The following is a 55,618-nucleotide window of genomic DNA, read 5'->3' as shown; positions in this document are numbered from 1 at the left end:
AAGGACGCGAAGGCCGACGGCACGTACAAGAAGCTGTACGAGCAGTGGATCGGCCCGTACAACCCGTCCGTCGCCTCGCCCGCCGCCTCATGACCGACACGACGGACACGGCCAGGGCCGACGCGCAGCCCCGTAGGAAGGGGCTGACCCGGACCCAGAAGCGCAGGGTGTCGCGCGGTGTCCAGTACGCCGTCTTCGTCGTCGCCGTGATCGCCTTCGCGGTCACGGCGGACTGGGGACGGCTGCAGAACCAGTTCGCGCAGGTGGACATCGCCCGGCAGATGTTCCCGGACGTCATCACGCTGGCGCTGAAGAACACCGTGCTGTACACGGTGTCCGGCTTCGTCGTCGGCCTGGTGCTCGGCATGCTCCTCGCACTGATGCGGCTGTCGTCCGTCGGCCCGTACCGCTGGGTCGCCGGCATCTACATCGAGATCTTCCGCGGCCTGCCGGCGCTGCTGATCTTCATCTTCGTCGGTGTCGCCGTACCGCTCGCCTTCCCCGGCACGGAGGTCGTCGGCGGCACGTACGGCAAGGTCGCCCTGGCACTCGGTCTGGTGTCGGCCGCGTACATGGCGGAGACGATCCGCGCGGGCATCCAGGCCGTGCCGAAGGGCCAGATGGAGGCGGCGCGTTCGCTGGGCTTCTCGCCCGCTCGCGCGATGATCTCCATCATCGTCCCGCAGGCCTTCCGGATCATCCTCCCGCCGCTCACCAACGAACTCGTCCTCCTCTTCAAGGACTCCTCGCTGGTGCTGTTCCTCGGCGTCACGCTGGAGGAGCGCGAACTGTCCAAGTTCGGCCGCGACCTCGCCAGCACGACCGCCAACTCCACGCCGATCCTGGTCGCCGGCCTGTGCTACCTCTTGGTCACGATCCCGCTCGGCTTCGTCGTCCGCCGTATGGAGGCCAAGGCCCAGGGAGCCGCCAAGTGAGCAGCACCCCCGAGATCGCGATCCGCGACCTGCACAAGTCCTTCGGTGACAACGAGGTGCTGCGCGGCATCGACCTGGAGATCGGCCAGGGCGAGGTGGTCTGCGTCATCGGCCCCTCCGGCTCCGGCAAGTCCACCCTGCTGCGCTGCGTCAACCTCCTGGAGGAGCCCAGCAAGGGCCAGGTCTTCGTCGGCGGCACCGAGGTCACCGACCCGGATGTGGACATCGACGCCGTACGCCGCCGTATCGGCATGGTGTTCCAGCAGTTCAACCTCTTCCCGCACCTCACGGTGACCGAGAACCTCACGCTGCCGCAGCGCCGGGTCCTCAAGCGGGACAAGGCCGAGGCCGCGAGGATCGCCGCCGAGAACCTGGAGCGGGTCGGCCTGGCCGAGAAGGCGGACGCCTACCCCTCATCCCTCTCCGGCGGCCAGCAGCAGCGTGTCGCCATCGCCCGCGCTCTCGCCATGGGCCCCGAGGTGATGTTGTTCGACGAGCCGACCTCGGCGCTGGACCCGGAGCTGGTCGGCGACGTCCTCGCCGTGATGCGCAGGCTGGCGCAGGAAGGCATGACGATGATGGTCGTCACCCACGAGATGACCTTCGCGCGCGAGGTCGCCGACCGGGTCGTCTTCATGGACGGCGGCGTGATCGTCGAGGACGGGACCCCCGAGCAGGTCATCGGCGACCCGAGCCACGAGCGCACCCGGCACTTCCTCTCCCGCCTCCTGGACCCCGCGAGGGCCGAGGTGGAGGAGGAGAGCTCCGATCAGGTCGGTGGGAAGCAGCAGCGGGCGAACGCCAACTAAGGTGCAGTACATGAGCGATCACGCGGTCCTGCACGTGAGGGGACGGGTGCTCGTCGGGCCCGAGGACGTCCGCGACGAGCTGTGGGTGGTCGACGGTCGGATCTCGTACGACCGCCCCGCCGCGGCCCGTGACGTCCGTACCGTCGAGGGCTGGGCGCTGCCCGGCCTGGTCGACGCACACTGCCACGTCGGCCTCGACGCGCACGGCCCGGTCCCCGAGGACGTCTCGGAGAAGCAGGCGCTGACGGACCGGGACGCGGGCACGCTGCTGATCCGGGACGCGGGTTCTCCGTCGGACACCCGCTGGATCGACGACCGGGACGATCTCCCGAAGATCATCCGGGCCGGTCGGCACATCGCGCGCACGCGCCGCTACATCCGCAACTACGCCTGGGAGATCGAGCCGGACGACCTGGTCGCCCACGTCGCCCAGGAGGCGCGGCGCGGCGACGGCTGGGTGAAGCTGGTCGGCGACTGGATCGACCGTGAGGTGGGCGACCTGTCGGCCTGCTGGCCGCGGGAGGCGGTGGAGGCGGCCATCGCGGAGGCCCACCGCCTGGGTGCCCGGGTCACGGCGCACTGCTTCGCCGAGGACTCGCTGCGGGACCTGGTCGAGGCGGGCATCGACTGCATCGAGCACGCGACGGGACTGACGGAGGAGACGATCCCGCTGTTCGCGGAGCGGGGGGTCGCGATCGTGCCGACGCTGGTGAACATCGCGACGTTCCCGGCGCTGGCGGACGGTGGCGAGTCGAAGTTCCCCCGCTGGTCGGCCCATATGCGCCGGCTGTACGAACGGCGCTACGACACGGTGCGGGCGGCGTACGACGCCGGAATCCCGGTGTACGTGGGCACGGACGCCGGGGGAACCCTGCCGCACGGCCTGGTCGCGGCGGAGGTGGCGGAACTGGTGACGGCGGGCATGCCTCCGGTGGAGGCCCTGTCGGCGGCGACCTGGGCCGCCCACGACTGGCTGCGCCGGCCGGGGCTGGAGGAGGGCGCGGCCGCGGACCTGGTGGTGTACGAGACGGATCCACGAGCGGACGTACGGGTCCTGGCGGCGCCGCGCCGAGTCATCCTCAACGGCAGGGCGGTCGCCTGACCCGGGGCGAGACACCCCCTCACCGCGCGGCCAGCGTCACCGCCCGGTCCAGCGCCTGCAGAAAGCGGTTGACCGTCACCCGGTCCCGTACCGCCAGCCGCAGCCACTCCTCGCCCAGCCCCGGGAACGTGTCCCCGCGGCGCACCGCGAAGCCCAGGTCCCGCAGATTCCGCCGCACGGCAGCCGCACGCGCCAGGCGGACCAGCACGAACGGCCCCTCCGCGGGCTCCGCCACATACAACCCGTCCGGCCCGAACTCCCGCAGCCCCGCCACCAGATGCGCGCGATCCGCCGTCACCCGGTGCGCCGCGTGCGCCGCCTCCGCCAGCGCCCGCGGCGACACACAGGCCTGGGCCGCCGCGAGCGCCGGTGTCGACACCGGCCACAGCGGCTGTGCCCGCTCCAGTCGCGCGATCGTCCCGGGGTCGGCCAGGACGTAGCCGATGCGCAGCCCCGCCAGACCCCAGGTCTTGGTCAGGCTGCGCAGGACCACCAGGCCCGGCACGTCCGTCCGGCCCGCCAGCGCCTCCCGTTCCCCGGGCACCGCGTCCATGAACGCCTCGTCGACCACCAACACCCGCCCCGGGCGGGCCAGTTCCTCGATCACCGACGCGGGGTGCAGGACGGACGTGGGGTTCGTGGGATTCCCGATCACCACCAGGTCCGCGTCCTGCGGCACCAGCGCCGGATCCAGCCGGAAACCGTCCGCCTGCCGCAGCAGCACCCGCCCCACCACGTGCCCGGCGGCCCGCAACGCCGCCTCCGGCTCAGTGAACTGCGGGTGCACCACGACCGGCCGCCGCACCTTCAGGGCGCGGGCGAGCAGCACGAACGCCTCCGCCGCCCCCGCCGTCAGCAGCACCCGCTCGGCCGGCACCCCGTGCCGCTCCGCCACCGCCGCCCGCGCCGCCCGCCCGTCCGGGTAGGCCGCGAGCCCGCCCAGCGACTCGGCGATCACCTCCCGCAGCCACGCCGGCGGCGTGTCCGCGCGCACGTTCACCGCGAGGTCGGTCAGTCCCGCCCCGCCGTCACGGACCTCGGCGTCCCCGTGGTGCCGCAGGTCGTGCTGTGCTCCGTCCCGTTCAGTGCGCATGGGAGTGCGCGTGCCCCCCGTGGTGGTGTCCATGACCATGATGGTGATGCCCGTCGTCGTGACCGTGCGCGTGCCCGTCGTCGTCCGGGTGGAAGTGCGGCTCCTGCGGCAGCCCCACCTTGTCCTCGAAGCCGGGCAGCGCGATCCGGTACACGCACGAGTCGCAGTTCATCCGCAGATCCCCCTTCAGCGCCTCCTGGTACCGCTCCATCACCAGGTCCAGCAGCTCCGGCTCCGGCCCGATGACGTCCGCCGACCGCACCTCGACCTGCGGATGCGCCGCCGCCCACTCCTCCGCCTGCTGCCGCACCCGGTCCGGCAGGATCCCCGTGAACAGGAAGTACGGCAGGACGACGATCCGCTTCGCACCCAGCTTCGCGCACCGGTCGAGGCCGCTCGGCACGTCCGGCGCCGCCAGCGACACGAACGCCGTCTCCACGCCCGCGTACCCGCGCCCCTCCCACAGCAGCCGCGCCGCCTTGTACACCTCGGCGTTCGCGTCGGGATCGGTGGAGCCACGGCCCACCAGCAGCACCGTCACCTCGGCGCGCTCCTCCGGCGTGCGAGCCGCCCCGCCCATCGCCTCGTCCAGACGCCGCTCCAGCACCGACAGCAGCGCAGGGTGCGGGCCGAGCGGGCGCCCGTAGGTGTACGAGATGCCCGGGTGCCGCTCCTTCTCCCGGGCCAGCGCCGCCGGGATGTCCCCCTTCGCGTGTCCGGCGGACACAAGCATCAGCGGCACGGCCGCGAACCGGCGCACCCCCCGCTCCACCAGCTCGGTCACCGCCTCGCCCAGCGGCGGCGGCGACAGCTCGATGAAGCCGCCCGCGACGGGCAGGTCGGGGTGGCGGCGCCCCAGCTCCCGAACGAAGTCGCGGAACGCCTCGGCTCCGGCCTCGTCCCGGGTGCCGTGGCCGGCGATGAGCAGGGCGGGCGGCGGGGTGGTCACGATGTCTCCTCGAACTTCGGAACGGGGTGGTACAGCAGGGCGTTGAGCGCGGCGGCGGCGACCGCCGAACCGCCCTTCTCGGACACGTTGCTCACGGCGGGCAGCCCGCTCTCGCGCAACGCGGCCTTGGACTCGGCCGCGCCGACGAAACCGACGGGCAGACCGATGACGAGTGCGGGGGAGGCGTCCAGCTTCAGCAGCTCCTCCAGGGCGGTCGGCGCGCAGCCGATCACCCACAGGGCGCCCGGGCCGACGTCCTCGTACGCCAGCCGGATCGCGTGCGCCGAACGTGTCATGCCGGGGCCCGACCTGGCGTCCTTCAGGCGGCAGACCGTCTCGCGGCGTGTGATCCCGGCCGCGACCATCTCCACGTCCACCACCACCGGCGCCCCGGTGTGCAGCGCCGTGTGCGCCTTCTCCAACTCGCTCTCGTCCATGACGAGGTCGGTGGCGTAGTCGAGGTCGGCGGCGGAGTGGATGACCCGCTCCACCACCGCCCGGGTCAGCGGCGGGAGGTGCGAGGTGTCGAGGCGGGCGCGCAGCCGCCGGAAGGACTCCTGCTCGATCGGGTGCACCACACGGTTCACTTCGCCTCCTCCTGCCAGCGGTATCCGCGCGGCGTGACCATGCGGCCCGCGATCTCACGGGTCGCCGTGTTGCCCACGGTCACGACCGTCATCATGTCGACCGTCGCCGGGTCCAGTTCGGCCAGGGTCGTGAGGCGACCGGACTCGTCCGGCCGCGACGCGTTGCGTACGACACCGACCGGTGTCGTCGGCTCCCGGTGCCCGGCGAGGATCGCGAGGGCCTTCGGCAGCTGCCAGTCGCGGCCCCGGGAGCGGGGGTTGTAGAAGGTGACCACGAGGTCGGCCTCGGCCGCGGCCCGTACCCGCCGCTCGATGACCTCCCACGGCGTGTGCAGGTCGGAGAGGCTGATCGACACATGGTCGTGGCCGAGCGGCGCGCCCAGGATCGCCCCGGCCGCGAGCGCCGCCGTGACGCCGGGCACCCCGACCACGTCGATGTCGTCGGACGCCTCGGCGAGCGCGGGCGACGCCATCGCGTACACCCCGGCGTCCCCGCTGCCGATCAGCGCGACGGCATGCCCCTTGCGCGCCTGTGCGACCGCCGTGCGCGCCCGCTCCTCCTCGGCGCCGAGCCCCGACTCCAGGACCCTGGTGCCGGGCCGCAGCAGGTCACGGATCTGGTCGACGTACTGGTCGAGGCCGACGAGCACGGACGCGCGCCGCAGTTCCTGCTGCGCGCGCGGTGTGAGCAGGTCCCGGGCGCCCGGCCCCAGCCCGACGACCGCGAGCCGTCCGCGCCCCGGCCGCCGCCCGACCGCGCAGGTGGCCATGGCCGACTTCCGCTTGGGCACGAGGAGTTCGCCGCCGCCCACCAGGGCCGCGGCCTCCGCGACGGACGGTGTGCCGACGGCGGCGAGCGGTGCCTCGGACGGGTTGGGCACGTCGACCTGCGCCAACTCCTCGGCGGCGTAGGTCACGAGCGGAACGCCGAGCCGCCGCGCCGCCTCGACGATGCCGGGCTCCTCCGCCTTGGCGTCGACGGTGGCGAGTTCGGCGAGCGACGCCCCGGAGAGCCCCGCGTCCCGGAGCGCGCCCTCGACGAGCCCCAGCACCTCATCGGCCGGGGCACCCCTGGACGCGCCGACGCCCGCGACCAGGGTGGGCGGCCGCAGTACGACCTCCCGTTCGGCGGGTTCGGCGGCACGGTCGGTGACCCGGATCGTGTACGCCCCCTCGGCGGCGACGGGCAGCGGCGGCAGCGGCCAGCTCACCTCCGCAACCAGCGCCACCGGCTCGCCGTCGAGCAACGCCCGCGACACCGCGGCGACATCGCCCTCCACCGGGAACCCGAGGGTGTCCAGCCCGGGCAGCCCCACGGCGTCCGTGGCGGTCGTCACGACCGGTTCCGCGCCCAGCACCCCGCCCACTGCGCGGGCGAGTTCGTTGGCGCCGCCGGCGTGCCCGCCCACGAGGGACACCGCGAACCGCCCGCCCTCGTCGACGCAGACCACACCCGGGTCGGAGGCCTTCTCACCCAGCAGCGGCGCGATCAGCCGTACGACCGCCCCCGTCGCCAGGAAGCACACGAGCTGCTCGCACTCCGCGAAGGCGGTCCGCACGGCGTCCTTCACGGGCCCGTCGTACACCCGCGTACGGTCCGGCCACGCCGCGGCCAGCCGGTCCCGCGCAGCCGCCCCCGCCGCGGTGGCGGAAATGAGGCCGATCACTTCGCTACTCCTTCGTGCAGTGCCGGGGTCCGCGTGCCCCACAGCAGGAAAACAGGGTTGGTCGCCGCGAGCCGGGTCACGTCGCCCGGCAGCGGCGCGAGGCGCGAGGACTGCAGCAGGACGCCGTCGCAGGAGAACCCGGCGGTGACGAGCGCCTCGCGCGCCGCGGGTACGCGGTCCAGTGCCGCCATGGCGACCACCACCGCCCGCCGGGCGCGTCGCGCGCACGCGCTGACGATGGCGGGCAGTTCGCGTCCGCCGCCGCCGACGAACACCGCGTCGGGGTCGTCGAGTTCGTCGAGCGCGTCCGGTGCGGTCCCGTGCACGACCCGCACGTCCACGCCGTGCGCGGTCGCGTTGGCGCGGATCCGCTCCACCCCGTCGGGTGCCTTCTCGACGGCGGTGACGGCGGCGCCCAGCCGTGCGCACTCGACCGCGATCGAGCCGGAGCCCGCGCCGACGTCCCAGACCAGATCGCCGAGCCGGGGCCCGAGCCGGGCCAGGGCCAGGGCGCGCACCTCGAACTTGGTGATCATCGAGTCCCTGTGTGCGAAGGCGCTCTCGTCCAGGGCCCATGCGGAGGGACCCGGGGGCGCCCCCGCGACCGTGCGCACCGGCCCCGGCGCCCGCGCCTCGTCCAGGCACAGCACCACGCTCACCGCCGCCCCCCAGTCGCGTTCTGCCGCCTCGGCGGGCGTCACCCGCTCCACCCGCTCATGCCCCGGGTCACCGAGCGCGGTCGCGACGACGAGGACCCGGTCGGTGCAACCGTCGCGGAGCGCCGCCCCCAGCTCGGCGGGACCGGCTCCGGGCCCGGTCAGCACGGCGACCTTGGGACGCGCCCGGCAGACGTTCACTGCGGTGCGCATCTCGCGCCCGTGCGCGCTGACCACCACCGCGTCGTCCCAGGTCAGCCCGAGCCGCGCGAAAGCACCGGCCACCGACGACACGCCGGGTCGCACATCCAGCCGGTCCGGCCCGAACCGCTCGCCCAGCGCCCGCACGATGCCGAAGAACCCGGGATCGCCGGAGGCGAGCACGACGACCCGCCGCTCCTTGTCCAGGTACCGCTCGATGGCGTCCAGCGCGGGCGCCAGCGGCCCGAGCACGATCCGCTCGGCGCCCTCGGGCGACCGGGCGGCGTCCAGATGCCGCCGCCCGCCCACGACGAGGTCCGCCCCCGCGAGGACCTCCTCGTCGAGCGGCGCCCCCGTGCCCGTGCCGACGACAGTGATCACGTGCTCGCACCCCGTGTGCGCAGGGCCTTGCGGGCCTCGGGGTCGGCCTTGCGGTAGCCGTGGAAGTGACCGGGGTGGTAGAGGTGCGAGCGCGTGCCCTGCGCCTCCAGCGCCGGGCCGACCAGGAAGAGGGTGTGCTTCCAGAGCTTGTGCTCCTTGACGGTCTCCTCCAGCGTGCCGATCGTGCACTTCACGACCAGTTCCTCGGGCCATGTCGCCTGGTAGGCGACCACGACCGGGGTGGTCGTCGGGTAGCCGCCCTCCAGCAGCTCCCGCACCAGCTGCCCGCTCCGCGCCGCCGACAGGAAGATCGCCATGGTGGTGCCGTGCCGGGCGAACTCGCGCACCTCCTCGCCGGGTGGCATCGGCGTCTTGCCGCCGCCGAGCCGGGTGAGCACCACGGACTGCGCGACCTCGGGGATCGTCAGCTCGCGCCGGGCGAGCGCGGCGACGGCGGAGAAGGAGGAGACGCCGGGGACGACCTCGGTCGCGATACCGATCTCCGCGCACCGGTCGAGCTGCTCCTGGGTGCCGCCCCACAGGGCCGGGTCGCCGGAGTGGATGCGGGCGACCTTCAGCCCCTCCGCGTACGCCCGCCGGTACACGGCGACGACGTCCTCCAGCGACATGGTCGCCGAGTCCAGGACCTCCGCGTCCGCACGCGCGTGCTCCAGGACCTCCGCCTGGACCAGGCTGGCCGCCCAGATCACGACATCGGCCTCGGCGATGGCGCGCGCGGCACGGAACGTCAACAGGTCGGCGGCGCCGGGGCCGGCACCGACGAAGGTCACCTTGCCGGTGGGGGCATCGGCCATGGGTTCAGGTCCTCTCGTACGGAATGTCACGATGTGTGCGGGCGGAATCGGGGCCGGATGTGCGCGACGGGGGCCTCATCGGATAGCAAGGGCACATGGCGGTCTTCGTCGCGCTCGGCGCGTTCCTGATGACGCTGGCCGGCGGCTGGACGGCACAGCGCGTGACCGACCGTCGCCATCTGGTCCTGGGCCTGGCCGGCGGACTGATGCTCGGTGTGGTCGGCCTCGACCTGCCGCCGGAGGCGCTGCGTGCCGCGGGCACCGAGGTCTTCGGCGTGCCGGCGGCCCTGCTGCTGTTCGTGGGCGGCTTCCTGCTGGCCCACCTGGTGGAGCGGCTGCTGGCCGCGCGCCGGGCGGGACACGGGGCGGACGAGCACGACGTGTACATGGTTCCGCCTCCGGGGCGCTTCAGCCGGCGTCGAGCGGACGACCGTGCTCTGCCCTCCGGGCCTCCGCGCGGCCGTCCGCTCGCCTCCGAGGCGCCCCCGCGGCTCCACGAGCACCGGGCGCCCGAGGTGGGCCTCACGGCGGCGGCCGCCATGGTGGGTCACAGCGCCATGGACGGCGTGGCGATCGGTGCGGCCTTCCAGGTGGGCGGCGGTATGGGCCTCGCGGTGGCGCTGGCCGTCATCGCCCACGACTTCGCGGACGGCTTCAACACCTTCACCCTCACCAGCCTGTACGGCAACGCGCGCCGCAAGGCGGTCGCGATGCTGTTCGCGGACGCGCTGGCGCCCGTGCTGGGCGCGGCCTCGACCGCGTTCCTCGCCATCCCGGAGTGGTTCCTCGGCGGCTACCTCGGCCTCTTCGGCGGCGTACTTCTCTACCTCGCCGCGGCCGAGATCCTGCCCGAGGCCCACCACGAGCACCCCGCGCACTCGACCCTGCTGTGCACGGTGGCGGGCACGGCCTTCATCTGGCTGGTGGTGGGCCTCGCGGGCTGATCCGCCTCCGGTCACAGCTTGCCGCCACGGGTGCCGTCGCGCCGGGCGGGCGCGATGAGGGTGGAGAGGTAGGGCAGCGAACCGCCGTCGAGGTCGGCGGCCGGGCGGATGGACTCCTCCGGGAGCCCGAGCGCGGACCCCCACACGGCGTCCTCGATGCGCCCGGTCTCCCGCAGCGCCTCGGCGACCTCCCGCGCCTGCCGCCCGAACTTGTACGCGACGACGGTCCCGGGACCGGCGAGCGCCTCCTTGAGAACGCCGGAACCGGCCGTGACGGGCACGAGCGTGAGCGGCTCGGTGCCCTCGGTCAGCACGGCACCCGACCGTGCGGCCAGGTCCTGCATGGCGGTGATGCCGGGCACCGTCTCGACGGCGGTTCCGGGCACGAGCTCCTGTACGGTCTGCGCGAGGTACGTGAACGTCGAGTACACGTTGGGGTCGCCGATGGTGGCGAACGCGACGGCCGCGTGCCGCCGGAGCAGCCGGGCGACCCGCTCCCCGGCGGCGTCCCAGGCGGCCTCGCGCCGCGCCCGGTCGGTCCGCTCGTTGAGCGCGAAGACGACGCGGACGACCTTCTCCTCGGGCACGTAGTGCAGCACGGTCGCCTCGGCGCGCCCCCGCTCGCCCACATCTGTTCCATCAGACGCAGCCATCACGGGTACGACGACGACATCGGCGGCGCGCAGAGCGTTGACGCCCTTGACGGTCACCAGCTCGGGGTCGCCGGGGCCCACCCCGACTCCGATCAGCCTGCTGCTCATGACGTCCGGCACCTCTCCACGAACCGACGGGCCGCACCGGGCGCACCGGCCCAGTGCGTGTGCAGATAACTCGCGTGCACCCCTTGCTGCACAAAACCTTCCACGCGCGGCCGAGGAGCGCGCACCCCCCAGGCGGGAGCCGCCCCAGCGCCGGGCTCGACGGCGGTCCGGTGGAACTCGTGCCCCCGCACACGGGTCCCCGCCGCGGCGAGCGCGCTCTCACCGACGGCCACGGCGTCGCGATAGCCGAGGGTCAGCCGCTCCGTCATCCGGGCGGTGGCGTCGAGCACCCCGCACATGGGCTGCCCGTCCAACTCCCGGCACAGGTACAGCAGCCCGGCGCACTCGGCGGCGACGGGCGCACCGCTGAACGCCAGCTCGGCGACGGCCTTGCGCAACGGCTCGTTGGCGGACAGCTCGCAGGCGTACACCTCCGGGAAGCCGCCCCCGATGACCAGGCCGCGGGCGCCGTCGGGCAGTTGCTCGTCACGGAGCGGATCGAAGGTGACGACCTCGGCGCCGGCGGCGGTGAGCAGTTCGGTGTTCTCGGCGTAGGAGAACGTGAAGGCCGCGCCTCCGGCAACGGCGACCACCGGTCCCCTCCCAGGGGCGGAGGGCGCTCCCCCCTGCTCGAGCGAAGCCGAGAGGTCGGAGGAGGTAAGGGGCGGCGGCGACCCCCATACGGCCTCAGCCGCATCCCAAGTCGCATCCGACAGGGCACCCGCACTCCGCGCCAGCCCCATCAGCGCATCCAAGTCGCACCCGTCGGAGACCTGCGCGGCCATGGCCGCAACCGCCTCCACCGCCTCGGCCCGCCGCTCGGCTACCGGCACCAGCCCCAGATGACGCGACGGCGTGTCGACCTGCGGAGCCCTCCGCAGCACCCCCAGCACGGGCACCCCGGCCGAATCGAGCGCCTCCCGGAGAAGCTCCTCGTGCCGATCGGACCCGACCTTGTTCAGGATCACGCCCCCGACCCGCACCTCCGGATCCCACGAGGCGAACCCGTGCACGAGAGCCGCCACCGACCGCGACTGCGCCGACGCGTCGACCACGAGCACCACCGGTGCCCGCAGCAGCTTCGCCACCTGGGCCGTGGACGCCAGTTCACCCTCGCCCGCCGCACCGTCGTACAGCCCCATCACACCCTCGACGACGGCGAGGTCGCACCCCCGCGACCCGTGCAGAAAAAGCGGAGCGACAAGATCCGGTCCGCACAGGTACGCGTCGAGGTTGCGCCCCACGCGCCCGGTGGCGAGCGCGTGGTACCCGGGGTCGATGTAGTCCGGCCCGACCTTGTGCGGGGACACGGCGAGCCCCCGCCCGGCGAACGCGGCCATCAACCCCGTGGCAACGGTGGTCTTGCCGCTGCCGGAGGAAGGCGCGGCAATGACCAGCCGGGGCACGGACGAGGAGGAGGACTTCAGCACGAGGTCACCACTCGATGCCCTTCTGGCCCTTCTGGCCCACGTCCATCGGGTGCTTGACCTTGGACATGTCGGTGACGAGGTCCGCGAAGCCGACGAGCTTCTCCGGCGCGTTCCGCCCGGTGATCACCACGTGCTGGGTGCCGGGCCGGTTGCGGAGCACGTCGACGACCTCGTCGGTGTCGACCCAGCCCCAGTGCATCGGGTACGCGAACTCGTCGAGCACGTACAGCCGGTACGTCTCGGCGGCCAGGTCCCGCTTGACCTGCTCCCAGCCCTCGCGGGCCTTCTCCTCGTTGGTCGAGTTGTCACCCTGGAGGTCCCGCTGGACCCAGGACCAGCCCTCGCCCATCTTGTGCCAGTCCACTGTCCCGCCCTGCCCGGACGCCCCCAGCACCTTGAGCGCGTTCTCCTCGCCGACCTTCCACTTCGCCGACTTGACGAACTGGAACACCCCGATCGGCCACCCCTGGTTCCAGGCGCGCAGCGCCAGCCCGAAGGCCGCGGTCGACTTGCCCTTGCCGACGCCCGTGTGCACGACGACGAGGGGACGGTTGCGGCGCTGACGGGTCGTCAGTCCGTCGTCCGGTACGACACTCGGCTGTCCCTGCGGCATTACGCGGCCCTCCTCTGCACGTCCTTCACCAGTCCGGCGATCGAGTCCGCCCGCAACTCGTCGAGCGTCACCGCCGTACCGCCCAGCTCACCCGCGAGGCGCCCGGCGAGCCCGAGCCGCACGGGTCCCGACTCGCAGTCGACGACCACCGAGGCGATCCCCTCGGCCGCGAACAGCCGGGCCGCCCGCCCGGCCAGAGCGACCGGTTCAGGACCACCCGTGGCCCGTCCGTCCGTCACCACGACCACGAGCGCCCGCCGCGCCGGATCCCGCAGCCGCTCCACCCGCAGCACGTCGTGCGCCTTCAGCAGCCCGGCGGCCAGCGGCGTACGGCCCCCGGTGGGCAGCGACTCCAGGCGGGCCGCCGCCGCGTCCACCGACGAGGTCGGCGGCAGCGCCACCTCGGCCGCCGAGCCGCGGAAGGTCACGAGCCCCACCTTGTCGCGCCGCTGGTAGGCGTCCAGCAGGAGTGACAGCACGGCGCCCTTCACCGCGCTCATCCGCTGCCGGGCCGCCATCGAGCCGGAGGCGTCCACCACGAACAGCACGAGGTTGCCCTCGCGCCCCTCCCGGGTCGCCTGCCGCAGATCGTCCCGGCGCACCACGAGCCCGGGCCCCGACCGCCCGCGCGCCCGCTGATGAGGCGCCGCCGCCTGCACGGTCGCCGCCAGGTGCAGCTTGGTGAGCGCGCCCTGGGGCCGTCGGGCCCCGGTGGTCCGCCCGTGCGGCGTCCGCGCCCGCGAACGCCGCCCGGCGGCGCCGTCCCCGAGCCCGGGCACGGTCAGCACCTTCGCACGGAAGGGCTCGGAGGCGCGTGCGGGTGCCTGCTCGCCGGCACCGGAGGTCTGCGACGGGCCGCCCTCGCCGGGCTCGGCCTGCGCCGGCGTGTCACCGTCGCCCGCGGGACCGTCCTGCGGCGGCCGGCCGCCACCCCCGCCCGGCCCGTCCGGATCCGGGTCGTCGTCCTCACCGGGATCCCCGAACTGCTCCAGCGTCTCGTCGAGCTTGTCCTCGTCGAGGCCCGGCGCGTCGAAGGGGTTCCGCCGCCTGCGGTGCGGCAGCGCGAGCAGCGCTGCCTGCCGTACGTCCTCCGCGAGCACGTCGGTCCGCCCGGCCCAGGCGGCCAGCGCGGTCGCCGTACGCGCCATCACGATGTCGGCGCGCATGCCGTCGACCTCGAACGCGGCGCAGGTCGCGGCGATCTGCCGCAGCGCACCGTCCCCGAGCCGCACGGACGGCAGCAGCTCGCGCGCGGCCACGATGCGGGCCCGTACGGCGGCCTCCTCCTCGGCCCAGCGCGCCGCGAAACCGGCGGGGTCGTCGTCGTGGGCGAGCCGCCGCCGGACGACCTCCACGCGCTGGTCGGGTTCGCGGGAGGCGGCGACCTCGACGGTCAGCCCGAACCGGTCGAGCAACTGCGGGCGCAGCTCGCCCTCTTCTGGATTCATGGTGCCCACGAGCAGGAAACGCGCCGCGTGCCGCACGGAGACGCCCTCGCGCTCGACGTACGAGGCGCCCATCGCGGCGGCGTCCAGGAGCAGGTCGACGAGGTGGTCATGGAGGAGGTTGACCTCGTCCACGTACAGGATGCCGCGGTGCGCGTCGGCGAGCAGGCCCGGCTCGAAAGCCTTCACGCCCTCCGCCAGCGCCCGCTCGATGTCGAGGGCGCCCACGAGCCGGTCCTCGGAGGCACCGACGGGCAGCTCCACCATGCGGGCCGGACGGGACACCCCCGCCCCGGCCTCATGCGGTCCGTCCGGGCACGACGGATCCGGTGCGGCCGGGTCGCACGAGAAACGGCACCCGGGGACGACCGCCACTTCAGGCAGCAGCGCGGACAGGGCGCGCACGGCCGTCGACTTGGCGGTGCCCTTCTCACCGCGCACCAGCACACCGCCGACCGCCGGCGAGACCGCGTTCAGCAGCAGCGCGAGCCGCAGGTCGTCCTGGCCGACGACGGCCGTGAACGGAAACGGGGTACTCACTTCTCGTCGCCCTCCAGGTCGCCTTCCAGCTCCAGATAGGTGGCGCGCAGCCGCTCCAGCGTGTCCGCGTCCGGCTCGGCCCACAGGCCACGGTCGGCGGCCTCCAGGAGCCGTTCCGTGATGCCGCGCAGCGCCCACGGGTTGGACTTCTTCATGAAGTCGCGGTTCTCGGCGTCGAAGACGTACTCCGCGCTGAGCTTCTCGTACATCCAGTCGTCGACGACCCCGGCCGTGGCGTCGTACCCGAACAGGTAGTCGACGGTCGCCGCCATCTCGAAGGCGCCCTTGTAGCCGTGCCGCCGCATGGCCGCCATCCAGCGCGGGTTGACCACGCGGGCGCGGAAGACGCGGTGGGTCTCCTCACCGAGGGTGCGGGTCTTGATCTGGTCGGGTACGGCGCTGTCGCCGACGTACGCCTCGGGGGATGCACCGGTGAGGTGCCGCACCATGGCGACCATGCCGCCGTGGTACTGGAAGTAGTCGTCCGCGTCGACGAGGTCGTGCTCGCGGGTGTCGACGTTCTTCGCGGCGACCGCGATGCGCCTGAACGCCGTCTCCATGTCCCCGCGCGCCGCCCGCCCGTCCAGCCCGCGCCCGTACGCGTAGCCGCCCCACACCGCGTACACCTCGGCCAGGTCGGCGTCGGAGCGCCAGTTGCGGGCGTCGATCAGCGGCAGCAGACCGGCGCCGTACGCACCCGGCTTGGAGCCGAAGACACGGGCCGTGGCGCGCCGCCGGTCGCCGTGCTCGGCGGTGTCCTCGTCGGCGTGCGCCTTCACGAAGTTCTCCCCGGCGGGCTCGTCCAGCTCGGCCACCGCGCGCACCGCGTCGTCGATCAGACCGACGACGTGCGGGAACGCGTCCCGGAAGAACCCGGAGATGCGGACCGTGACGTCGATACGGGGGCGGCCCAGCTCCTCCAGCGGGACCACCTCGAACCCGGTCACGCGGCGCGAGGCGTCGTCCCAGACGGGGCGGCAGCCGAGCAGGGCCAGGATCTCGGCGATGTCGTCGCCCTGGGTGCGCATCGCGGAGGTTCCCCAGACCGTCAGGCCGACGGACCTCGGGTACTCGCCGGTGTCCTGGAGGTAGCGGGCGACCAGCGAGTCGGCGAGCGACTGACCGACCTCCCAGCTCAGGCGGGAGGGAATCGCCTTGGGGTCGACCGAGTAGAAGTTGCGGCCGGTCGGCAGGACGTTGACGAGCCCTCGGGTCGGCGAGCCGGACGGGCCCGCCGGAACGTAACCGCCGTCCAGCGCCTTGAGGATGTGGCCGATCTCGTCGGTGGTGCGGGCGAGACGCGGCACGACCTCCGTGCACGCGAACTCCAGCACCGCGACGGCGTCGGCGAGTTCGGTGCCCAGCACCTCCCGCACGAGAGCACCGCTCTCGGAGGCCGGCCAGCCGCGCGCCTCCATCCCCTCCGCGATCCGCCGGCACAGCTGCTCCAGCAGGTCGATCGCGTCCGCCGCCGTACGGGACGGGCCTTCCACCAGGTCCGTCAGCTCCACCGGCACCTTCACCGGAGCGCCGGGCTCCGCCAGCAGCTCCTTCTCGACCAGGCCGAAGTGCTCAGCGAGCGCGGCCCGCAGACCGGGCAGCGCGTTCGCCTGCCCGCCCCACACCTGCGAGGCGCGCAGCACGGCCAGCACCAGGTTGACGCGCGGCTCGCCGACCGGGCCGCCACCCAGGATGTGCAGGCCGTCGCGGATCTGCACGTCCTTGATCTCGCACAGATAGCCGTCGATGTGCATGACGAACTCGTCGAACTCGTCGTCGTCCGGCTGCTCGTCCACGTGCAGGTCGTGGTGGAGCTCGGCCGCCTTGACCAGCGTCCAGATCTGGGCGCGCACGGCCGGTGCCTTCGCCGGGTCCAGGTCGGAGACCAGCGCGTACTCGTCGAGGAGCTGTTCCAGCTTGGCCAGGTCGCCGTAGGTGTCGGCACGCGCCATCGGCGGTACGAGGTGGTCGACCACGGTGGCGTGGCCGCGCCGCTTGGCCTGGGTGCCCTCGCCGGGGTCGTTGACGATGAAGGGGTAGACGAGGGGCAGGTCGCCGAGGACGGCGTCCGGCGCGCATCCCCCGCTGAGACCGAGGCCCTTGCCGGGCAGCCACTCCATCGTCCCGTGCTTGCCCATGTGGACGATCGCGTCTGCGCCGAAACTGTTCTCCAGCCAGCGGTAGGCCGCCATGTAGTGGTGCGACGGCGGCATGTCGGGATCGTGGTAGATCGCGATCGGGTTCTCGCCGAAGCCGCGCGGCGGCTGGATCATGACCACGACGTTCCCGAACTGCAGCGAGGCGAGCACAATGTCGTCGCCGTCGACGTACAGCGAGCCCGGCGGCTCGCCCCACGCCTCGGTCATGGCGTCCCTCAGCTCCGGGTCGAGCTTCTCGAACCACGACCGGTAGTCGGCCAGCGGCACGCGCGCGGGAGCGGCGGCCAACTGCTCCTCGGTCAGCCATTCCACGTCGTGACCGCCGGCCTCGATGAGGCGGTGGATCAGCTCGTCGCCGCCCGCCGGGTACTCGGTCAGGCCGTATCCCGCGTCCCGCAGCGCGTCCAGCACCCGTACCGCCGACGCGGGGGTGTCCAGACCGACCGCGTTGCCGACTCGCGAGTGCTTGGTCGGGTATGCGGTGAAGACGAGCGCGATCCTCTTCTCCGCGTTCGGCTTGTGCTTGAGCCGCGCGTGGCGCACGGCGATCCCGGCGACCCGCGCGGCCCGCTCCGGGTCGGCGACGTACACCGGGACGTCGTCCGGACCCTGCTCCTTGAACGAGAACGGGACCGTGATCAGACGGCCGTCGAACTCCGGGATGGCGACCTGCATCGCCGCGTCCATGGGGGACAGGGCGGCGTCGGACGCCTCCCACGCGGCGCGCGAGGAGGTCAGGCACAGCCCCTGCAGCACCGGGACGTCCATCTCGGCCAGCGCGCCGACGTCCCAGGACTCCTCGTCACCACCGGCCGACGCCTGAGAGGCGTGCGTGCCGCCGGCCGCCAGGACCGTGGCCACCAGCGCATCGGCCTCGGCGAGGATCTCGTACAGCCCGTCGTCGGCGCCGCGCAGCGAACCGCAGTACACGGGGAGGGCGTTGGCGCCGTGCGCCTCGATCGCGTCGCACAGGGTGTCCACGAAGGCGGTGTTGCCGCTGAGTTCGTGGGCCCGGTAGAAGAGCACGCCGACGGTCGGGCGGCCCTCGGTGAACGGGCGCTCGCCGTGGACGCCGTACTCCGGCATCTTCCGCGGCTCCTCGAAGCCCTCGCCGGTCAGCAGCACCGTGTCGGACAGGAACCGGGCGAGTTCGGTGAGGTTGGCCGGGCCGCCCTCGACCAGGTACTTCAGCGCCTCCGCCACGACACCGGCCGGTACGGAGGACTCCGCCATCAGCTCGGCGTCGGGGACGGCCTCCCCGCCGAGCAGCACGGTCGGGATGCCGGACGCCTTCAGCCGGGCCAGCCCGTCCTCCCAGGCGCGCTTGCCGCCGAGCAGGCGCACGACGGCGATGTCCGCGCCCTCGACCAGTCCCGGAAGCTCCTCGGCGACATCCACCCGGGTCGGGTTGCCGATCCGGTAGGGCGCGCCGGAGGCACGGGCCGCCAGCAGATCGGTGTCGGCGGTCGACAACAACAACACTGTGCTCATGCGGGCGCTCCCGGGGGGATGAAAGGCAGTCCTTGCGGCGCGCCCGACTCGATGAGCCGCCACAGCGCGTCCGTGTCCGCGTGTTGTTCGATCAGGTCGCCGAGCCGGTCGAGCTGCTCCTCGCGCAGCGCGGCGAACGAGGTGTCCGGAGCCGGCACGAAGCGGCGGCCCGCGGCGGCGGCCACCTCGCGCAGGAAGGCCCGCCGGAAGCCGTCCGACTCCAGGGACCCGTGCCAGTGGGTGCCCCAGGTCTGCCCGACCCGGCAGCCGTCCAGGCTGTGTCCTTCGTCATCGGAGATGAACGTGTCGCCGCCGGTGATGTCGGCGACCCCGTGATGGATCTCGTACCCCTCGACGGGCTCGCCGAGGGCTTCCCCCGCCGGCCGGGTGAGGGTCTTCTCGCGGGCGAACCGCACCCGCACGGGCAGCACTCCGAGCCCGTCGACGTGCCCCCTGCGGCTCTCCACCTCGTCCTCGATGTGCTCGCCGAGGATCTGGAAGCCGCCGCAGACGCCGAGGATCGGCCGCCCTTCCGCGGCCCTTCGGACGAGGGCGTCCGCGAGGCCGCGCTCGCGCAGCCACTCCAGGGCGCGGACGGTTCCCCGGGTCCCCGGGATCACCACGAGGTCCGCGTCCGCCAGCTCCTCCGGCCGGTCCACGAACCGGACGACCACACCCGGCTCGGCGGCCAGCGCGTCCACGTCCGTGAAGTTGGACATGAGAGGGATGGCGCAGACGGCGACACGCAGCACGTCCTCGCCGACGGGGGCGGTCACCTCGGACTCACGGACCGCGCCCCGCAGGGACACCCTGAGCCCGTCTTCTTCGTCGATCCCGAGCCCGTGCCGGAACGGCAGGACGCCGTAGGCGCGCCGCCCGGTGAGGCCCCGCAGCATGTCGAGGCCCGGCTCCAGCAGGCTGACGTCCCCGCGGAACTTGTTGACCAGGAACCCGGCGACGAGTTCCTGGTCCTCGGGCGAGAGCAGCGCCACCGTCCCGAAGAAGGACGCGAAGACGCCGCCGCGGTCGATGTCGCCGACGACGAGGACGGGCAGCCGCGCGTTGCGGGCGATCCCCATGTTCACGATGTCGGTGCGCCGCAGGTTGATCTCCGCCGGACTGCCGGCCCCCTCACAGATCACCGCGTCATACGTGCCCCGCAGCTCGGCCAGGCAGTCCAGCACGGTGCCGAGGAGCCGCTGCTGCCGCCCCCCGTGGTACCCGCGCGCGCTCAGTTCACCGACCGGCTTGCCCAGCAGCACGACCTGGCTGCTCTGCTCGCCACCCGGCTTGAGCAGCACGGGGTTCATCAGCGCGGTCGGCTCGATGCGGCACGCCTGGGCCTGCATGGCCTGCGCCCGCCCGATCTCCGCGCCCTCGCGGGTGACGAAGGAGTTCAGGGACATGTTCTGCGCCTTGAACGGCGCGACCTTGACCCCCCGCCGTACGAGCCAGCGGCAGATCCCGGCGGTGACGACGCTCTTGCCGGCGTCGGAGGTGGTACCGGCGACGAGGAGTCCGCCGCTCATGACGTCCGTCCCTTCGCGAGAAGCCTTCGGGCCACCAGGCGCCCGGCGACCGTGATGCCGAGCGCGAGCCCGCCCACGCGCCGGGAGAGCCGTACGGCCCGCTCGATGTCGTCCGTACGGACGGCGCGTCCCGCCGCGTTGAGAACGGGCCGATGCTCCACGCGCCCCCCGTACGACAGCGTCCCGCCCAGCCGCACACCCAGGGCGCCCGCGAACGACGCCTCCACGGGCCCGGCGTTGGGGCTCGGGTGCTTCGCGGCGTCGGCACGCCAGGCGCGCACCGCGCCCCGCACATCGGGGCCCGCCGCTGCCGCGAGAACGGCCGTGAGCCGTGCCCCCGGCCATCCCGCCACGTCGTCGAGGCGTGCCGAGGCCCATCCGTAGCGCCGGTAACGGGGCGACTTGTGCCCGACCATGGCGTCGAGCGTGTTGACGGCGCGGAAACCCACGAGACCGGGCACCCCGGCGACCGCTCCCCAGGTGAGCGCGCCCACCACGGCGTCGGAGGTGTTCTCGGCGACGGACTCGACGACCGCCCGGGCGATCCCGTCCGTGTCCAGCGCCTGCGGATCCCGCCCGCACAGATGCGGCAGCCGGGCGCGCGCGGCCTCGACGTCCCCCGCCTCCAGGGCGCGCCCGATGGCGCGTGCCTCCCGGGCGAGCGACGTGCCCCCGACCACCGCCCAGGTGGCGGCGGCGGTCAGGGCCGTGGCGGCGGTACGGGAGGGACGGACTGCGGACGCGGTGAGCGCCGCCAGTGTCACGGCACCCCCGGCGCAGACGGCGGTGTGCAGCGCGCCCCACCCGCGGTGGTCCCGCCACAGCACCCGTTCCACGGCCGCCGCGGCCCGTCCGAACGCGGCGACCGGATGCCCGCGGCGTGGATCGCCCAGCAGGAGGTCACCGAGGAGACCGGCGGCGGCGCCGTACGCGAAGACGCGATCGGCACCCATCGGCTCAGCCGACCGTGCGGTCGGACAGGGCCCGGTGACAGAACCTCAATCGGCAGCCGCGCATGGCGATATGTCCTCACTCAGGGTGTCCACGCCCTGGTTCGACGAGACCGGCGGCGAGAGTTCCTGGCTCCCGGGGAGTGCTTCCCCGGTGACAGTGGCGGGACCGCGCCGGACTCGCACCGGCTTCCTCTCCTGCCGCCGTACTGGCTCCGGCAGTCCACCACGCGCCCAGAACAGCCGTCAACTTGCTCTTGACCTGCGACGCTGCGGTGTGCCGAGTCCCACACCACTGAAAACGCGTCAGTTGCCCGAATAGCGCTTTTCGTTGCGAAGTGGCGGTCGAAGTGGGCCGTCCACGGGCGCGCGTTCCGGCGCGTGACTCGAAACGGCGCACCGGTCCGGTGCTCGTCTTTCGCCGTACGGCGGGGTGTGCTTTGCTGGCCGAACTCGAGAAACCCGGCAGTGGACGGCGTCCGAGCGAACCGTCCAGAGGACGGGAGGGACCCACATGGGGGACAGGGCCAAGGAATTCTCGGCAGGCGCGGGAGGTCCCCACGCGCCGCACCCCTCGCTGGCGGCGGCGGCCCCGCTGGCGCTCTTCTCCCTGACGACGGGGATGTTCGCGGTCGGCATCGGTGCCCTGGCGGCGCTGCTGGTGCCCGGAAGCCCGGCGCGGGCCCTCGTATGGCTGGTGGTCACCCTCGCGGCCGCCGCCTGCGCGGGGCTGTGGTGGGGCCTCACCCCGGTCACGGAGCGTCTCCGCGTCCTGGGCCGGGCGACGGCGGCCGTCCGGCAACGCGACTCGCGGACCCCTTGACCCTCGGGAACGTGGGAAACCCCCGCAGCGACACCGCTGCGGGGGTGACTCGCAGCGACACCGCTGCGGGGTGATTGTGAAGTGCTCCGGCCGTCAGGCGACGATCAGATGGATCCCGTACGCGACCGCCGCCGCGCACGCAGCGAAGCAGGCGTAGGCGCCGGTGGCCGCCAGGGCGGCCGTGCCGCCCCGGGCCGAGTCCTTCTTGGTGAGGCCCACGACGCCCAGGGTGAACAGGGCCACCAGGGCCACGGTGACCCCGAGGCTGACGCCGAAGACGGAGCCGAGGGCTGCCCAGTCGATCTTCATGAGTGGTGATTCCTTAAACCGTGGCGGCGGGGGCCGGCTCCGCGGAGGGGCCGGCGTCCGGAGCCGGGATCGTGGCCTGCAGGTCGGTGGTGGCGTCCGTGCCCGCCGGGGCGGTGCCGGGCGCCGCGCTGTCGGCCGCGGCGGCGTCGGCCGCGACGACGGGGCCCGCCGGGGGCGGGATGACCGCCGCGATCGCCGCGGTGACGACGCCCGCGGGCTCCGTCTCGACGTCGTTGACGTTGTCGACCGTGACCGGCTTGCGGCGCGAGAGCGTCCAGATGACACCGGCGCCGGCGACCAGCAGCACGCCGGTGGCGACCGTGCCCCAGGTGCCCTGCTTGGTGAGGAGTTCGGCGCCCGCGCCGACCAGGCCGGCCGCGGGGAGCGTCAGAACCCACGCGGTCAGCATCCGGGTCGCGGTGGACCAGCGGACCACGCCGCCCTTGCGGCCGAGGCCCGCGCCCATGACGGCGCCGGAGCAGACCTGGGTGGTGGAGAGGGAGAAGCCGAGGTGCGAGGAGGCGAGGATCGCGGTCGCCGCGCTGGTCTGGGCGGCGAAGCCCTGCTGCGGCGCCAGGTCCGTCAGACCCTTGCCGAGGGTGCGGATGATGCGCCAGCCGCCCAGGTAGGTGCCGAGCGCGATGGCCAGACCGGCCGAGACGATGACCCAGGTGGGAGGGTTCGAGCCGGGGGCGATGACACCGCCGGTGACCAGGGCCAGCGTGATGATGCCCATCGTCTTCTGCGCGTCGTTCGTGCCGTGGGCCAGGGAGACCAGTCCGGCCGAGGCGATCGACCCGGCGCGGTAGCCCTTCGCGGTCGCCTTCTCGTCGGCGCGGCTGCCGATCACGTACGACAGGCGGGTGGCGAGCATGGAGGCGAGGCCCGCCACGAGCGGCGCGGCCACCGCGGGGATCAGGACCTTGGTGACGATCGTCGAGCCGTTCACCGCGGACCAGCCGGCCGAGGTGACGGCGGCACCGATCAGACCGCCGAAGAGAGCGTGGGAGGAACTGGAGGGCAGACCGAGGAGCCAGGTCAGCAGGTTCCACAGGATGGCGCCCACCAGGGCGGCGAAGATCACTTCGACGCGTATGCCCTGTTCGTTGATGATGCCGCCGGAGATCGTCTTGGCGACCTCGACGGACAGGAAGGCGCCGAGGAGGTTCAGCGCGGCGGACATCGCCACCGCCGTCTTGGGCCTCAGGGCGCCGGTCGAGATGGTCGTCGCCATCGCGTTGGCTGTGTCGTGGAAACCGTTCGTGAAATCGAACACGAGAGCGGTGACGATCACGATTCCGAGGAGGAGCGTGATGTGTTCCATTTACCCAGGCTTCTGTGGGAGGTCAGTGGCTGTTGGACCGTAGGCAACCTGGGTGAACGGAAGATGAACTGAGGCGGGCTGAAGGGTGTACCGATCGGCGTACCGGCGTTCCGCTTGTGGTCGGCCGACGAGGGTTGCGGCCTCGAACGGAAGCCGGAATTCGGGCTTCAGGAAGCCTTGGCGTGCCTCAGGGGGGTGCGCCCTGCTCTCCGCCGGTTCGTCGTGAACCGCTTCAGCCGGTCCCGGGGCCCGTCGAAGAGACTTTGGTCACCCTTCGGGCTCCCGCTGTCGTGGACCGCCTCCTGGGGAAGGTACGTCCACATATGCGTACTTACCGATCGGGTCTCCGGCCCACAGTGCGCCGGACCGATCGGGGCTCCGGGCGCACAGTGCGCCGGGTCACCCCCCGCGCGGACCCCGCCTGGCAGGATCACGGCATGGCCGATCAGCGACATGACGCAGGGGACGCCCGGGAGGCCGTACGGCACGGGCAGGGGTCGGGTGCGGCGGAGGAGGTGGCGCGGGCCTGGGACCAGCTCGTCGCGACGGCCCGCCGCACGGTCGCCGACGGACTGGTCGTCGGTACCTCCGGCAACGTCTCCGTACGCGTCGGCGACACCGTGCTGGTCACCCCCACCGGAGTGCCGTACGAGCGGTTGACCCCAGATGACGTCGTCGGAGTCGACCTGAACGGACGACAGGTGCTCGGCACGCTGCGCCCGACCAGCGAGCTGCCCATGCACCTGGCCGTCTACCGCACGACGGACGCCCGGGCCGTCGTGCACACCCACGCCCCCGACGCCACGGCCGTCTCCACGCTCGTACGGGAGCTGCCGCTGATCCACTACATGGCCGCCGCGCTGGGAGGTGCGGTGCGGGTCGCTCCGTACGCGGCCTACGGCACCCCCGAGTTGGCCGAGAACATGCTCCGCGCCCTGACCGACCGCAGCGCCTGCCTCCTGCAGAACCACGGCACGGTCGCCCACGGTGCCTCGCTGGACCAGGCCTACGACCGCACGGCCCAGCTGGAGTGGATGTGCCGCGTGTGGCTGAGGGCGTCGTCCGTGCCGGGCCTCACCCCGCACCTGCTCAGCCCGGAGCAGGTGGCGGAGGTAGGGGAGCGGTTGCGGGGGTACGGGCAGCATCAGGGGCCCACGAACCCCTAGTGGACCGGCCGGCCGGGGCCGCCTTGCGGCGCGCCCCGTGGGTCACACCCCCACGCCCTTCTCCCCACTGGCCGGGGGCGGGCTCCACCGGGAGACTGGATGGATGCGCACTGTCAAAGCGGCGGCCGCAGCCGTCACCGTAGCCATCGCCGCGGGCGCTGCGGGAATCGCCGCGGGCCGCTTCGCCAGCGACGCCGCGCTGAAGGCACCGCCGGGGCGTCCGCTGCCCACGGAACCCCGCCTCACCGTGCACTCCCTGGCGGCCGGCCGGATCGCCCTCACCCGCGACCTGGCCTCCCAGCGGCCGGGCACCTACGGACTGACCGGTGACGGCTCGCACGCGGTCGTCGGCCCGGTCCTGGACTCCGCCCCGCACACCGTCGACACGGTCGTACGCCGGCTGGAACGCGTCACACAGGGCACGCTCGAGCCCGGTGACAAGGTCTGGCTCACCCCCGCCCTGTACACCGGCGATCCCCGGACCGCCCTCGGCCTGGAGCACACCGACGTGGAGGTGCCCGCCGAACTCGGGACCCTGCCCGCCTGGTTCCTGCCGGGCGCCCGCGACACCTGGGTGATCACCGTGCACGGGCTCGGCACCACCCGGGAACACCCCATGAACGTCCTGGGATTCCTGCAGCGCCACCACTTCCCGGTCCTCGACATCGCCTACCGCGGCGACCCCGGGGCGCCCCGCTCCCCGGACGGCCTGAACCACCTCGGCGAGACCGAGTGGCGCGACGTGGACGCCGCGATCCGCCACGCTGTGCGGGCCGGGGCCGAGCGGGTCGTACTGCACGGCTGGTCCACCGGCGCCGCCATGGCGCTGCACGCCGCCGCCCACTCGGCGATGCGCGAGCGGGTCTCCGGGCTCGTCCTGGACTCGCCCGTCCTCAGCTGGGAGGTCACGCTGCGCGCCCTGGCCGCAGCGCGCCGCACCCCCGGAGCCCTGCTGCCGCTGGCCGTCCGCGCCGCGCAGGGCCGCACCGGTGTGCACGGCGACCGCACCCAGAAGGCGGCGGACCCCCAGCACCTCAAGGTGCCGGTGCTGATCTTCCACGGGCCCGACGACACGATCGCCCCCTGGGGCCTTTCACGCCGTCTGGCCGAGCGGCGCGCGAACCTGGTCACCCTGCACACGGTGGAGAACGCCCCGCACGGCGCCATGTGGAACGCCGACCCCGAGGCCTACGAGGAGGCCATGCGGCGCTTCCTCACGCCGTTGATGTGACGGTGCCGACGCAACGGCCCGCGTCGCCGGCACACAGTCGCGGCACCCTTTGGCACCCCCTTCCGCTTGGCCCACCCGACCAGAGCTGTCCCTCTTCCCGGCCCCTCTGAGAGTTGTCTCGTCGGCTCCCGTCGGGCCCCCCGAGGCATTCCGTTTGGGTTTTCGGACCGTCAACCGGAAGACTGCACCCGTGACGTCCCGTACTCCGCGCGACTCCAGGCTCCGACTCGTCCGACCCCGGCCGCTGGCCGCCGCCCCCCGAGCGGTGACCCAGCGCCGCACGCGCCGCCCCGCACCCAGGCCGCCGGAGGGCACGCCGCCGCCCGCGGAACTGGCGAAAATGGCCCGCACCCGCCTGGCCGGCGCGGCCCGTGTCGCCCACTGGGCCGACGCCACGCTCGGGCCCGGACGCGAGGGCGCGTCCCCCGACGGCAAGGGCACTCTGTCCGACGCCACCGCGCAACGGGCGGCCGCCGACCTGGGCCTGACCGTCGCTCAGGTGCGCGCCGACTGGGACACCGCGCGCCTGGCCGGCCTCGTCGAGGTGCACGGCGACAGCGCCCGCCCCGGCTGGCGGCTGCGCGCCTGGGACCGGGACGACTCCGCCGTACTGCGCGGCTGGGTCGCCCTCTTCGACGCCTGGTCGCTCGCCTGCCCCGAGCCGGCGGACCGAGAGCACGCCGCCGTCGCCGAAGTCGTCTCGGCCATGCCCCAGGTGCTCTCCTTCCTTCAGCTGTCCGCCGGGCCCGTCCCCGTCGAGCAGCTCCTCGACCTGCTCCAGCAGCGGGTCACCGAACTGCGCACCGAGCGCTGCGAGGTCCCCTACGGGCCCCGGCCCGAGCCCGTCGTGCCGCCGGTCCCGGACTCCGCCGACGAGTCCGAGCTCGCCCCCCTGCTCGCCTGGGCCCTCGACGCGCTCGCCTACGTCGGCGCCCTCACCTGCGCCGACGGGCAGGCCACCCTCACCCCGCTCGGCAGCTGGGCGGTGTGGGTCAAGCTGGAGCAGATCTGCGTGGCCGCGCAGAGCCCCGCCGGGAACATCGAGCAGAACGCCGAGGACATGCTCCGCGGTTGCGCCCAGCTCCGCCCGAACGCGGCGCGTGCCGAGTACCGCGCCTGGCTGGCTGCCCGCCCCGTAGGCGGCGCCGTCACCGAACTCCTCGACGCCGCCCGCGGCGAGGACGCCCTGCTGCGCGGGCTGGCCTTCGAGGCGCTGCGCGTGGTCGGCGCGCCCGCCGAGCCCGAGGTGCGCCGCGCCGCCGAGGACACCACGCTGCGCCCCTACGCCCTGCTCTGGCTCGCCGAGCACGACGGCGTCGACCCGGAGGACGCCCACGAGGTGCTCACCCGCGAGGAGGCCACCTGGCTGTGGGTCGACACCGCCGCCGCCGTCGCCGACCACGGTGAGGCCCCGCTCCTGGTCCGCCACCTGGAGTCCGCCGTGCAGGCCACCGTGCCCGCGCTGCTCGACGAGGTGCGCGCGGTCGGACACCCCCGTACCGTCCAGGTCCTGGTCGCCCTCGCCGCGGCCCACCCGGACCCGGCGCTCGCCAGGGCCGTGCGCCGAGCCGCCTTCCAGGTCCACACCGGAGGCAGCTGACCCCCTCGGACAGAGGCCGTCAGGAGGCTGTCTCGGGCGCGTACGTGCCGAAACTCCAGATGTTGCCCTCGGCGTCCCGGGCCATGTAGTCCCGCGACCCGTAGTCCTGGTCCGTCGGGGGCATCAGGATCTCCGCGCCGTGCTCCACGGCCCGCTGGTGGTGTGCGTCGACGTCGTCCACCACGACGTACACCCCGCAGGGACCCGCCCCCTTCATCACCTCGTCGAAGAGGCCGCCGCGGCCCTTCGAACCCAGCATCACCACGCCGTTGCCCTGCACCAGCTCGGCGTGCAGCACCGATCCGTCCTCGCCCTCGTACACCGACAGCTCCGTGAAACCGAAGGCCTCCGTGAGCTGCCTGATCGCCGCCTTCGCGTCCGCGTACAGCAGCGCCGGGCAGATGCTGGGACGCCTGCCGTCCATGCCCGCCATCGCCGTCACTCCCTTCGGTGTCCGGCCCGAATCCCGGCCTGTGCCCACTCTCGCACCGACCACTGACAACGCGGCGGACGACGGGAGTTCCACAACAGGCCCTGGCGCCAGGGGTGCCAGCCTCGCACCGCCCCACCGAGTGACGCCGGGCCGTGGCCCGAACGGGGGACACACCGGCCGCGCCGCGCCCCCGTGCGCCGCTTCGGCGCGTACCCTGCGCGGCGCGTAGTGAACGTCACACCACCGCCGTCACGCTGCCGCGAAGACGGACGTCGCGGCCCGGGACGCCGCGTACGGAAAAAGTGCTTGCACCGCCCCGTTAGACTGGGGCCCATGGCCATTCTCCTCGCGCATTAGACGGCGGGAACGTCCTCAGCCGCCCATCCCGCCACCGTCCCGCCCAGGAGTCTGTCCGTGATCTCCGCCTCCGGCATCGAGCTGCGCGCCGGTGCCCGCATCCTCATCGAGAACGCCACCTTCCGCGTCACCAAGGGCGACCGCATCGGCCTCGTCGGCCGCAACGGCGCAGGGAAGACCACCCTCACCAAGGTCCTCGCCGGCGAGGGCATCCCGGCCGCGGGCACCGTCACCCGCTCCGGCGAGGTCGGCTACCTCCCGCAGGACCCGCGCACCGGCGACCTCGACGTCCTCGCCCGCGACCGCATCCTCTCCGCGCGCGGCCTCGACGTCCTGATCCGCAAGATGCGCGAGAACGAGCAGCGCATCGCCACCGGCAAGGGGTCCACCCGCGAGAAGGCCCTGCGGCAGTACGAGCGCCAGGAGACCGAGTTCCTCACCAAGGGCGGGTACTCCGCCGAGGCCGAGGCCGCCACCATCGCCGCCGCGCTCAACCTGCCCGACCGGGTGCTCAGCCAGCCCCTGCACACGCTCTCCGGCGGTCAGCGCCGCCGCATCGAGCTGGCCCGCATCCTGTTCTCCGACGCGGACACCCTGCTCCTGGACGAGCCGACCAACCACCTGGACGCGGACTCGATCATCTGGCTGCGCGACTACCTGAAGACCTACCGCGGCGGCTTCATCGTCATCTCGCACGACGTCGACCTGGTCGAGACGGTCGTCAACAAGGTGTTCTACCTGGACGCCAACCGCGCCCAGATCGACGTCTACAACATGGGCTGGAAGCTCTACCAGCAGCAGCGTGAGGCCGACGAGAAGCGCCGCAAGCGGGAGCGCGCCAACGCCGAGAAGAAGGCCGCCGCGCTCAACGCCCAGGCCGACAAGATGCGCGCCAAGGCCACCAAGACGGTCGCCGCGCAGAACATGGCCCGCCGGGCCGAGAAGCTGCTGGCCGGCCTGGATGAGGTCCGCCAGCAGGACAAGGTGGCCAAGCTCCGCTTCCCCGAGCCGGCCCCCTGCGGCAGGACCCCGCTGATGGCGGAGGGGCTGTCGAAGTCGTACGGCTCCCTGGAGATCTTCACCGACGTCGACCTGGCCATCGACAAGGGCTCCCGGGTCGTCATCCTGGGCCTCAACGGCGCGGGCAAGACCACCCTGCTGCGTCTGCTCGCGGGCGTCGAGCAGCCGGACACCGGCAAGGTCGTCCCCGGTCACGGCCTCAAGCTCGGCTACTACGCGCAGGAGCACGAGACCCTCGACCCGGACCGGACGGTGCTGGAGAACATGCGCTCGGCCGCGCCCGACATGGACCTGGTCGAGGTCCGCAAGGTGCTCGGCTCGTTCCTGTTCTCCGGCGACGACGTCGACAAGCCCGCCGGCGTCCTGTCCGGCGGCGAGAAGACCCGTCTCGCCCTCGCCACCCTGGTCGTCTCCTCCGCGAACGTGCTGCTCCTCGACGAGCCGACCAACAACCTCGACCCGGCCAGCCGCGAGGAGATCCTCGGCGCACTGCGCACCTACAAGGGCGCGGTCGTCCTCGTCACCCACGACGAGGGCGCGGTCGAGGCGCTCCAGCCGGAGCGGATCATCCTGCTGCCGGACGGTGTCGAAGACCTGTGGGGCGCGGACTACGCCGACCTCGTCACGCTCGCCTGACGGCCCCCGCGCCGGGCGGTCAGGGGCGCTTGATCGAACGGCTGATCCACTGCGTATGGATCATTCGGCCGATCCGTGATCCATCATCTGTGTGAGATCTCCTCGTACCAGGGTGTGTCCTGCACCGATTCGACGGCCGAGCCGCTCCGTGGGGCGGGCTCGGCTGTCGCACGTCACTGACCTGGCGATTCCCCGATGAACCCGTTCGGGTGTACGGACACGACCGGGCGGAATCCCGGATTCCACTCGTGGGGATGTGCTCCTGTCGTCACAACCTTGTCGCACGGACCTTGCCGAATGGGTGGCCATCGCGCCCCGGAGGGGTGATCATGAGGAGACCAGAGCGCACTTCCCATGAGGAGGCACGGGTGGCCGAGACTCTGAAGAAGGGCAGCCGGGTGACCGGCGCCGCGCGCGACAAGCTCGCGGCAGACCTGAAGAAGAAGTACGACTCCGGTGCGAGCATCCGAGCGCTGGCCGAGGAGACCGGCCGCTCGTATGGCTTCGTTCACCGGATGCTCAGCGAGTCGGGCGTCACGCTTCGAGGGCGTGGCGGGGCGACGCGGGGCAAGAAGGCCCAGTCGGCCTGACGCCGGGCGGCCCATCGGCTTCGGTGGTGGCCACCCGGTCGGTCAGTCCCCCAGCGCCTTGAGGGCCCGGGGGGTGCCCCCGTCCGGCCGGGTGGTTACTGTGCAGTCACTTAGGATGCCGTGCCACGGCACCCGCTGTTGACCGCACCCATCGGAGGCGCCCCATGGCTTCGCTCGACCCGGTACTCGACAAGGACGGCGTACGGCTCACCGTCGACGAGGCGATCGCCACGGTGACGCTGACCAACCCGGCCAAGCGCAACGCGCAGAGCCCCGCTCTGTGGCGCGCGCTGACGGAGGCCGGGCGGGCGCTGCCCGGTTCGGTCCGCGTGGTCGTGCTGCGTGCCGAGGGTCAGTCGTTCTCGGCCGGGCTGGACCGTCAGATGTTCACGCCCGAGGGGATCGAGGGCGAACCGAGCTTCATCGACCTCGCGCGCAGCGGCGACACGGAGCTGGACGCCACCATCGCCGGGTACCAGGAGGCGTTCACCTGGTGGCGGCAGAGCGACATCGTGTCCGTCGCCGCTGTCCAGGGCCATGCGATCGGAGCGGGGTTCCAGCTCGCCCTCGCCTGTGACCTGCGCGTCGTCGCCGACGACGTGCAGTTCGCCATGCGGGAGACGAGCCTGGGCCTGGTACCGGACCTCACCGGCACGCATCCGCTGGTGGGCCTGGTCGGCTATGCCCGCGCGCTGGAGATCTGCGTGACGGGCCGCTTCGTCGGGGCCGAGGAAGCCGTGGCCACCGGGCTCGCGAACATCTCCGTATCGCGCGACCAGCTCGACGAGGCGGTGGGGGACCTGGCGAGCGCCCTGCTCGCGGCGCCCCGCGACGCCGTGATCGAGACCAAGGCACTGCTGCGCGGCGCGCAGGAGCGGACCTACGAGGCCCAGCGCGCCGCGGAACGGGCCGCCCAGGCCCGGCGGCTGCGGGATCTGGCGGGCGTGGGCGAATAGACGTACCCCGAACCGGGCCCGCGACGCGCGGGCCCGGTGGCTCTGCCTGCCTGGGACACCTGGGACGCCTGCGGCGCGTTCGGCGTCGACCCGGGCCGGGCGCCGTCGGCCGGCCGAGCGCGGGATCCGGCACCGGGCCGAGCGCCGTCGCCGGCCGCGTGGCGTCCGCGGGCCGGGCCGAGCGTCGTAGGCGGCCGCGTGGCGTCCGGCGCCGGGCCGAGCCGTCCGCGGGCCGGCCGTACGCGACTCAGAAGCCGTGGAGCGCCCCGCCGTCCACCGGGACCATGATGCCGGTCAGGTACGACGCCGCCGGGGACAGCAGGAACGCGGCCGTGCGGCCGAACTCGTCCGGGGTGCCGTAGCGGCGCAGCGGGATGCGGGACTCGTTGGCCGCGCGGGCCGCCTCCGGGTCGGGGGACAGCGCGTCCAGCTCGCGCACCCGGTCGGTGTCGATGCGGGCCGGGAGCAGGCCGACGACCCGGATGCCGCGCGGGCCCAGCTCGTCCGCGATGGACTTGGCGAAGCCCGCGAGACCGGGGCGCAGCCCGTTGGAGATGGTCAGCCCCGGGATCGGCTCGTACACGGAACCGGACAGCACGAACCCGATGACGCCGCCCTCGGTCAGCTCCGCGGCGGCCCCGCGCGCCAGCCGCACCGCGCCCAGGAACACCGACTCGAACGCCGCCGTCCACTGCTCGTCCGTGTTGTCGGCGACCCCTCCGGCCGGCGGCCCGCCGACGCTGATCAGGATGCCGTCGAAGCCGCCGAAGTGCTCACGGGCCGTCGCGATCAGCCGGGCCGCCGCCTGCGGGTCGGAGTTGTCGGCGGTCACGCCCACTGCGTTCGCGCCCAGTTCCGCCGCCGCCTCCTCGGCCCGCTTCCCGTCGCGGCCGGTGATCACCACCTTCGCCCCGTCGGCGACGAGTTCCCGCGCGGCCGCGTTGCCCAGCCCGCGGGTCGCCCCGGTGACGACGTACACCCGGTCCTTCAGTCCAAGATCCATGGCCCCTATCCTGCCTTCTCGCCCCCGTCCAGGGCGAGGGCGGTCCCCACCAGGCCGAGATGGCTGAACGCCTGCGGGAAGTTGCCGAGCTGCCGGCCGGTCACCGGGTCGTACTCCTCGGCGAGCAGACCGACGTCGTTGCACAGCTCGACCAGCCGCTCGAACAGCTCCCGGGCCTCGTCCGTGCGACCGGTGAGGTGCAGGGCGTCCGCGAGCCAGAACGAGCACGCGAGGAACGCGCCCTCCTCGCCCGGCAGCGCATCGACGTCGGTGTGCCGCGGGTCGTACCGGAGCAGCAGACCGTCGCAGGACAGCTCCGCGCGCACCGCGTCGATCGTGCCGGTCACCCGCGGGTCGTCCGGCGGCAGGAAGCCGACGAGCGGGATCTGCAGCAGCGAGGCGTCCAGCGCCCGTGAGCCGTAGTACTGGGTGAACGTGTTCCGCTCGTGGTCGTAGCCCCGCTCGCACACCTCCCGGTGCACCTCCTGCCGCATGGCCTGCCAGCCGTCGAGGTCGCCGTCGAGGTGCGGGTGCTCCTCCAGGGTGCGCACGGCGCGGTCGGCGGCCACCCATGCCATCACCTTCGAGTAGACGAAGTGGCGGCGCCGCCCGCGCACCTCCCACAGTCCCGCGTCAGGCTGCCGCCAGGCCGTCCGCAGGAACTCCAGCAGCGCGCACTGCACCCGCCACATGGGCGGTCTGACGGGCAGACCCGCGCGGCGGGCCACCGACAGGGAGTCGATGACCTCGCCGTACACGTCCAGCTGGAACTGCCTCACCGCGTCGTTGCCGACCCGGACCGGCGCCGAACCGTGGAAACCGGGCAGCCAGGGCAGCTCGTACTCGGGCAGCCGCCGCTCGCCCGAGATGCCGTACATGATCTGCAGGTCCGCCGGCTTGCCGGCGACCGCGCGCAGCAGCCAGTCACGCCAGGCCTCGGCCTCCTCGTGGTAGCCGGCCGCCAGCAGGGCCTGGAGGGTGAGCGTGGAATCGCGCAGCCAGCTGTAGCGGTAGTCCCAGTTGCGTACGCCGCCCAGGGACTCCGGCAGGGAGGTGGTGGGGGCCGCGACGATACCGCCGGTGGGCGCGTAGGTGAGCGCCTTGAGGGTGATCAGGGAGCGGACCACGACGTCCCGGTGCGGGCCGCGGTAACGGCACCGCGCCGCCCACGCGCGCCAGTCCTCGACACTGCTGTCCAGGGCCTCGAACGGGTCGACGAGGGCGGGGCGGGGCTCGTGGGAGGGGTGCCAGGTCAGGACGAAGGCGACCCTGTCCCCTTTGCCGACCGTGAACTCGGAGTGGGTGGCGAAGTCCTTGCCCCAGGTGCGCACGGGGGGCTCACTGCGCAACCACACCGAGTCCGGTCCCGCCACCGCCACCCGGTGACCGTCGCTCCGCCGCATCCACGGCACGATCGAGCCGTAGTCGAAGCGCAGCCGGAGCTCACCGTGCACGGTGACCCGGCCGTCCAGGCCCTCGATGACGCGTACGACGTCGGGGGCGCGGTCGCGCTGGGGCATGAAGTCGGTGACGCGGACCGTGCCGTCCGGGGTGTCCCAGTCGGTGTCGAGGACGAGGGTGTCGGGACGGTAGGCGCGGCGCGTGCACAGGTGGGCGCCCCTGGGCACGATCCTCCAGTGGCCGTGCTCCTCGCTGCCGAGCAGCTTGGCGAAGCAGGCGGGCGAGTCGAAGCGGGGCAGGCACAGCCAGTCGATGGACCCGTCCCGGCCGACCAGGGCGGCGGTCTGTTCGTCGCCGATGAGTGCGTAGTCCTCGATCCGCGGGTGCACGGGGAGCGGGTTCCCGATGGGATGAGGCGGCAACCAGGGGGTGGGCCGGGCGGGTGACGCCGTGCCGCCCACGTGCGTACCGCTGGTCCATGCTCAGTGGCGCCCGCGCCGGAGAAGAGCGCCGACCGCCACCGGACCCGAGCGGACCCGGCCGGGGTCATACCGTGGCCGGTGCCGGCTCCTCGCTCGTCTCCTGCGCCGCCTTCGCCCGCTCCCGGGCCTCGCGGCGGACCAGGATCACCCAGCCGAGGGGAACGCCCGCCGCGAACAGCCACCACTGGACCGCGTACGGCAGATTGATGTCGCCGAGGCCGATCCAGCTGCTGTCCTCCTTGGGCGACGGGATCAGCTCGGGGCTGCCGCCCTTCGGGGCCGGGGAGACCAGTTCCACGTAGCCGCCGAGCAGTTCCTTGGCGGAGGTGTCGCCCGCGTCGCGCAGCAGAGCGCCGACCTGCTTGCTGTTGATCAGCATGATCTGGCGGTCGGGCAACCCCTTGAGGTTCTTGATGCCGCTCGCGGCCGTCGTCTCGTCCTGCATCAGCCGACCGGTGACCGTGATCTCGCCCTGGGCGGGTGCCGGGATGTCCGGGAAGGCGGTCTGCGAGGCGGGGGAGTCGATCCAGCCCCGGTTGACGAGGAGCGTCCTGCCGTCGTTCAGCACGAAGGGGGTCAGGACGTGGTAGCCGACCTCGTTGGCCGAGTTCGTACGACGGCGCACCACCAGTTCGTGCGCCGCGTCGAAGCGGCCCTTCGCGGTCACCCGGCGGTAGAGGTCCTCGTGCCGGACGGTGCCGCCCACCGAGGTGAGCGTCTCGGCGGGCACGGGCGACGCGGCCAGCGATTCGGTGATCAGCTTGTTCAGCGACTGCCTGTGGTCGTGACGGTGCAGCTGCCAGAAGCCCAGCCTGATCATCGTGGGGATGAGCAGGAGAGCCACGAGGGTGAGGATCACCCACTGCCGGGACAACAGGAAGCGGTACACCCCACGACGGTACATCTCGGACCGGGCCGCGCCCGCACGGGGGTGCCTCAGACCCGGTCGACGATCCCCACCTGCCCCTCCGCGCGGGCGCAGTGGGCGCCGCAGTACCAGTGGCCGTCGACGTCGACGCCCTGGCCGATGATCTGGACGCGACAGTGTTCGCAGATGGGCGCCATACGGTGGATGGCGCAGGCGAAACAGTCGAAGACGTGCACCGCGCCCTGCGCGTGCACCTCGAACGTCATTCCGTAGTCGTTTCCGCAGACCTCGCAACGTGCCATGCGCCACAGCGTGAGCCGTCGCCGCGGCGCGGGCGAGCGGGCGCCGGGCGAGTCGCGCGGCAATCACCCGTCCGTACGGGTCACTCCGCCGACGGTACGGTCACTCCGGCGACGCGGGCTCCACGTCCCGCAGCAACTGCCCGAACGCCGCCTCGTCGATCACCGGTGTCCCGTACTGCCGCGCCTTCACGGTCTTGGAGGTGCCCGAGTCCGGGTCGTTGGTGACGAGCAGGCTGGTGAGCCGGGACAGGCTCGTCGCCACGTGCAGCCCCGCCTCGACGGCGCGGTCCTCCAGCAGCTCCCGGTCGGTCGAGGTGTCCCCGGAGAACGCCACCCGCATGCCCTGCTTGAGCCGCTTGCCCTCCTCGTACCGGCCCGGGTTGGGGTAGGGGCAGGCGGGGCGCCTGCGGGAGGGGCGCCAACTGCTGGGTCGGTAGCCCCCGGAGGACTGGCGGGGCACCGTGGGGGTGGCGGACCACTCCGTCAGCGGGCGGCACTCCAGCAGCGGCAGCCGTACGCCGTCCCGGGCGGCGGCGTGCAGACTCGGCCGGAACGCCTCGGCCAGCACCCGCGCGTCGTCCAGCGCGTGGTGCGCGCGCTGCTGGACCACCCCAAAGTGCGCGGCCAGCGTCTCCAGCTTGTGGTTGGCCAGCGGCAGGCGCAGCTCCTTCGACAGCGCGATGGTGCACAGCCGCTGACGGACCGGCGCCTCGCGCTCCGCGCGCGCGTACTCCCGGGCGATCATCTGCCAGTCGAAGACCGCGTTGTGCGCGACGAGCACGCGGCCGTCGAGCCGGGCCGCGAACTCCTCGGCGATGTCCTGGAACAGGGGCGCCCCTTCGAGGGCCTCGCTCGTCAGACCGTGGATCCACACCGGGCCCGGGTCGCGCTCCGGGTTGACCAGCGTGTACCAGTGGTCCTCGACCTCACCGCGCGCGTCCAGCCGGTAGACGGCGGCCGAGATGATCCGGTCGTCCCGGGCCAGGCCGGTGGTCTCCACGTCGACGACCGCGTACCTCTCCGGATACGCGGCCGGCCAGGCGGCCGGGGACGCCGCGGTCGTACGGTCTTCGAGCATGGTCACTGAGGATACGGGCCACGACTGACAGCCCCACGCCCCACCCACGACCCCCGATCCTCTCGCGCCGGGCGCACAACCCTGGAGTCCCCTCGCACCAGTTGACGACACCGTAGCTGAGCTCCCGTCAGGGGAGCCGGTGACGGGCGCGCCCGGGGTGCCGTCCGCCTCGAGAGGTGCCATCCTCCCCGTGTGATGGAACCCACGCACGACGACGAGGCACACGGCGGCGCCCTCGGCGCGCGGCTGAACTGGCTGCGGGCGGCGGTGCTCGGCGCGAACGACGGCATCGTGTCCACGGCGGGCCTGGTCGTCGGCGTCGCCGGGGCGACGACGGACCGCGGCACGCTGCTGACGGCCGGCCTCGCCGGGCTGCTGGCCGGCTCCATGTCGATGGCGGCGGGCGAGTACGTGTCCGTGTCGACCCAACGGGACTCGGAGCAGGCGGCGCTGGCCCTGGAGAGGCGGGAACTGAGGGAGCAGCCGGAGGCAGAGCTCGAGGAACTGGCGGAGATACTGGAGCGGCGCGGCCTGTCCCCGCACGTGGCCCGCGAGGCCGCGCTGCAGTTGACGGCACGGGACGCCCTGCGCGCCCACGCGCGCGTGGAACTCGGCATCGACCCCGACGAGCTGACGAACCCCTGGCACGCGGCGTGGGCGAGCTTCCTGGCGTTCACGGTGGGGGCGCTGCTGCCGCTGCTGGCGATCGTGCTGCCTCCGGCCGGGGTGCGCCTGCTCGTGACGGTCGCCTCCGTCCTGGCCGCGCTCGTCATCACCGGCTGGACGAGCGCCCGCCTGGGCGCGGCGAAGCCGGGACAGGCCGTGGCCCGCAACGTACTGGGCGGCGCCTTGGCGATGGGGATCACCTACGCGGCAGGGACGTTGCTGGGGGCGGCGGGTGTGTGACCCGGCCATCGGCCACCGGGCCGCCGATGCTCCTCGTCCTGCCGACTCCCGAGGACGCTCGCCACGGCCGGCCGGTCATGACCAGCGGATCGGGAGCGGCAGCGCCGTCAGCAGGCCCGAGACCGCGACCACCAGCCCCAGCACCACCACTTCCGCCCGCGCGGGCACACAGGCGCCGAGCGGGTCGGCGGCGCGCCGCAGTCGCAGCCGGGCGGCCAGGGCGAGCACGGCGACGACGGCCACCAGCAGCAGCTTCGCGACCAGCGTGCGGCCGTACGCCGTAGTCGTCAACTGGTCGAGGACGGTGTCCGGCGGCATGCGGCGCAGCGAACTCCACACTCCCGTCGCGGTGATCGAGGCGAGCAGAACGGCCGCCACGCGCGCGTAGCGGCCCAGCAGAGCGGCGCCCGCCGCCGGAGCCGTGCGCCAGTGCGTCAGCAGCCGCAGGGCGTGCAGCAGACCGCCCGACCACAGCGCAGCACAGCCGAGGTGAACCAGCGTCAGGCCGGACCCGACCAGAGGGGAGTGCTCGGTGGCCGGGTGGGCGCGCAGCGCCTCGGCGACGACCACCGCGGTCAGCGGCCAGACCTGGAGCGCCGTTCGCCGCGACAGCGCGCACAGGCCGGCCACGAGAAACGCGTTGACCTCCAGCAGGGCCAGCGCGCCGTCCCGGGTGCGGTACAGCCCGCCGACGTCGATCTGGGCGAGCCTGTCGGGGACCAGATTGCCGGTGGCGACGACCGAGGCGAGCCCCAGCGCCGCGACGAAACCCGCACCGGCCGCCCAGGGCGCCCAACTGCGCGGCTCCTCCGCCACGGGCGCACCCGGCGTCCGACGCACCAGGCGAGCGACCAACAGCTCGCCCACGGGTATGCACAGCGCCGCGAACAGCACCGCACGCAGCAGGCCGATGCCACCCGCCCCCGGCGCGGCCGCCTCACCCGTGCCGTGCAGCGCGGCCGAGGGGCCGAGCAGCGGCATCAGGGCGGCGGCCGTCACAAGGACGAGCGCGGCGACGGCCCGGCGGGCCGAGGGGCGCGAGACGGGCACGGCGACCGGGGCGGGCGCGGGCGTCATGTCGGAGCCGGAGCCGGAGTCTGAGTTTGAGCCGTCGGGCTGGGCAGCGGGACGTATCGAGCTCATGTCAGGATCTTCGCCAGTCGCCACAGAACCGGGCAACCGAAGTCAATCAACTGAGGAGACGCATTCCGCCCACGGGTGCGATGTCGGCCACCGGTGACTCAGTTCCCGCGCGGGTCCGGCTGCCACCGCGCCGGGTCCTGCCCCCACCGCCCCGCCGGACGCGCCCAGTCGACCGGCCCGCCTGCGAAGCGGACCGGTGACAGGGCGTACCGCAGCCTGCCCAGCGGGCTGTCGGTCTCGGCGAGCCAGGGCTCGGGGCCGTCGTACACCTGCCCGCCCCCGGCGTCCTGTGCGCCCCCGGCGTTCCGGACGGCCCCGTCCGTCAGCCAGGCCGCCGTCCGTGCCAGCGCCAGCCGTAGCACCCGGGTCCCGCCCTCCTCGGTCTGCTCGGTCAGGGACCTCAGGACCGCCCCGGCCAGTAGATACCCCGTGCCGTGATCGAGGGCCTGCGCGGGCAGCGAACCCGGCCGCTCCGGCGCCCCCTCGGTCGCCGCGATCCCGGTGGCGACCTGCACCAGGCTGTCGAAGCCGCGCCGTCCGCCCCACGGCCCGTACGCGCCCCACGCCGACAACTGCGCCACGACCAGGCCGGGCCGGCGTTCGGCCAGTTGCTCGGCGGAGATGCCGAACCGGTCGAGTGAGCCGGGCCGGTAGCCCGTGACGACCACGTCCGCCTCCACCAGCAGATTCTCGAAGGCCCGCCGGTCCGCGGACGCCGTCAGGTCCAGGGCGGCGGATCGCTTCCCGATGTCCATGTCGGCGTGCTGGTCGGGGAGTTCGGGCAGGTGCGGGCTGTCGATGCGCAGGACGTCCGCGCCGAGCAGTGCCAGCGTGCGCGTGGCCACGGGGCCTGAGATGACCCGGGTGAGGTCCAGGACGCGGACGCCCGCCAGGGGGAGCAGCGGATCACCGTCCAGCCGCACGAGGGGGCGTACGGGCGCCTTGTCCAGCCGCTCACGCCCCACCAGCGGGTGCGCGGCGACGGCGCGACCCTGTTCATGCGCCGCCCACTCCCAGGGCGTGCGCAGCGCGACCGCGAGCCCGCCGGCCGCGTACACGCTCTCCTCCACCTCGACGGCCGGCCGCTCGGCGAGCGCGGCGGCCACGGTCTCCACGGACGCGTCCGCCGCCAGTCCCAGAGCGGCGAGCAGACGTTCCCGGTGGTGCGGATAGTTCGCGTGGGTGCGCACCCAACCGTCCGCCGTGCGCCAGAAGCGCGAAAGTGGCGCGAAGTTGACCGGTTCGCGGCCGTCGACCAGCAGATGCCGCTCGCTGTGGAAGGCGGTCGCCACGGCCCCGTCGTCGACCCGCACCTGTGGCACCTCCGCCGGCCCGGACCGCCGCGCCGCCCACTCGGCGGCGGCCAGCGCGCACACCCCGACGCAGGCCCGCGCCACCTCCCGTACGGGAAGCCGCGAGGGCAGCGCCCCCTCCCGTACGACCGTCGTGATCCTCTGCAACAGTGCGGGATCGCCGCCCAGTGCCGCCCACGCCAACTCTGTGTCCGTCATGGTGGGCACTATGCCCTGTGGACAGGATCGCCATGGCGAAGGGGCCGTGCGCAGGCCCGGCCCCTTCTGCGCGGCTTCTCAGCGGTCCGACCGCCGGCGACTACTTCACCGCGCGCAGGGCGTTGACGATGCCGAAGCCGTAGAACCCGTTCACGCGCTTGCCGCCCACGCATTTCGCGTCCACGACCCCGTCGCCGTCGCCGTCGTAGGGGGCGGTCGGGCAGCCCGGGTTGTCCGCCTGCGCCTTGAGGAGCGCCTGGAGCTGGGCCGGGGTCGCCCACGGGTGCGCGGACTTCAGCAGTGCGGCCACGCCCGCGACGTGCGGCGACGCCATCGACGTGCCCTGCAGGAAGCCGTACTGGCCGTTCGGCATCGTGGAGAGGATGCGCCCGTTCTTCGACGGTGTGTCCGGGATCTGGTACTTGTCTCCGCCCGGGCCGGCGACGTCGATCACGCCGTCGCCGTAACTGGAGTAGTAGGACTTGGCATTGGTGACCCCCGTCGCGCTGACCGTGACGACGCCCGGCAACTGGGTCGGCACGTCGAAGCACTCGTGCGGGTCGACGGTGCGGGTCACCGCGGTCGAGTCGTCGGGGCTGGAATCGTCGACCAGGGCGTGGGAGTCCAGGTCGTCGTTGGAATTGCCCGCCGAGGCGACGTTGAGGGTGCCCTTGCGCTGGGCGTACAGCTGGGCCCGGTCGACCGCGTCGACGATGGCCCGCTGGTCCGGGTCGTCCATGCAGTTGTACAGCCACGGGTCCACGTAGTAGCTGTTGTTCGTGATCTCGACGCCGTGGTCGGCGGCAAACACGAACGCGCAGACGACGCTCTCGGGGTAGAAGAGCTCGTTGACCGGGTCGGCCACCTTGATGGCGGAGACCTTGACGTTCGGGGCGACACCGGCGACGCCGATGCCGTTGCGGGCCGCCGCGATCTCGCCGGCGACATGGGTGCCGTGGTAGTGCTCGGGCTTCGCCGGCCGCCAGGCGCCGTACGCGGTGTCCGCCTTGCCGCCGACGCAGTTCGCGGACTGCGACGCGGAGAAGTTCGGCGCGAGGTCCGGGTGCGTGTCGTCGACACCGGTGTCGATGACGGCGACCGTGACGTTGCGGCTGCCCGGGTTGATCTTCGCGGCCTTGTCGGCGCCTATCGCGCGAAGGTCCCACTGGTCGGCCTCGAGGGGCTCGCTGCCGTCCGCGGTCGCCGAGGACTTCGTGATCTTCGCCGCCTCCGCCTTCGTCAGGTACTGCGCGGCGCCCTCGTCCGTCGTGCCCGCGGCCGTCAACGGGGCGGTCCGGGTCGCGCCCGCGGACTGCACTCCGCGGACGGCGCGGAGGGTGCGGGCGAAGTCCGGATTGGCGGAGTGCGCGACGATCACGCCGATCTTGTCGTACGTCACCACGATCGTGCCACCGGCCGCGGTTATCGCCTGCTGCACCGTCGAGAGCGTGTGACGGTCCGTCCGGGTGTTGACGACGTAGGCGAGTTCCTGCCCCTCGGCGCTCTGGGCGGTGGTGGCGGTGCGCGGGGCGGCCGAGGCGGCACCCGGCAGGAAGCCCAGCGATGCGGTGAGCGACAGCACGACGGGTACCGCAAGGGCGAGGCGGCGTCTCGAACGGCGATGAGCCATGGGGTCTCCACATCATCCGGAAAACGTGAACCTGCCGGACACGGGTGACGTGACCGGCAGGTACATGACGAGTGGTGCAGGGCGAAGCTATCCGCCGCTCGGCCCGGCCAGCAACAAGTTCAAGCGAAATTAAAAAAGGGAGTTGAACCGGCCCCCGCGCGGCGCCGTGACCCAGGACAGGGAGCCCGCACACGGCCGAGGGCCCCTGTCGGATCACAATCCGGAGCGCTACGGTCGCAGCCGGTTACGTGATTGCCGTCACCCCACCCGCAACGCGAGGAGACACCGTGGCCACCGACGCACCTCCCCCCTCCAGGACCGAACACGTCCTGCCGTCCGCCGAGGAGTTCGGCGCGGTGCAGCAGAGCGCCGAGTTCACCGAACTGCGCCGCTCCCACCGCTCGTTCGCCTTCCCGCTGACCGTGGCGTTCATCGCCTGGTACCTGGCCTACGTCCTGCTGTCCAACTACGCGGGCGATTTCATGGGCACCAAGCTCTTCGGCAACGTCAACGTCGCCCTGGTGCTCGGCCTCGCCCAGTTCCTCACCACGTTCCTGATCGCCTGGTGGTACGCGCGGCACGCCGCCGCCAAGCTCGACCCCAAGGCCGAGGCCATCAAGTCCCGGATGGAGGGCCGCGCATGAGCCCCGCACTCGTCCTGGCCGCCGGTGAGGCGAGCGAGCACCGGCCGCTGATCATCACCCTGTTCGCGGTGTTCGTCGCCGCGACCCTCGTCATCACCGTCTGGGCGGGCCGTCAGACCAAGGACGCCGCCGACTTCTACGCGGGCGGACGGCAGTTCACCGCCTTCCAGAACGGCCTCGCCGTCTCCGGCGACTACATGTCCGCGGCGTCCTTCCTCGGCATCGCGGGCGCCATCGCCCTCTTCGGCTACGACGGCTTCCTGTACTCCATCGGCTTCCTGGTCGCCTGGCTGGTCGCCCTGCTCCTGGTCGCCGAGCCACTGCGCAACTCCGGCCGCTACACCATGGGCGACGTCCTCGCCTACCGCATGCGCCAGCGCCCGGTCCGCACCGCCGCCGGCACCTCCACGATCGTCGTGTCGATCTTCTACCTGCTGGCACAGATGGCGGGCGCGGGCGTCCTCGTCTCACTGCTGCTCGGCATCACCAGCGACGGCGGCAAGATCGGCATCGTCGCCCTGGTCGGCGTGCTGATGATCGTGTACGTCACGATCGGTGGCATGAAGGGCACCACCTGGGTGCAGATGGTCAAGGCCGTGCTGCTGATCGCGGGCGCCCTGCTGCTGACCTTCCTGGTGCTGCTGAAGTTCCACTTCAACATCTCCGACCTGCTCGGCAAGGCCGCCGACAACAGCGGCAAGGGCTCCGCCTTCCTGGAGCCCGGCCTGAAGTACGGCGCCACGGGCACCACCAAACTGGACTTCATCTCCCTCGGGATCGCCCTGGTCCTCGGCACCGCCGGCCTGCCGCACATCCTGATCCGCTTCTACACCGTGCCCACCGCCAAGGCGGCCCGGAAGTCCGTGAACTGGGCCATCGGCCTCATCGGCGCCTTCTACCTGATGACGCTCGCCCTCGGCTTCGGTGCCGCGGCACTCATCAAACCGGACGAGATCATCGCCTCCAACAAGGCGGGCAACACCGCCGCACCCCTGCTCGCCCTGCACCTCGGCGGGGTGGACTCCAGCTGGGGCGCCATCCTGCTGGCCACCATCTCCGCGGTCGCCTTCGCCACCATCCTCGCGGTCGTGGCCGGCCTGACCCTGGCCTCCTCCTCGTCGTTCGCGCACGACATCTACGCGAACGTCATCAAGAAGGGCACCGCCACCGAGAAGCAGGAGGTGGGCGCGGCCCGGTGGGCGACGGTCGGCATCGGTGCCGTCTCCATCGTCCTCGGCGCCCTGGCCCGTGACCTGAACGTCGCCGGCCTGGTCGCCCTGGCCTTCGCGGTCGCGGCCTCCGCCAACCTGCCGACGATCCTCTACAGCCTGTTCTGGAAGCGGTTCACCACCTCCGGCGCCCTGTGGTCGATCTACGGCGGCCTGGTCACCGCCGTCGGCCTGGTGCTGTTCTCGCCGGTGGTCTCGGGCAAGCCGACGTCGATGTTCCCGAAAGTCGACTTCTACTGGTTCCCGCTGGACAACCCGGGCATCATCTCCATCCCGGTCGGCTTCCTGCTGGGCTGGCTCGGCACCCTCCTGTCGAAGGAGGAGCCCGACGCGGGCAAGTACGCCGAGCTGGAGGTGCGGTCGCTGACCGGCGCCGGGGCGCACTGAGCTCCGCTTCTCGCCGACGGCCGCGTCGTCAGGATCGTGGGGTCCTACGACGCGGCCGCGTCGTCCCTCGCGGGAACGGGCGGCTGTCGTTGTCAGTCGCGTCACGTAGGCTCGCAGGTGATAGTACGGGTGACGGAGAATCTGTGATCCGCGACGAGGGAGGGGGCCCACGTGCTCATCGACACCTACGGCCGGGTGGCCACCGACCTCAGGGTCTCGCTGACCGACCGGTGCAATCTGCGCTGTACGTACTGCATGCCCGAGGAGGGCCTGCAGTGGCTGGCCAAGCCGGACCTGCTCACAGACGACGAGATCGTCCGCCTGATCGGCATCGCGGTCACCTCACTGGGCATCGAGGAGGTCCGCTTCACCGGCGGCGAGCCTCTGCTGCGCCCCGGTCTGGTCGGCATCGTGGAGCGGGTCGCGGCCCTTCGGCCCCGCCCCCAGATGTCTCTCACCACCAACGGCATCGGCCTCGGACGCACCGCGGCGGCCCTGAAGGCGGCGGGCCTGGACCGGGTGAACGTCTCGCTGGACACCCTGCGCCCGGACGTCTTCAAGACCCTCACCCGCAGGGACCGCCACAAGGACGTCCTCCACGGCCTGACGGCCGCCCGGGAGGCCTGCCTGACCCCGGTCAAGGTCAACGCGGTCCTCATGCCGGGCCTGAACGCCGACGAGGCCCCGGACCTGCTCGCCTGGGCGATCGAGCACGACTACGAGCTGCGCTTCATCGAGCAGATGCCCCTGGACGCCCAGCACGGCTGGAAGCGCGAGGGCATGGTCACCGCCGGGGACATCCTCGCCTCGCTGCGCACCCGCTTCGAGCTGACCCCGGAGCAAGCCGAGGAGCGCGGCTCCGCCCCGGCCGAACGCTGGCTCGTCGACGGCGGTCCGCACCGCGTCGGCGTCATCGCCTCGGTGACCCGCCCGTTCTGCGCGGCCTGCGACCGCACCCGCCTGACGGCCGACGGCCAGATACGCACCTGCCTGTTCGCCACCGAGGAGACCGACCTGCGCGGCGCGCTCCGCTCCGGCGCTCCGGACGAGGAGATCGCCCGCATCTGGCGGCTCGCGATGTGGGGCAAGAAGGCGGGCGCGGGCCTGGACGACCCGTCGTTCGTCCAGCCGGACCGGCCGATGTCGGCGATCGGGGGTTAGTACCGCTGGGGTGTCAGGCGCCCTCGGGCGCTTCCCAGTCCTCCAGCTTGACGACGTCCTTCAGGAACCCCCGCACACCGAGGAACTGCGACAGATGCTCCCGGTGCTCCTCGCACGCCAGCCACGTCTTGCGGCGCTCCGGCGTGTGGATCTTCGGGTTGTTCCACGCCAGCACCCACACGGCGTCGGCACGGCAGCCCTTGGCGGAGCAGATCGGGGTTTCGTCAGTCACAGCTTCGTCTCACAGCCACGGCAAACAAGGCGACGCCGAGCAGCCACGGGGGGAGCTGCCCGGCGTCGGTCTGTCGCTCCGACGGGGGATGCGGAGCGCGTACGAAGTATGTCACGGGTAACCCTGTACCCGGCACCGGAACAACATGATTGATCTGAGCTTTTCCTGAGCTTGGTGCGGGGGGCGATTCCGCTTGCCCGGCATCCGTCGTGGTCAGGTCCGCTCGCGTGGTTCGCCCGGGACTCCGGCCGCGGGCTCCGCCGGGGCGTCGTCCTGACCGGATTCCTTCGATGCGTCCGCCGCCGGCGGCGCGATCATCGGACGCACCGGCACGTTGATGAACGTCGACGGCAGCGACGGCGCGTTCTCCCGCCCGGCGTTCGCGATGACCACGGCGATGTAGGGCAGCGCAGCGCCGAGCACCAGCGCGATGATCGCGACGGGCCGCTCCACGTTCCACAGGGTGGCCGCGAGGATCACCGACACCGTACGGATGCTCATCGACACGACATAGCGGCGCTGCCGGCCGCGCACGTCCGCCTCGAGCCCCTGCCGGGCGCCCGTGATCCGGAACACCTGGGCGCTGCCGCCGCCGCTCCGCTTCCGCATCACACCACACCACCCGCCTGTCCCGGACTCTCCCCGGCCCGTACCTGCCGCGTAGCCGGTCAGGACCCGAGCCCGAACACTCACCACGTTACGCCGCGCCCCGGGCGCCATCGAGACCGGGGCACCGCCTGCCTGCGTGAACGCACCGCGGACCCTGCGTACGGGTGATCCCGGCGTGCGCCGTACGGCGGGCGGTCCGAGACTGGGCGTACTGCTCACGTCTCACGTCGAGCCGTACAAGGTGCGAGGAGTCGAGGAGGCAGCCATGGGCTGGTTGTGGGCGATCATCGTCGGATTCGTGCTGGGCCTGCTGGCCAAGCTCATCCTGCCGGGCAGACAGCACAGCCCGCTGTGGCTGACCACCCTCCTGGGCACGATCGGCGGCCTCGTGGGGAACGCTGTCGCCCGCGCCATCGGGATCGCCGCCACCCCGGGCATCGACTGGGGCCGCCACGGCCTCCAGCTCGCCGCGGCGGTCCTCCTCGTCTTCGTCGGCGAGATGGCGTACATGACACGCAGGGGCAGCAGACAGCGGGCATGACGGTACGGCGAAGGGGCGGGCCCATGACGGGACCGCCCCTCCTTCCTGCCCTGCGTGCCCCAGGGCGTCACACGCCCTGGCTGACCGAGCTCATGTTGAAGTCCGGCACCCGCAGCGGCGGCATCGCGGCTCGGGTGAACCAGTCGCTCCACTCGCGCGGCAGGGTCTTCTCCGTGCGGCCGGCCTCGGTGGCGCGACCCAGCAGGCCGACCGGGGACTCGTTGAACCGGAAGTTGTTGACCTCGCCGACGACCTCGCCGTTCTCGACCAGGTAGACGCCGTCCCGGGTCAGGCCGGTGAGCAGCAGGGTCGCCGGGTCGACCTCGCGGATGTACCACAGGCAGGTCAGCAGCAGCCCGCGCCCGGTGTCGGCGACCATCTCCTCCAAGGAGCGGTCGGCGCCCCCGTCCAGGATCAGGTTCCCGATCGCGGGCGCGAGCGGCAGCCCGGTCAGGGCCGCGGTGTGCCGGGTGGTCGTCAGGTGCTTCAGCTCGCCGCCGCCGATCCACTCGGTGGCCCGCACCGGCAGCCCGTTGTCGAACACCGACATGTCGTCGCCGGAGGCGTGCGCGACCACGAAGGGCGGTGTCTCCAGACCTGGTTCGTTCGGATCGCTGCGCAGGGTCAGCGGCAGCTCGGAGAGCCTCTCGCCGACGCGGGTGCCGCCGCCGGGCTTGCTGAAGACCGTACGGCCCTCGGCCGCGTCCCGGGCCGACGCCGACCACAGCTGGTAGATCAGCAGGTCCGCGACCGCCGTCGGGGGCAGCAGCGTCTCGTAGCGGCCCGCGGGCAGCTCGATCCTGCGCTCCGCCCACGCCAGCCGCTGGGCCAGCTCCGCGTCCAGCGCCGCCGGGTCGACGTCCTTGAAGTCACGGGTCGAACGCCCCGCCCATGCCGAACGCGTACGGTCCGGGGACTTCGCGTTCAGCTCCAGCGTGCCGTTGGGCTGGTCGTGGCGCAGGCGCAGCCCGGTGGACGTACCCAGGTACGTCGACACGAGCTCATGGTTGGCGAAGCCGTACAGCTCGCGCCCACCCGCACGGGCTCGCGCGAACGACTCGCCGAGCGCCGGCGCGAAGTCCGTGAAGACGGCGGAGGAGGTCTCTGTGGGCGCGTCCGTGAAGTCCGGCGACTCGGCCACGCCCGTGACCAGCGGCTGCGCGTCCTCGGCCGGCCCGGCGCCGCGCGCGGCGGCCTCCGCGGCCCGGACCAGGGGCTCCAGCTCGTCCGCGGTGACCGCCGAGCGGGAGACGACCCCGGAGGCGGTGCCCTCCTTGCCGTCGACGGTCGCGACGACGGTGAGGGTGCGCCCGCGGGTGACACCGTTCGTGGTCAGCGCGTTGCCCGCCCACCGCAGATTGGCGGTGGAGTGCTCGTCGGCGATGACGACACACCCGTCCGCGCGGGACAGCTCGAGAGCACGCTCGACGATCTCGTGCGGCTTGTTCGTACGGGCACTCATCGACCGGCCTCCTGCGTGGTGTTGAGACTGTGCTGTCCCGGGGGGCGACCCCCGGACCCCCGGCCGATGCCGCGGCTGACGCTCATCGACCGGCCTCCTGCGTGGTGTTGAGACTGTGCTGTCCCGGGGGACGACCCCCGGACCCCCGGCCGACGCCGCGGCTGACGCTCATCGACCCGCCTCCTGCGTGGTGTTGAGGATGTTGACTCCCCTGAAGAGAGCGGAGGGGCAGCCGTGCGAGACGGACGCGACCTGGCCCGGCTGGGCCTTGCCGCAGTTGAAGGCGCCGCCGAGGACGTACGTCTGGGGACCGCCGACGGCCGCCATGGAGCCCCAGAAGTCCGTCGTCGTGGCCTGGTAGGCGACATCCCGCAGCTGACCGGTGATCCGCCCGTTCTCGATCCTGAAGAACCGCTGCCCGGTGAACTGGAAGTTGTAGCGCTGCATGTCGATGGACCAGGAGCGGTCCCCGACGACGTAGATGCCCCGGTCCACGCCCCCGATGAGATCCTCCGTCGACAGTCCGGCCGGGTCCGGCTGCAGCGACACGTTGGCCATGCGCTGCACCGGCACGTGCGCGGGGGAGTCGGCGTACGCGCACCCGTTGGACCGCTCGAAGCCGGTGAGCCTCGCGATGCGCCGGTCCAGCTGGTAGCCGACCAGCGTTCCGTCCTTGACCAGGTCCCAGGACTGGGCCGCCACGCCCTCGTCGTCGTACCCGATCGTCGCGAGCCCGTGCTCGGCGGTGCGGTCGCCGGTGACGTTCATCAGCTCGGAGCCGTACCTGAGCTTGCCGAGCTGGTCGAAGGTGGCGAAGGAGGTGCCGGCGTACGCGGCCTCGTAGCCGAGGGCCCGGTCCAGTTCGGTGGCGTGCCCGATGGACTCGTGGATGGTCAGCCACAGGTTGGAAGGGTCGACGACCAGGTCGTACACCCCGGCCTCGACGCTCGGCGCGCGCATCTTCTCGGCGAGCAGCCCCGGAATCTGTTCCAGCTCCGCGTCCCAGTCCCAGCCGGTGCCCGTCAGGTACTCCCACCCGCGCCCGACCGGCGGCGCCAGAGTGCGCATGGAGTCGAACTCACCCGTGGACTCGTCCACCGACACGGCGGTCAGCTGCGGATGCAGCCGCACGCGCTGCTGGGTGGTCACGGTCCCCGCCGTGTCCGCGTAGAACTTGTTCTCGTGGACGGTCAGCAGGGAGGCGTCCACGTGGTTGACGCCGTCGGCCGCGAGCAGCCGCCCGCTCCACTCGGCGAGCAGACCCGTCTTCTGCTCGTCGGGCACGGTGAAGGGATCGATCTCGTACGACGAGACCCACGTCTTCTCGGAGTGCACCGGCTCGTCCGCGAGCTCCACCCGCTCGTCCGACCCCGCCGCCTTGATCACCTGCGCCGACAGCTTCGCCATCGCCACGGCCTGCGACGCGACCTTGGCGGCGGAGTCCTGGGTCAGATCGACACCCGAGGCGAACCCCCAGGTCCCGCCGTGCACGACCCGCACCGCGTACCCCAGGTCGGTGGTGTCCGAGGACCCGGCGGGCTTGCCGTCCCTGAGCCGCCAGGCGGCACTGCGCACCCGCTCGAGCCGGAAGTCGGCGTGCTCGGCCCCGAGCGACCGCGCGCGTGCCAGCGCGGCGTCGGCCAGGGCCCGCAGCGGCAGTGCCGTGAAGGCTTCGTCGATGGAATGAGGCACGGAGGTCTCCCTGCTGTCGTGGCCTGTCGGGTCCGATCATGTCGCGCGGGCGGGCGCAGGGACCACACCTTTGCGTCCGGTGGCCGGACCCGGCCGTCCGGGACCGTCTCCACGGCGGACGCTTCTGTAGGGACCCGACAGTGAGTCCCCCACGCCACTGTCGGTGCCCGATTGTTCGCGCGGCCGGGTGGACCGATAGGTTTTCGACGTAGGCGCCTGTCCTGCAGGGGTTCCTGACCGCTAACGAAAGGGTGATCCGTTGAGCCGCTCGGTTCTCGTCACTGGAGGCAACCGGGGCATCGGCCTCGCCATCGCCCGCGCGTTCGCCGACGCCGGCGACAAGGTCGCGATCACGTACCGCTCGGGTGAGCCTCCGGCCGCCCTGAAGGAATTGGGCTGCCTCGCGGTCAAGTGCGACATCACCGACACCGAGCAGGTGGAGCAGGCCTACAAGGAGATCGAGGCCCAGCACGGCCCGGTCGAGGTCCTCGTCGCCAACGCCGGCGTCACCCGGGACCAGCTTCTGATGCGGATGTCCGAGGAGGACTTCACCTCCGTCATCGAGACCAACCTGACCGGCACCTTCCGCGTCGTCAAGCGCGCCAACCGCGGCATGCTGCGCGCCAAGAAGGGCCGCGTGGTGCTGATCTCCTCGGTCGTCGGACTGCTCGGCTCGGCAGGGCAGTCCAACTACGCCGCCTCCAAGGCCGCCCTGGTCGGCTTCGCGCGCTCCCTCGCCCGTGAGCTGGGCTCGCGCAACATCACCTTCAACGTCGTCGCCCCCGGTTTCGTCGACACCGACATGACCCGGGCGCTCACCGACGAGCAGCGCGAGAGCATCGTGTCGCAGGTGCCGCTCGGCCGGTACGCGCAGCCGGAGGAGATCGCCGCGACGGTGCGGTTCCTCGCCTCCGACGACGCCTCGTACATCACTGGAGCCGTCATCCCCGTTGACGGCGGACTGGGAATGGGTCACTGATCACCATGAGCGGAATTCTCGAGGGCAAGCGCGTCCTGATCACCGGTGTGCTGACGGAGGCCTCGATCGCCTTCCACGCGGCGAAGCTCGCCCAGGAGCAGGGCGCCGAGGTCATCCTGACCGCGTTCCCGCGGCCCACCCTGACCGAGCGCATCGCCAAGAAGCTGCCGAAGCCCACCAAGGTCGTCGAGCTGGACGTCACCAACGACGAGCACCTCGGCCGCCTGGCCGACGTCGTCGGCGAGGAGCTGGGCGGCCTCGACGGCGTCGTCCACTCCATCGGCTTCGCCCCTCAGGACGCCCTCGGTGGCAACTTCCTCAACACCCCGTTCGAGTCGGTCGCCACCGCGATGCACGTCTCGGCGTACTCCCTGAAGTCGCTGACCATGGCCTGCCTGCCGCTGATGCAGAACGGCGGCTCGGTCGTCGGCCTCACCTTCGACGCCCAGTTCGCCTGGCCGCAGTACGACTGGATGGGCCCGGCCAAGGCCGCCCTGGAGGCCACCAGCCGCTACCTCGCCCGTGACCTGGGCAAGCAGAACATCCGCTGCAATCTCGTCTCCGCGGGCCCGCTCGGCTCCATGGCCGCCAAGTCCATCCCGGGCTTCGACCAGCTGGCCTCCGTCTGGGACAGCCGCTCCCCGCTGGAGTGGGACCTGAAGGACCCGGAGCCGGCCGGCCGGGGCATCGTCGCCCTGCTGAGCGACTGGTTCCCGAAGACCACCGGCGAGATCGTCCACGTGGACGGCGGACTGCACGCCATCGGCGCCTGAGCCCGCGCCGCGGGTACGCCGTGGAGTGCGTGAACGCGCGCTCTCGGCCCGCGTAAGCGATTGCGCAATCGCTTACGCACCCGCATCGCCCGGTCGTACGAGGCCGACGCCCCGTTTCCCGCTGCGCGCGGGGAGCGGGGCGTCGCCCGTTCGGAGTACCTGACCGGGCGTGCCGGGCCGTCCGGGACCCACGCTGGGAGCAACGCACCGCCCCGCACGCCGCACGGCCGAGGAGGTTCCCTTGTGCGCTTGTCCCACCGCTTCGCCCCGGCCTTCCTCGCGCTCGCCCTGGTGACGGTCCTGCCGTACGACGCCATGCCGCCGCACGGGAAGCGCAGCGCGTCGCACGCGCGCGAGGACGCCGGAAAGTCCGCCGACCCGGCGCCCTTCGGCTCCGAGTGCCGAATCGGTGTCACCGGCGCCCATGTCGTCGCGTACTGCCACAACCCCTATCCGGACACCGATCGCGTGAGCCTGCACATCCAGTGCGCCCAGTGGTGGGACATCGACACCGACACCGCCCCGGCCGAGGCGGGGCCCGCGATGACCGTACGGCTGACCGGGCGGTGCTGGGAGGCGGTGCGCTCGGTGTGGGTCACCCACCACAGATGAGTGGGCCTCAGCGGCCGACGGACTCCGGGTGCCCCGGACCGCACATGCGCGGATAGCTCGCCGCCGCCGCGCCCGCCGCGTCGGCATCGCCCGCGCGGATCGCGTCCACGAGCGCCGTGTGGTCCATGTACGCCTCCGGCGTGAGCTCCTCGCCGACGTCGCCGCGCAGCCAGTCCCGCAGCACCTCGCCCAGGTCCGCATACATCGCGGTCATCACGTCGTTGTGGGACGCGGCCACCACGGCCAGGTGGAAGGTCGCGTCGGCGGTCACGAACGCCTCCGCGTCCCCGGACTCCCAGGCCTCCGCACGGCGCAGGAGGAGGGTGTCCAACTGCTTGAGGTCCCGCTCGGTACGCCGCTCGGCCGCCAGCCGGGCGGCGCTCGACTCCAGGGTGCGCCGCAGCTCGGCGATGTGGTTCGGGTCGGCGCCGGCGAAGCGGCGGTGCATCACGCCCGCCAGTTCGCTGGTCGCCACCACGTAGGTGCCGGAGCCCTGGCGGATGTCCAGCAGGCCGTTGTGGGCGAGCGCCCGGACGGCCTCGCGGACCGTGTTGCGGGCGACCCCCAGCTGCTCGACCAGTTCGGGCTCGGTGGGGATGCGGGAGCCCACCGGCCACTCACCCGAGGTGATCTGGTTCCGCAGCTCGGCGATGACCTGCTCGGACAGCGCGGATCTGCGGGGGTGGCTCAGCGGCATGACCGTCCTTCGTGCGGGCCCGGGAGGCGTGGCCGGATGATCGGGAGCGTAACGCAACCCCGCACCTATAATCATCCTATGATTCTATGATAGTCGCATGGCATCCGAAGAGACCGGAACAACGACGTCCGCACCGATACGCGTTTCCGAGGGGAAGCAGGTCGATGCCGGGGTCTTGGCCACGCGCGCGTGGCGGACGCGTCTGCTGGTCGTCGGCATCGTCCTCAGCGCCCTCAACCTGCGGCCCGCCATCACCAGCCTCGGCGCCCTCCTCGAAGAGGTGCGCGACGGGCTCGGCATGAGCGGCAGTGTCGCGGGCCTGCTCACCTCCGTGCCGCCCCTCTGCTTCGCCGTCTTCGGCGTCATGGCGCCACGACTCGCCCGCCGCTTCGGGCCGGGCGCCGTGGTGTGCGCCGGAATGGCCGCGATCACCGCCGGCCTGGTGATCCGCCCGTATGCCGGGAACACCGCCGGCTTCCTGGCGGCGAGCGCGCTCGCCCTGATGGGCATCGCGGTCAGCAACGTCCTGATGCCCGTGATCGTCAAGCGCTGGTTCCCCGACCGGGTCGGCTCGATGACCGGCCTGTATTCCATGGCGCTGGCCCTGGGCACCTCCCTGGCGGCAGCGCTCACGGTGCCCATGACCGACGCCCTGGGCGGACGGTGGCAGTCCGGGCTCGCCGTGTGGGCGGCGCTGGCGGCGGCGGCCGTTCTGCCGTGGATCCCGTTCGCCCGAGCGCGCGACGCCGGTCCAGCGGACGGCGACACCGTCTCCGCGGACAGCGACACCGCCTCCGCGCGCGTGGAGCCCGACGGGCTGAGGATCACCCGTAGCCGTACCGCGTGGGCGCTGGCCGTCTTCTTCGGGCTCCAGGCCACGGCGGCCTACATCACGATGGGCTGGATGGCGCAGATCTTCCGCGACGCCGGGGTGCCCGCCGGCACGGCCGGTGTGCTGCTGGCCGTCACCATGGTGATGGGCGTGCCCCTCGCCTTTCTCATCCCGCGACTGGCCGCCCGGCTGCCGCACCAGGGTCCGATCGTGATCGCGCTCGGTGTCTGCGGTCTGGCCGGATACGCGGGCCTGTACTGGGCCCCGGCGGGCGGGGCCTGGGCGTGGGCGGTGCTGCTCGGCATCTCCAACTGCGCCTTCCCGCTGGCGCTCACCATGGTGGGGATGCGGGCCCGCACCGGCGCGGGCGTGGTCAAGCTGTCGGCGTTCGCGCAGAGCACCGGGTATCTGCTGTCGATCCCGGGGCCGCTGCTGGTCGGCGTCCTCTACCAGCACAGCGGCGGCTGGGGCCGGCCGCTCGCTCTCATGGCCGGGCTCATGCTCCCGCAGATCGCGGTGGGCGTCCTGGCAGGCCGCGACCGGATCGTGGAGGACGAGGCGACGCGCTGAGCGACGGGCCGCCCCGCCGCGGCCCGAGCAGGGGAGGGGTGCGAAACTGGGCGTATGCCCGTGCTCGAACCGAATCCCCAGAACGGCCAGAAGAAGATGCTGCTCGTCTTCGGCGCGTTCTTCGCCATCTTCGCGATCATCGCCGTCATTGCGACGATCGCCTCGCCGTGACGATCGCCTCACCGTCCACGCACCGGTGACGGCCCATGGTGGTGCTGGCCCCACCATCCCCTAGGGGGTGAGTGTCAGGGTCAAGTGGGTGGATCACCGGATGGGTTGAGGGCCGCCGCGTCCGTACCTTCGAGATGTGGTCGCGAGAGCGGCCCATGGACCACTCGAGGACCCACGGAGGCAGCCATGTCGGCCCGTACGCACACCCGGCCCCGCCCGGCGACCACGGGCGGCGTCGACATCCGGCTGCCCTGGTGGGCCCTCGCCCTGCCCACGCTCGCCTTCATCGCCCTGCTGGCCCTGATACTCAACCCGGCGGACACGAGCGCCGGCGGCGACCCCGCCCTCAGCCACCTCCTCGAGCGCGTCCAGCACGCGGTGACGCACCACGCGCGGTGACCCGGCCTGATCGGGGCGTGACACCGCCCGGGTGCGGTGCGCTTCCCGCGGATCCGGGCGGTGAGGAGGCCGGTGAGCAGGCAGATCGCGGCGCTGCCAACTCCCTGCGCCCGTTGGCCTGTTTCATGCGAAGCTGGGACTCATGAGCTCCGCAGAACCCCGCAGGATTGTCCTCTTCCGGCATGCGAAGGCCGACTGGCCGCAGGTTCCCGACCACGAACGTCCGCTCGCCGACCGGGGCCGCCAGGACGCGGCCGCCGCCGGACTCAAGCTGGCCGAGACCGGCATCCCCTTCGACCTGGCCCTGTGCTCCACCGCCGTCCGCACCCGCGAGACCTGGAAGCTCGCAGTCCAGGAGCTGCCGCATCGGCCGAAGACCGTCTATGAGGAGCGGCTCTACGAGGCCTCGCCCGGCGAGCTGATCGCCGTGCTCAACGAAACCGCCGACGACGTGCGGAACGTGGTCCTGATCGGTCACAACCCCGGCATCCAGGGCCTCGCCGACGTCCTGTCCGGCGCGACCGAGGGCGATGCCCGCGAGCGGATGAGCCGACGCGGCTTCCCGGCCGCCGCCTTCGCCGTGCTCTCCTTCGACGGCTCCTGGAAGGCGCTGGAACCGGGCACGGCCACCCTGCTCGACTACTGGGCGCCCAGCGAGTAAGAGCTCCGACCCCCGCGGCCGGGGGGGGGCGGGGGGCCCCCCCCCCGGGGGGGGGCCCCCCCCCCCCGGCGCCGCCCCCCCCCAAAAGCGGGGCGGGGCGGGGCCCCCCCCCACCCACAACCCCGGGGACCCCCCCCGCGG

At 72.7% G+C, this 55,618-nt stretch carries 54 protein-coding genes and 1 riboswitch (1 of these 55 cut by a window edge); of the genes, 25 read left to right on the top strand and 29 right to left on the bottom strand.

Annotated features, from left to right (window positions below):
* The 4 genes in view from ACFYZE_RS31955 to ACFYZE_RS31940 are tightly spaced (at most 10 nt apart) and all read left to right on the top strand, a layout consistent with a single transcriptional unit that may run on beyond the window.
* Positions 1–93, top strand: partial view of a transporter substrate-binding domain-containing protein gene (locus ACFYZE_RS31955; RefSeq protein ID WP_389001797.1) — the end only. It extends 759 nt beyond the left edge of the window; only the last 93 of its 852 coding nucleotides appear in the window; the start codon falls outside the window, past its left edge; it ends in the stop codon at positions 91–93.
* A complete protein-coding gene (locus ACFYZE_RS31950; protein ID WP_389001794.1) occupies positions 90–935 on the top strand; it encodes an amino acid ABC transporter permease in 846 nt (281 codons plus the stop codon). The genes ACFYZE_RS31955 and ACFYZE_RS31950 overlap by 4 nt, the downstream gene beginning before the upstream one ends.
* Positions 932–1,744 (top strand): amino acid ABC transporter ATP-binding protein, encoded by an 813-nt coding sequence (locus ACFYZE_RS31945; protein WP_389001792.1) that lies wholly within the window; start codon positions 932–934, stop codon positions 1,742–1,744. Before ACFYZE_RS31950 ends, ACFYZE_RS31945 begins: the two co-directional genes overlap by 4 nt.
* Before the next feature lie 10 nt (positions 1,745–1,754).
* Positions 1,755–2,846: an amidohydrolase family protein gene (locus tag ACFYZE_RS31940; protein ID WP_389001789.1), complete on the top strand. Its 1,092-nt coding sequence runs from the start codon at positions 1,755–1,757 to the stop codon at positions 2,844–2,846.
* A 19-nt stretch (positions 2,847–2,865) separates the two neighbouring features.
* On the opposite strand, the gene cobC is transcribed toward ACFYZE_RS31940, so the two are convergent.
* Genes cobC through cobM form a run of 6 tightly spaced genes read right to left on the bottom strand, consistent with a single transcriptional unit; the run spans position 2,866 to position 9,195 of the window.
* Positions 2,866–3,972: an Rv2231c family pyridoxal phosphate-dependent protein CobC gene (gene cobC / locus ACFYZE_RS31935; protein WP_389001786.1), complete on the bottom strand. Its 1,107-nt coding sequence runs from the start codon at positions 3,970–3,972 to the stop codon at positions 2,866–2,868.
* Entirely contained in the window at positions 3,929–4,888 is a 960-nt protein-coding gene (locus ACFYZE_RS31930; RefSeq protein ID WP_389001783.1) for a sirohydrochlorin chelatase, read from the bottom strand. The genes cobC and ACFYZE_RS31930 overlap by 44 nt, the downstream gene beginning before the upstream one ends.
* On the bottom strand, positions 4,885–5,475 hold the full coding sequence (locus tag ACFYZE_RS31925; protein ID WP_389001780.1) for a precorrin-8X methylmutase: 591 nt from the start codon (positions 5,473–5,475) through the stop codon (positions 4,885–4,887). Before ACFYZE_RS31925 ends, ACFYZE_RS31930 begins: the two co-directional genes overlap by 4 nt.
* Positions 5,472–7,142: a precorrin-3B C(17)-methyltransferase gene (gene cobJ, locus ACFYZE_RS31920; RefSeq protein WP_389001777.1), complete on the bottom strand. Its 1,671-nt coding sequence runs from the start codon at positions 7,140–7,142 to the stop codon at positions 5,472–5,474. Before cobJ ends, ACFYZE_RS31925 begins: the two co-directional genes overlap by 4 nt.
* Positions 7,139–8,380: a precorrin-6y C5,15-methyltransferase (decarboxylating) subunit CbiE gene (gene cbiE, locus ACFYZE_RS31915; protein WP_389001775.1), complete on the bottom strand. Its 1,242-nt coding sequence runs from the start codon at positions 8,378–8,380 to the stop codon at positions 7,139–7,141. Before cbiE ends, cobJ begins: the two co-directional genes overlap by 4 nt.
* Complete coding sequence (gene cobM, locus ACFYZE_RS31910) at positions 8,377–9,195, bottom strand: precorrin-4 C(11)-methyltransferase (RefSeq protein WP_389001773.1); 819 nt, start codon at positions 9,193–9,195, stop codon at positions 8,377–8,379. The genes cbiE and cobM overlap by 4 nt, the downstream gene beginning before the upstream one ends.
* A gap of 95 nt (positions 9,196–9,290) precedes the next feature.
* On the opposite strand from cobM, the gene ACFYZE_RS31905 reads away from it, so the two are divergent.
* A complete protein-coding gene (locus ACFYZE_RS31905) occupies positions 9,291–10,139 on the top strand; it encodes a ZIP family metal transporter (protein WP_389001770.1) in 849 nt (282 codons plus the stop codon).
* Between the two features lie 11 nt (positions 10,140–10,150).
* Here the strand turns inward: ACFYZE_RS31905 and cobI are convergent, their stop codons facing one another.
* From cobI to ACFYZE_RS31870, 7 genes are read right to left on the bottom strand one after another with little or no spacing between them, the layout of a single operon-like run.
* Complete coding sequence (gene cobI / locus ACFYZE_RS31900) at positions 10,151–10,900, bottom strand: precorrin-2 C(20)-methyltransferase (protein ID WP_389001767.1); 750 nt, start codon at positions 10,898–10,900, stop codon at positions 10,151–10,153.
* Positions 10,897–12,330 (bottom strand): cobyrinate a,c-diamide synthase, encoded by a 1,434-nt coding sequence (locus ACFYZE_RS31895; protein ID WP_389001764.1) that lies wholly within the window; start codon positions 12,328–12,330, stop codon positions 10,897–10,899. The genes cobI and ACFYZE_RS31895 overlap by 4 nt, the downstream gene beginning before the upstream one ends.
* A gap of 4 nt (positions 12,331–12,334) precedes the next feature.
* On the bottom strand, positions 12,335–12,943 hold the full coding sequence (cobO, locus tag ACFYZE_RS31890) for a cob(I)yrinic acid a,c-diamide adenosyltransferase (RefSeq protein ID WP_389001761.1): 609 nt from the start codon (positions 12,941–12,943) through the stop codon (positions 12,335–12,337).
* Entirely contained in the window at positions 12,943–14,928 is a 1,986-nt protein-coding gene (locus tag ACFYZE_RS31885; RefSeq protein ID WP_389001758.1) for a putative cobaltochelatase, read from the bottom strand. The genes cobO and ACFYZE_RS31885 overlap by 1 nt, the downstream gene beginning before the upstream one ends.
* Positions 14,925–18,578, bottom strand: a complete 3,654-nt coding sequence (cobN, locus tag ACFYZE_RS31880; RefSeq protein ID WP_389001755.1) for a cobaltochelatase subunit CobN — start codon at positions 18,576–18,578, stop codon at positions 14,925–14,927. The genes ACFYZE_RS31885 and cobN overlap by 4 nt, the downstream gene beginning before the upstream one ends.
* Positions 18,575–20,107 carry a cobyric acid synthase gene (locus ACFYZE_RS31875; RefSeq protein WP_389001752.1) on the bottom strand — a complete coding sequence of 511 codons (1,533 nt, stop codon included), beginning with the start codon at positions 20,105–20,107 and terminating at the stop codon, positions 18,575–18,577. The genes cobN and ACFYZE_RS31875 overlap by 4 nt, the downstream gene beginning before the upstream one ends.
* Positions 20,104–21,060: a cobalamin biosynthesis protein gene (locus tag ACFYZE_RS31870; RefSeq protein WP_389001749.1), complete on the bottom strand. Its 957-nt coding sequence runs from the start codon at positions 21,058–21,060 to the stop codon at positions 20,104–20,106. The genes ACFYZE_RS31875 and ACFYZE_RS31870 overlap by 4 nt, the downstream gene beginning before the upstream one ends.
* Before the next feature lie 120 nt (positions 21,061–21,180).
* Positions 21,181–21,254, bottom strand: a riboswitch (cobalamin riboswitch).
* A gap of 141 nt (positions 21,255–21,395) precedes the next feature.
* Here ACFYZE_RS31870 and ACFYZE_RS31865 point away from each other — a divergent pair.
* Positions 21,396–21,671 carry a DUF397 domain-containing protein gene (locus ACFYZE_RS31865; RefSeq protein ID WP_389001746.1) on the top strand — a complete coding sequence of 92 codons (276 nt, stop codon included), beginning with the start codon at positions 21,396–21,398 and terminating at the stop codon, positions 21,669–21,671.
* Positions 21,572–21,880 (top strand): hypothetical protein, encoded by a 309-nt coding sequence (locus ACFYZE_RS31860; protein WP_389001743.1) that lies wholly within the window; start codon positions 21,572–21,574, stop codon positions 21,878–21,880. The genes ACFYZE_RS31865 and ACFYZE_RS31860 overlap by 100 nt, the downstream gene beginning before the upstream one ends.
* Before the next feature lie 93 nt (positions 21,881–21,973).
* Here the strand turns inward: ACFYZE_RS31860 and ACFYZE_RS31855 are convergent, their stop codons facing one another.
* Both ACFYZE_RS31855 and ACFYZE_RS31850 read right to left on the bottom strand, forming a co-directional pair.
* Positions 21,974–22,189, bottom strand: coding sequence for a hypothetical protein (locus ACFYZE_RS31855; RefSeq protein WP_389001740.1), 216 nt, complete (start codon positions 22,187–22,189; stop codon positions 21,974–21,976).
* 13 nt (positions 22,190–22,202) lie between these two features.
* Positions 22,203–23,513 (bottom strand): anion permease, encoded by a 1,311-nt coding sequence (locus tag ACFYZE_RS31850; RefSeq protein WP_389001736.1) that lies wholly within the window; start codon positions 23,511–23,513, stop codon positions 22,203–22,205.
* Between the two features lie 437 nt (positions 23,514–23,950).
* Between ACFYZE_RS31850 and ACFYZE_RS31845 the strand changes: the two genes are divergently transcribed.
* The 3 genes from ACFYZE_RS31845 (at position 23,951) to ACFYZE_RS31835 (ending at position 27,510) form a co-directional block, all read left to right on the top strand.
* A complete protein-coding gene (locus ACFYZE_RS31845) occupies positions 23,951–24,679 on the top strand; it encodes a class II aldolase/adducin family protein (protein WP_389001733.1) in 729 nt (242 codons plus the stop codon).
* 103 nt (positions 24,680–24,782) lie between these two features.
* Positions 24,783–25,910: an alpha/beta hydrolase gene (locus tag ACFYZE_RS31840; protein WP_389001730.1), complete on the top strand. Its 1,128-nt coding sequence runs from the start codon at positions 24,783–24,785 to the stop codon at positions 25,908–25,910.
* Between the two features lie 190 nt (positions 25,911–26,100).
* Positions 26,101–27,510: a hypothetical protein gene (locus tag ACFYZE_RS31835; RefSeq protein ID WP_389001727.1), complete on the top strand. Its 1,410-nt coding sequence runs from the start codon at positions 26,101–26,103 to the stop codon at positions 27,508–27,510.
* A 19-nt stretch (positions 27,511–27,529) separates the two neighbouring features.
* On the opposite strand, the gene ACFYZE_RS31830 is transcribed toward ACFYZE_RS31835, so the two are convergent.
* Positions 27,530–27,943 (bottom strand): VOC family protein, encoded by a 414-nt coding sequence (locus ACFYZE_RS31830; protein ID WP_389001724.1) that lies wholly within the window; start codon positions 27,941–27,943, stop codon positions 27,530–27,532.
* Between the two features lie 414 nt (positions 27,944–28,357).
* Between ACFYZE_RS31830 and abc-f the strand changes: the two genes are divergently transcribed.
* From abc-f to ACFYZE_RS31815, 3 genes are all read left to right on the top strand, one after another.
* On the top strand, positions 28,358–29,956 hold the full coding sequence (gene abc-f / locus ACFYZE_RS31825) for a ribosomal protection-like ABC-F family protein (RefSeq protein ID WP_389001721.1): 1,599 nt from the start codon (positions 28,358–28,360) through the stop codon (positions 29,954–29,956).
* A 368-nt stretch (positions 29,957–30,324) separates the two neighbouring features.
* Positions 30,325–30,546, top strand: a complete 222-nt coding sequence (locus tag ACFYZE_RS31820) for a helix-turn-helix domain-containing protein (RefSeq protein WP_030578326.1) — start codon at positions 30,325–30,327, stop codon at positions 30,544–30,546.
* A 164-nt stretch (positions 30,547–30,710) separates the two neighbouring features.
* Complete coding sequence (locus ACFYZE_RS31815; protein ID WP_389001718.1) at positions 30,711–31,502, top strand: enoyl-CoA hydratase/isomerase family protein; 792 nt, start codon at positions 30,711–30,713, stop codon at positions 31,500–31,502.
* A gap of 247 nt (positions 31,503–31,749) precedes the next feature.
* Here the strand turns inward: ACFYZE_RS31815 and ACFYZE_RS31810 are convergent, their stop codons facing one another.
* The 5 genes from ACFYZE_RS31810 to ACFYZE_RS31790 all read right to left on the bottom strand — a co-directional run bounded on the left by ACFYZE_RS31810 (position 31,750) and on the right by ACFYZE_RS31790 (position 36,636).
* On the bottom strand, positions 31,750–32,505 hold the full coding sequence (locus ACFYZE_RS31810; RefSeq protein ID WP_389001715.1) for an SDR family oxidoreductase: 756 nt from the start codon (positions 32,503–32,505) through the stop codon (positions 31,750–31,752).
* 5 nt (positions 32,506–32,510) lie between these two features.
* Positions 32,511–34,295 (bottom strand): glycoside hydrolase family 15 protein, encoded by a 1,785-nt coding sequence (locus ACFYZE_RS31805; RefSeq protein ID WP_389001713.1) that lies wholly within the window; start codon positions 34,293–34,295, stop codon positions 32,511–32,513.
* 157 nt (positions 34,296–34,452) lie between these two features.
* Positions 34,453–35,277, bottom strand: coding sequence for an SURF1 family protein (locus ACFYZE_RS31800; RefSeq protein WP_389001710.1), 825 nt, complete (start codon positions 35,275–35,277; stop codon positions 34,453–34,455).
* Between the two features lie 47 nt (positions 35,278–35,324).
* Positions 35,325–35,558 (bottom strand): hypothetical protein, encoded by a 234-nt coding sequence (locus ACFYZE_RS31795; RefSeq protein WP_103845200.1) that lies wholly within the window; start codon positions 35,556–35,558, stop codon positions 35,325–35,327.
* Between the two features lie 100 nt (positions 35,559–35,658).
* Complete coding sequence (locus tag ACFYZE_RS31790) at positions 35,659–36,636, bottom strand: DEDDh family exonuclease (RefSeq protein WP_389001707.1); 978 nt, start codon at positions 36,634–36,636, stop codon at positions 35,659–35,661.
* 192 nt (positions 36,637–36,828) lie between these two features.
* On the opposite strand from ACFYZE_RS31790, the gene ACFYZE_RS31785 reads away from it, so the two are divergent.
* Positions 36,829–37,542 (top strand): VIT family protein, encoded by a 714-nt coding sequence (locus ACFYZE_RS31785; protein ID WP_389001704.1) that lies wholly within the window; start codon positions 36,829–36,831, stop codon positions 37,540–37,542.
* Positions 37,543–37,617: 75 nt separating this feature from the next.
* On the opposite strand, the gene ACFYZE_RS31780 is transcribed toward ACFYZE_RS31785, so the two are convergent.
* The 3 genes from ACFYZE_RS31780 to ACFYZE_RS31770 all read right to left on the bottom strand — a co-directional run bounded on the left by ACFYZE_RS31780 (position 37,618) and on the right by ACFYZE_RS31770 (position 41,826).
* Positions 37,618–38,619, bottom strand: coding sequence for a CopD family protein (locus ACFYZE_RS31780; protein WP_389001937.1), 1,002 nt, complete (start codon positions 38,617–38,619; stop codon positions 37,618–37,620).
* Positions 38,620–38,783: 164 nt separating this feature from the next.
* Positions 38,784–40,196 (bottom strand): CoA transferase, encoded by a 1,413-nt coding sequence (locus ACFYZE_RS31775; RefSeq protein WP_389001701.1) that lies wholly within the window; start codon positions 40,194–40,196, stop codon positions 38,784–38,786.
* 100 nt (positions 40,197–40,296) lie between these two features.
* The gene (locus ACFYZE_RS31770; RefSeq protein WP_389001698.1) at positions 40,297–41,826 is read right to left on the bottom strand and encodes a S8 family serine peptidase; all 1,530 of its coding nucleotides are present in this window, start codon (positions 41,824–41,826) and stop codon (positions 40,297–40,299) included.
* A gap of 287 nt (positions 41,827–42,113) precedes the next feature.
* On the opposite strand from ACFYZE_RS31770, the gene ACFYZE_RS31765 reads away from it, so the two are divergent.
* The 3 genes from ACFYZE_RS31765 to moaA all read left to right on the top strand — a co-directional run bounded on the left by ACFYZE_RS31765 (position 42,114) and on the right by moaA (position 45,247).
* Positions 42,114–42,470, top strand: coding sequence for a DUF485 domain-containing protein (locus ACFYZE_RS31765; protein ID WP_389001695.1), 357 nt, complete (start codon positions 42,114–42,116; stop codon positions 42,468–42,470).
* Positions 42,467–44,086, top strand: coding sequence for a cation acetate symporter (locus tag ACFYZE_RS31760; protein WP_389001692.1), 1,620 nt, complete (start codon positions 42,467–42,469; stop codon positions 44,084–44,086). The genes ACFYZE_RS31765 and ACFYZE_RS31760 overlap by 4 nt, the downstream gene beginning before the upstream one ends.
* A 171-nt stretch (positions 44,087–44,257) precedes the next feature.
* Complete coding sequence (gene moaA, locus ACFYZE_RS31755) at positions 44,258–45,247, top strand: GTP 3',8-cyclase MoaA (RefSeq protein ID WP_389001689.1); 990 nt, start codon at positions 44,258–44,260, stop codon at positions 45,245–45,247.
* Between the two features lie 13 nt (positions 45,248–45,260).
* Here the strand turns inward: moaA and ACFYZE_RS31750 are convergent, their stop codons facing one another.
* Both ACFYZE_RS31750 and ACFYZE_RS31745 read right to left on the bottom strand, forming a co-directional pair.
* Positions 45,261–45,479: a hypothetical protein gene (locus ACFYZE_RS31750; protein WP_200423166.1), complete on the bottom strand. Its 219-nt coding sequence runs from the start codon at positions 45,477–45,479 to the stop codon at positions 45,261–45,263.
* Positions 45,480–45,692: 213 nt separating this feature from the next.
* Positions 45,693–46,088 carry a DUF3099 domain-containing protein gene (locus ACFYZE_RS31745; protein WP_389001686.1) on the bottom strand — a complete coding sequence of 132 codons (396 nt, stop codon included), beginning with the start codon at positions 46,086–46,088 and terminating at the stop codon, positions 45,693–45,695.
* A gap of 265 nt (positions 46,089–46,353) precedes the next feature.
* On the opposite strand from ACFYZE_RS31745, the gene ACFYZE_RS31740 reads away from it, so the two are divergent.
* Complete coding sequence (locus ACFYZE_RS31740) at positions 46,354–46,629, top strand: GlsB/YeaQ/YmgE family stress response membrane protein (protein ID WP_389001934.1); 276 nt, start codon at positions 46,354–46,356, stop codon at positions 46,627–46,629.
* Positions 46,630–46,696: 67 nt separating this feature from the next.
* On the opposite strand, the gene ACFYZE_RS31735 is transcribed toward ACFYZE_RS31740, so the two are convergent.
* Together ACFYZE_RS31735 and ACFYZE_RS31730 are read right to left on the bottom strand one after the other, a co-directional pair.
* Positions 46,697–48,091: a metallopeptidase TldD-related protein gene (locus ACFYZE_RS31735; protein ID WP_389001683.1), complete on the bottom strand. Its 1,395-nt coding sequence runs from the start codon at positions 48,089–48,091 to the stop codon at positions 46,697–46,699.
* Between the two features lie 168 nt (positions 48,092–48,259).
* On the bottom strand, positions 48,260–49,783 hold the full coding sequence (locus ACFYZE_RS31730; RefSeq protein ID WP_389001680.1) for a TldD/PmbA family protein: 1,524 nt from the start codon (positions 49,781–49,783) through the stop codon (positions 48,260–48,262).
* 259 nt (positions 49,784–50,042) lie between these two features.
* Here ACFYZE_RS31730 and fabG point away from each other — a divergent pair, with 259 nt between their 5' ends.
* The 3 genes from fabG (at position 50,043) to ACFYZE_RS31715 (ending at position 52,147) form a co-directional block, all read left to right on the top strand.
* The gene (gene fabG / locus ACFYZE_RS31725) at positions 50,043–50,762 is read left to right on the top strand and encodes a 3-oxoacyl-[acyl-carrier-protein] reductase (protein WP_389001677.1); all 720 of its coding nucleotides are present in this window, start codon (positions 50,043–50,045) and stop codon (positions 50,760–50,762) included.
* Between the two features lie 5 nt (positions 50,763–50,767).
* Positions 50,768–51,535 (top strand): enoyl-ACP reductase FabI, encoded by a 768-nt coding sequence (gene fabI, locus ACFYZE_RS31720; protein WP_389001674.1) that lies wholly within the window; start codon positions 50,768–50,770, stop codon positions 51,533–51,535.
* Positions 51,536–51,778: 243 nt separating this feature from the next.
* Positions 51,779–52,147, top strand: coding sequence for a hypothetical protein (locus tag ACFYZE_RS31715; RefSeq protein WP_389001671.1), 369 nt, complete (start codon positions 51,779–51,781; stop codon positions 52,145–52,147).
* Positions 52,148–52,154: 7 nt separating this feature from the next.
* On the opposite strand, the gene ACFYZE_RS31710 is transcribed toward ACFYZE_RS31715, so the two are convergent.
* Entirely contained in the window at positions 52,155–52,844 is a 690-nt protein-coding gene (locus ACFYZE_RS31710) for a FadR/GntR family transcriptional regulator (protein ID WP_389001668.1), read from the bottom strand.
* Between the two features lie 97 nt (positions 52,845–52,941).
* Between ACFYZE_RS31710 and ACFYZE_RS31705 the strand changes: the two genes are divergently transcribed.
* From ACFYZE_RS31705 to ACFYZE_RS31690, 4 genes are all read left to right on the top strand, one after another.
* A complete protein-coding gene (locus tag ACFYZE_RS31705; RefSeq protein WP_389001665.1) occupies positions 52,942–54,246 on the top strand; it encodes a CynX/NimT family MFS transporter in 1,305 nt (434 codons plus the stop codon).
* 54 nt (positions 54,247–54,300) lie between these two features.
* The gene (locus ACFYZE_RS31700) at positions 54,301–54,417 is read left to right on the top strand and encodes an SGM_5486 family transporter-associated protein (RefSeq protein ID WP_103844373.1); all 117 of its coding nucleotides are present in this window, start codon (positions 54,301–54,303) and stop codon (positions 54,415–54,417) included.
* Positions 54,418–54,603: 186 nt separating this feature from the next.
* On the top strand, positions 54,604–54,816 hold the full coding sequence (locus ACFYZE_RS31695) for a hypothetical protein (RefSeq protein ID WP_389001662.1): 213 nt from the start codon (positions 54,604–54,606) through the stop codon (positions 54,814–54,816).
* Between the two features lie 142 nt (positions 54,817–54,958).
* Positions 54,959–55,477 carry a SixA phosphatase family protein gene (locus tag ACFYZE_RS31690; RefSeq protein ID WP_389001660.1) on the top strand — a complete coding sequence of 173 codons (519 nt, stop codon included), beginning with the start codon at positions 54,959–54,961 and terminating at the stop codon, positions 55,475–55,477.
* The last annotated feature ends 141 nt before the right edge of the window (positions 55,478–55,618 follow it).

The organism is Streptomyces sp. NPDC001796 (genome assembly GCF_042892355.1).
GTDB lineage: Bacteria > Actinomycetota > Actinomycetes > Streptomycetales > Streptomycetaceae > Streptomyces.
The sequence above is the reverse complement of the archived record's forward strand: the minus strand, read 5'-3'. Positions and strand labels throughout refer to the sequence as shown.

What these genes read in the sequence shown, in the direction of transcription:
- cobC (WP_389001786.1), bottom strand. Translation starts at nt 3,972, where the DNA reads ATGGACACCACCACGGGGGGCACGCGCACTCCCATGCGCACTGAACGG.
- ACFYZE_RS31815 (WP_389001718.1), top strand. Translation starts at nt 30,711, where the DNA reads ATGGCTTCGCTCGACCCGGTACTCGACAAGGACGGCGTACGGCTCACC.
- ACFYZE_RS31845 (WP_389001733.1), top strand. Translation starts at nt 23,951, where the DNA reads ATGGCCGATCAGCGACATGACGCAGGGGACGCCCGGGAGGCCGTACGG.
- cobO (WP_389001761.1), bottom strand. Translation starts at nt 12,943, where the DNA reads ATGCCGCAGGGACAGCCGAGTGTCGTACCGGACGACGGACTGACGACC.
- ACFYZE_RS31870 (WP_389001749.1), bottom strand. Translation starts at nt 21,060, where the DNA reads ATGGGTGCCGATCGCGTCTTCGCGTACGGCGCCGCCGCCGGTCTCCTC.
- ACFYZE_RS31710 (WP_389001668.1), bottom strand. Translation starts at nt 52,844, where the DNA reads ATGCCGCTGAGCCACCCCCGCAGATCCGCGCTGTCCGAGCAGGTCATC.
- ACFYZE_RS31795 (WP_103845200.1), bottom strand. Translation starts at nt 35,558, where the DNA reads ATGGCACGTTGCGAGGTCTGCGGAAACGACTACGGAATGACGTTCGAG.
- cobN (WP_389001755.1), bottom strand. Translation starts at nt 18,578, where the DNA reads ATGAGCACAGTGTTGTTGTTGTCGACCGCCGACACCGATCTGCTGGCG.
- fabI (WP_389001674.1), top strand. Translation starts at nt 50,768, where the DNA reads ATGAGCGGAATTCTCGAGGGCAAGCGCGTCCTGATCACCGGTGTGCTG.
- ACFYZE_RS31705 (WP_389001665.1), top strand. Translation starts at nt 52,942, where the DNA reads ATGGCATCCGAAGAGACCGGAACAACGACGTCCGCACCGATACGCGTT.
- ACFYZE_RS31875 (WP_389001752.1), bottom strand. Translation starts at nt 20,107, where the DNA reads ATGAGCGGCGGACTCCTCGTCGCCGGTACCACCTCCGACGCCGGCAAG.
- ACFYZE_RS31940 (WP_389001789.1), top strand. Translation starts at nt 1,755, where the DNA reads ATGAGCGATCACGCGGTCCTGCACGTGAGGGGACGGGTGCTCGTCGGG.
- ACFYZE_RS31905 (WP_389001770.1), top strand. Translation starts at nt 9,291, where the DNA reads ATGGCGGTCTTCGTCGCGCTCGGCGCGTTCCTGATGACGCTGGCCGGC.
- ACFYZE_RS31830 (WP_389001724.1), bottom strand. Translation starts at nt 27,943, where the DNA reads ATGGCGGGCATGGACGGCAGGCGTCCCAGCATCTGCCCGGCGCTGCTG.
- ACFYZE_RS31735 (WP_389001683.1), bottom strand. Translation starts at nt 48,091, where the DNA reads ATGAGTGCCCGTACGAACAAGCCGCACGAGATCGTCGAGCGTGCTCTC.
- ACFYZE_RS31850 (WP_389001736.1), bottom strand. Translation starts at nt 23,513, where the DNA reads ATGGAACACATCACGCTCCTCCTCGGAATCGTGATCGTCACCGCTCTC.
- ACFYZE_RS31775 (WP_389001701.1), bottom strand. Translation starts at nt 40,196, where the DNA reads ATGACGGACACAGAGTTGGCGTGGGCGGCACTGGGCGGCGATCCCGCA.
- cobM (WP_389001773.1), bottom strand. Translation starts at nt 9,195, where the DNA reads ATGGCCGATGCCCCCACCGGCAAGGTGACCTTCGTCGGTGCCGGCCCC.
- ACFYZE_RS31690 (WP_389001660.1), top strand. Translation starts at nt 54,959, where the DNA reads ATGAGCTCCGCAGAACCCCGCAGGATTGTCCTCTTCCGGCATGCGAAG.
- ACFYZE_RS31770 (WP_389001698.1), bottom strand. Translation starts at nt 41,826, where the DNA reads ATGGCTCATCGCCGTTCGAGACGCCGCCTCGCCCTTGCGGTACCCGTC.
- ACFYZE_RS31840 (WP_389001730.1), top strand. Translation starts at nt 24,783, where the DNA reads ATGCGCACTGTCAAAGCGGCGGCCGCAGCCGTCACCGTAGCCATCGCC.
- ACFYZE_RS31855 (WP_389001740.1), bottom strand. Translation starts at nt 22,189, where the DNA reads ATGAAGATCGACTGGGCAGCCCTCGGCTCCGTCTTCGGCGTCAGCCTC.
- ACFYZE_RS31790 (WP_389001707.1), bottom strand. Translation starts at nt 36,636, where the DNA reads ATGCTCGAAGACCGTACGACCGCGGCGTCCCCGGCCGCCTGGCCGGCC.
- ACFYZE_RS31950 (WP_389001794.1), top strand. Translation starts at nt 90, where the DNA reads ATGACCGACACGACGGACACGGCCAGGGCCGACGCGCAGCCCCGTAGG.
- ACFYZE_RS31700 (WP_103844373.1), top strand. Translation starts at nt 54,301, where the DNA reads ATGCCCGTGCTCGAACCGAATCCCCAGAACGGCCAGAAGAAGATGCTG.
- ACFYZE_RS31695 (WP_389001662.1), top strand. Translation starts at nt 54,604, where the DNA reads ATGTCGGCCCGTACGCACACCCGGCCCCGCCCGGCGACCACGGGCGGC.
- cobI (WP_389001767.1), bottom strand. Translation starts at nt 10,900, where the DNA reads ATGAGCAGCAGGCTGATCGGAGTCGGGGTGGGCCCCGGCGACCCCGAG.
- ACFYZE_RS31745 (WP_389001686.1), bottom strand. Translation starts at nt 46,088, where the DNA reads ATGCGGAAGCGGAGCGGCGGCGGCAGCGCCCAGGTGTTCCGGATCACG.
- ACFYZE_RS31810 (WP_389001715.1), bottom strand. Translation starts at nt 32,505, where the DNA reads ATGGATCTTGGACTGAAGGACCGGGTGTACGTCGTCACCGGGGCGACC.
- ACFYZE_RS31860 (WP_389001743.1), top strand. Translation starts at nt 21,572, where the DNA reads ATGGGGGACAGGGCCAAGGAATTCTCGGCAGGCGCGGGAGGTCCCCAC.
- ACFYZE_RS31740 (WP_389001934.1), top strand. Translation starts at nt 46,354, where the DNA reads ATGGGCTGGTTGTGGGCGATCATCGTCGGATTCGTGCTGGGCCTGCTG.
- ACFYZE_RS31760 (WP_389001692.1), top strand. Translation starts at nt 42,467, where the DNA reads ATGAGCCCCGCACTCGTCCTGGCCGCCGGTGAGGCGAGCGAGCACCGG.
- ACFYZE_RS31780 (WP_389001937.1), bottom strand. Translation starts at nt 38,619, where the DNA reads ATGACGCCCGCGCCCGCCCCGGTCGCCGTGCCCGTCTCGCGCCCCTCG.